Below are 47,550 nucleotides of genomic sequence, written 5' to 3'. Positions count from 1 at the left end.
CGCGTCAAATGATTGCGACATGGTGGCGCTCCTTTTGGTTGGTTCAACAGCGCCAAAGGATGCCACACCCTCGCCGCTCGACCCATAGCATCTACGGCGCTGTTGACGGCGCGCTCGCGAGCGGCTTCTTCACCGCCGAGCTGCACCACCTCGCGGGGCACGTCCCGTTTCACCATCTCCTACCATTTTTGGACTGCACCCCTGGACTGATACCAACGGTCTCAGGCGCTGACTCTTTCGTGATTTTGTGTCGCAGGTGGACCGTGATTATGGGATGGCCCGCCCCTCTCTGAGGCGATCGGTTAGGATCGCTCTGTTTTGGAACGAGAGAGGAACGGACCGATGTCGATTTTCGTGCTTGGAATTGACTGGCAAGAACGTGTGCGGATGCACATACGACATTTCGATTTGCCCGCGCTTCCCTAAACAGCTTTCACTAGGAGGAAGGAAGCTAGTCCTTGGCACGCCCCTACAGCAGTCCCGCTTGCTCGGCCTCGCGGCGCAGGTTCTGCCTTGGTCGCGGGCCGATCTGCTGGATCACCAGCCCGGCCGCCAGCGAGCCGAGGTCGCCGCAATCCTTGAGGCTGCGTCCGGTCGTATAGCCGTAGAGGAAGCCGGCGGCGTAGAGGTCGCCGGCGCCGGTCGTATCAACCAGTTCCTTGATCTTCGTCGCCTGGATGGTAACCGTGTCGTCGCCGCGCACGATGACCGAACCTTTCTCAGAACGGGTGACAGCGGCGATCTTGCAGTCCTTGCGGATCGCCGCCAGCGCGTCGTCGAACGAGGAGGTCTGATAGAGCGACTTGATCTCGTGGCTGTTGGCGAAGACGATATCGACCGTGCCGGAGCGCATCAGCTCGAGGAACTCGTCGCGGTAGCGGTCGACGCAGAAGGAATCCGACAGCGTCATCGACACTTCGCGCCCCGCCGCATGCGCCAGCCTCGCGGTCTGCCGGATCGCTTCCTTGGCGCGTGGCGGATCCCAGAGATATCCCTCGAAATAGGTGACCCTGGCCCCCGCGGCCTTGTCGGCCTCGACGTCTTCCGGCCCAAGCTCGATGCAGGCGCCGAGATAGGTGTTCATCGAGCGCTCGCCGTCCGGCGTGACGAAGATCATCGAGCGCGCCGTCGGCGGCTCGCCATTGAGCGGCTTGGTGTCGAAGGCCACGCCCTGGGCGTGGATGTCATGGGTGTAGATTTCGCCGAGCGCGTCGTTCGATACCTTGCCGAAGAAGGCGGCGCGCCCGCCGAAGCTCGCGACACCCGCCGCCGTGTTGCCGGCGCTGCCGCCCGAAGCCTCGATCGCCGGTCCCATGCGGCTGTAGAGCAGCTCTGCGCGCCTGGTGTCGATAAGGTTCATCGCGCCCTTGATGATGCCGTTGGTCTCTAGGAAAGCCTCGTCGCACTGGGCGATGATGTCGACAATGGCATTGCCGATGCAAAGCACGTCATATTCCGGCATCAAAGTCTCCGCCAAGAACCCACCCGGCTATCTGCTATGCCGGCCGGGCGCGATCAGTTGGGATGGACTTTTCGCATGCCAATCTATTCGGCACGAGTCTCGCGGCGCCGCGAGCCTTGCATCCGCCGTAAGTGCCAGCCTCTCCCGACTAGACTCAGGCTCTTCGCGCCCGAAGTGCTCATAGGTCGCGGCTTTGTCACCGGAAATAAATGCACCCGGATTGACCTCGCTGACCTCAAACCGCCTTTGGGATTCCTACCATTTTTAGCGATTTGGTGTTGCAAAGCCTCTGTGAATTTTCTGGAAGGATCTGTTACATGCTCAACCGAAACGCAACGCTATGCCGGAGACGATCCGAGGTGGTAGCGGGCTGATGGTGCCGCGCGACGGGGCGGTGCAAAACGTCTATTATTTGACCGGTTTGCACTCCGCCGTCTGGCTGGTCTCAGTTGATTAACCGTCTCGTGAAGCAGATAACAGGTGCCCACTTTGCCTCGTTAGACAGAGCGCGCGGAGGCCCGAGAGGGATTGCTGGCTTGACGGTGCAGCGCCGGCAAAGTCAGGCGACTGGCGCGACCATCTCCGGTCAATCTCGCCAACGCGGCAGCGCGATAGGAAATTCCCTACTCTGCTGCCGCTCAGGCGCAACAGTCCTTGTGGAGGGTCAGGCGTCTGTGGGATGTTCCAGATACGCATTCATCGATGGCTTTCTGGCCTCGACAGTCAGGATACGAGGCGTAAGCCTCCACTCGTCTAATCCCTGGCCTCCACAGCATTTCCGACTTTGGGTTTACGCCAGCGATGTCGATCGAATGGGAACATAATGTAGTCCCGCACGGTCAGCGGTTCGGGCTGGTTTCGCATGCCAACCTCCGGCCACTCATTCTTTTTCGGCCAGTATGCCGTTAGAAAAATCGTATCCCAGAGGGTTGTGAAAAACCCATAGTTTCGGTGCCGGTGATGAGGTTCCATCGAGTGATGGATGCGGTGGAATTTGTTGTCGCCAATGATGTATCGAAACGGCCCAAGATTGATGCGGGTGCTAGAATGGGAAAGATGGGCCTGGAACGTAATCAGCGTCATGGCAACGATGGGCACCACGCCAGATTCAAAATGGATCAGAGCGAGTGGCAGTGCTACCAGCGCTGCGTAAACGAGTGGTTCGGAGATGTGATGGTTGCAATTCCATGCCGTCAATTCGCGGATCGAGTGGTGCGTGGCGTGAAGCCGCCAGAGGAATGGAACAGCGTGCTGAGCGCGGTGCATCCAATAGTAAAAGAAATCGCCAGCAATCGCGACTAAAACCCCGGAAAGGACCGCCAATCCACTGCTGACGATTGCGTTTTCAGAGTGGAGCAACGTTGCGAAATTGATCGTTACCAGCGGCTTTACTCCTAGCCAGGCCAGACCAACAGCGAAGAAGTGCCAAACAAACGCACCCAATCCGAGCCGAATAAGCCAATTCCGCACGCCGCGAGCGTATGAGGCAAGACTGTATCGATAGGCCGGAAAGGTGAACTCCAGCGCGGCGCAGATGGTGGCGAAGACCACCACCAGCTCGAGCGAGTTCACGAAGATCTGCGATATATGATTAAAATCGAGAATTTGCATTTGTTTGCTCCGGCGAATCGTTCAAGCTGCGCCAGCTTCAGGTCGGAACATCGAGGCAGTCATTTTCGTCATCAGGCGAATCCAATGGTTAATCGATCTCCGGCGCGGCCTCGATAAATTCGAGGTCGGCACCCGAATCTATATCCGCGCAGAAAGTACCAATTGCACATAGCAGTCATGCAATTTGCTTTTCATGCACATTCAACGGTGATTATTCTGTTGGTACGCGGGGCATCGCGGGAGCGGACTATGCGGGGTTCTCTTGGATTGGTAAAATCGATTGTTTGGATGAGACGTATCCGTTTCCTAAATGGTCGGAAAAGACCCTTAGGCAAGTTGGCTGCCCGCGGCGACTGACTATGCGCCAGTGTTGCGGCGGCAACTTGCCACGGCAAAAGAGCGTCGAAAAAATCAGCGTAAGCGTCACGAGCCCTGCACACGCCTGGGTAGTTGGGTGACAGAGCCAGGTCACATGCGGGCTGCATCGTGACGCTCACAAATCAGCAGCTCGGCGCGCAGGGTGTCGACGAGGGTCATCACGACTTGCTAATGCATTGCTCGCGCCGTGCGCGATAATTTCGACAATGGCATCGCCGATTTAAAGCAAGTCACATTTCACCATCAATGGCTTTCTTGGTTCGCCAACGGACCCCGGCTTTCTTCCATGCCGACCGGCCGACGTCTGGTCATAGAAGGGTGTTGCGCGTTCTTTTGGCGCCGGGTTTTAAGGTGCGGCGAGCCCGGCCTCGCGCCGCAAATCGTCGGCTCTGTCAGTCCTCTCCCAGGTGAACTCGGGCTCTTCGCGACCGAAATGACCATAGGTCGCAGTCTTGCGGTAAATCGGGTGTAACAGATCAAGCATCTTGATAATGCCCTTCGGTTTAAGATCGAACAACTCAGGAATGAGCTGCTCGATCCTTCTTTCCTCGACCCTTGCTGTCCCGAAAGTATTGACCATGACGGAAACCGGACTGGCCACACCGATCGCGTAAGCAAGCTGCACCTCACAGACATCCGCAAGTCCGCTGGCCACCACATTCTTCGCAACATATCGGGCGGCATAGGCAGCCGAGCGGTCAACCTTGGACGGGTCCTTGCCAGAAAAGGCGCCACCGCCGTGACGCCCCATTCCGCCATAGGAATCGACGATGATCTTGCGTCCAGTGAGGCCACAGTCGCCGCGCGGCCCTCCGACCACGAACCGCCCTGTTGGGTTGACCAGAATTCTGGTGTCTTTCGTTTCCAGGTCGGTCGGCAGGACCGGCTTTATTATTTCCTCAATGACCCCCTCGCGAACCGTCTCTTGCGAAACCTGCTCATTGTGTTGCGTCGACACGACGATGGTATCCAGGGCGACGGGGCGCAAGCCCTCATAGCGCACGGAGACTTGGGATTTTACGTCAGGGCGCAACCAGCTAAGATGACCTGCCTTGCGAACATCCGCCTGTCTTTTCGTCAAACGGTGGGCGAACTGGATCGGCAAAGGCATCAGAGTATCGGTCTCGCGGCATGCATAGCCGAACATGAGGCCTTGATCTCCTGCTCCCTGTTCGAGATCTTGTCCCCGGCCTTCGTCAACACCTTGGCTAATGTCGGGTGACTGCTCGGTGAGGGCATGAATGACGGAGCAACGCCGGCCGTCAAAGCCAACCGCCTCATCGTCGTATCCAATATCAACAATCGTATCGCGGGCCACTTGGCCGTAGTCGACCGTCACATCGCTGGTAATCTCGCCAGCCAGAACCACGGTTCCTGTCTTCACCAAGGCTTCACATGTCTTCACCAGGGCTTCACAAGCGACGCGCGCCTTCGGATCGAAGCGCAAGACTGCGTCGAGGATTGCGTCCGAGATGTTGTCGGCGAGCTTATCCGGGTGTCCCGCGCCAACCGATTCGGAAGAGAAAACGAACTGCCTAGCCATGAAATGCCTCGCTTCGGGTGTTGGAGTTTGGATGGGGCATTTTGCTTAGCCCGCTTTACCTGCGGGTGATGCCCGGGACCTCGAACGCAGCGCACAAGTCGGCAACGTCTTTTCGCACGCTGGCATGAACATCCGGATTGTTGGGTTGGCGACAGACCAGGTCAATAAAGGTGGCGATTTGCACCATTTCCCCCTCGCGCATGCCCATTGACGTCACTGCTGGCGACCCCAAGCGAATTCCGCTCGTAACCGCCGGATCGCGCGGATCCCCCGGCACCATATTAAAGTTCGTAATGATGCCCGCCTTTGATAATCGCTCGGCGTAGGCCTTGCCCGACAGTGGTCGATCGCGCAGGTCAAGGATGAGCATGTGATTGTCGGTCCCCCCTGTAACCAGGTCATAACCTCGCTCAAGCAGCGCCTGGGCCAGAGCCTTGGCATTCTTGACGGTCTGTTGCCCGTAGATACGGAATGCCGGGGTCGCCGCTTCCTGTAAGGCGACTGCTAGCGCAGCGATAACATTCATATGTGGCCCGCCCTGCAGGTGAGGGAAGACCGCGCGATCAATCCGCCTGGCGAGATTGTATTTGCTTTTCGGATGATAGAGCGCCTGGTAACGGTCCTCATTCCTCGACAAAATGAAGCCACCGCGGGGGCCGCGGATCGACTTATGAGAGGTGCTGCTGACGACGTCGCAATGGCATACGGGATTCGGATGCGCTTCTGCCGCAATCAGGCCGCTGATGTGCGCAATGTCGGCCACGAGATAGGCGTTCGCCTCCAGAGCAATTTCTGCCATTGCCGCGTAGTCAAAGACACGCGGATAAGCAGTTCCGCCGATCCAAATGAGCCGCGGCCGTTCCCGCTTAGCTGTCTCGCGCAAGAGGTCATAGTCAATTTGCTGGGTCTTTTCGTGTAGCCCATAGGGGACTCGTCGGTAGTCGGTTCCGGAAAAGTTGATAGCCCACCCATGGGTCAGATGACCCCCTTCCGGAATGGGCAAGCCCATGACTTTGTCGCAGGGCTTCAACAGCGCGCGATAGACAGCCTGATTGGCCGGCGAGCCGGAATAGGGCTGGACGTTGGCGTGTTCGCTTCCAAATAGTTTCTTCAAGCGCTCGATGGCGAGGTTCTCAAGCTCATCGACGATCTCGTTTCCCGCATAGTAGCGCGCACCGGGGTACCCCTCGGCGTACTTGTTTGTGAAAATCGACCCGGTGGCTTCGAGCACTGCCGGGGAGGCAAAGTTTTCAGAAGCGATTAGTTTGAGCGTCGTGCGCTCCTGTCGCTCTTGTCTCAGAAGCAGTTCGTGAACGCAGCTATCAACCGCGGCTAAGGAAGTGCGTCCGTAAGTATCGGGCTGCGCGATGGCGCGCTCGGTAGAGTTGTCCATCGTGGGCTCGCGCTCCAATTGGATCGTTCTATTTCACGATCAAGCAGGCTGTCCCCTTCGGCTGATCGTCTCGTATCGCTTCGAGTCGTTGTAGGTCTCTTTCATGATGGCCATCGCAGTGAGGCAGTAGATCGACTAGCAACTGGACCAGACCGCCGTCCTTGTCTCCTGGTTTGAGATGATAGGAGCGCCACGGGCGCTGTTCGTTGCAGCAAAGAAAGTCGGCTCTGGCGAGTAGCCGGACGTGTCGCACAACGCGATCGCGACGCAGATCCAAAATGTCTGCCAACTCGCAGATTGTTAGGTCCGCATGCGCGCAAAGGCCCAGGATTCGAAGGCGATCAAGATGCGCTGCCGCCCGTAGGCGACTGACCAGTGTCATCATTGTTCTGTATCAAACCGCATGGAAAGAATGGACACTCGTTGCACTGAATTTGTCATTTGGCGTTCTCCGTAGATGTTGCAACTTTCGAAGCAAAATTATCTTGTTGCTTATATCACCGACCGGACACTCCCGGCGGTCGCGTAGATACGTACTTATTTCCACACATGTAATTGTTTCGAACCGGCGTGATAGCAACCATGACAAGAGCTTTTCTTGCTATTGCCTTTGGTCCTAGATTTCGTGCGGTTCGACGGTCGCAGAATAGGAAGGACCGCGGTTTGAGTCCTCTGGCTGACCTGATACGTTGAGATAAGCCTACCATTCTCAGCGATTTCTGGTTGCTAAGAGTCTATGAATTTCTTTGAAGAAACTGTTGCAATGTCTGCTCGCCGAGATGCCGGTCACGATGGGCCGAGCCGGATAGTTTCAAGCCAATGGGGCAACATGGTAGGATGGAAGAATGCCAAAAACATCCTTGCGTCGAAGCGCACCGATCGTGGTACGCGGCCTGCGGCTTTTGGACTTTGAAGACATGCTCGACAAGATCAAGGCCAGCAGTCGCAACAGCGCTGAGATGAACTCACAGGGCGTGAAAGCGCTTGATGGTGGTGCCTTGGTTACGCTCCAGGCAGCGTGACCGTCGACGCCACTTCGAAGACGTCAAGCAGAATTGCCAACCCGACGCCGCAGGCGGTCAGGATGAGGCCGGCCATGAAAATGCGCTTGGCGCGTTCGTAGACGTGGCGTCGCAGCGAACTCATGTCGAGCAACAGCGATAGCGCCCGCATCTGCGAGACTATGCCGACCAGGATTGGGACCACTGCGAACAGGTCATAAAATCGCCACGGCACTGGGTTCGCCGCCCAATGTGTGACGAAACCCAGCGAAAACGCCAGCAATATGCCGACGACGGTGATCGTGCCGTTGCGGAAGACGGTCTCGATCGGTTCTTCCTTCGGGCTATGCTCGTCCAATTTCCTCTCTCTGCAGGTCTGCGCAGTCATCGCACAGATGTGAACTGATCCCTAAGATCCTTCGAAGACTGGAGCTTGCCGACTTCGGGCTGGTGGCGTCATCGGGATTGATCAATGAGTGAACCTCTTGATACGGGAAATGAGCAAAACTAAGTCGGCATGGGCGCGCAATGCTGACGTCGGGTGCCAGTTCCGAGCGGGCCGCTGTTGGCGCGCGGTGCGGAGGGGAACGACATGAAGTTCCGTCTGACCGTATCCTGGTCAGCGGCGTTGAGGCCGACGAGAAAGCGGCAGGCGGCATCATACAGAGCCGGGCTTTCAAGCGATCCTCGACTGCATGCTCGATGCCGGCTGGCAGCGCGGCGGGCGTTACGGCGTCTGATCGCCGCCGACAACATGACGCAGAAGAAAACGCCAGCGTTGAAACCGAGTTGGCAATGGCGCGGGCGATGATGCGCGCCGGAAATCACTTATAGCTCGGTTGCCCTCCTCCACGGCAAACTCGCCAGGCAGGTTCCCTTCAAAATGTGACGCGATATATGCTGCTCAGTCAGCCCGTCCTAGGTTCGGGCTCCGGAGGCGGCGTGTTCGGGCCGGGGCAATCAGACAATTGCTCACATGGACGGGACCGATCGCCAACGCCGGCATAGCGTTCCACGAGTTTTGCGAATCCTAAGGCGAAGGCGGAAAGAAGCGCCAGGACAACTACGATTCGGACGGCCATTCGGGACTGTAGCAGAACCTCGATCCGAGTTTGACCAGCTACAGGTAGAAGAGCGAATTCCGCGGCGCGAGCCAAGGTGTCCTTCGTTGTGGACGGATGGCAATTTAGAATGGGTGAACCTCCGCGCGCCGGTCAATCGGGTCCGAAATCTGGCGGGCCATTAATCGCAGTCTGGATCGCCTCATAGGCACTGCCGATTTCCTCTTCGATCTCGTCCTCGGAAATGCCTGCGGCCTTCGCATCGGCGAACAGCTTGGCAGTCAGCTCCGCCACAGAAATGATGTCGGCGCCTACGTTGCCGCTCATCACGTTGTCGGTGATCCATTTTCCAAAGAACTCTGCCCCGCTTTCGCTCATAGGCGGTGCCGCGCCTTCAGGAAATGAGCCTCTCGAAGCAGGGAATTCCAATCGGTCCCCATCAACGTGATCAGCTCGCGAGCTTGCTCTTCGGTAACGTCTGCCTCTCTGACCAGGCGATCGGCCAGAACCTTCATCGCCCCACTTTGCGAACCTGACCTGTTGTCATCGTCACTCATGAAAATGACCTCCTAATCGTTAGAACGATCTAGAGGACGGACTGTTCAGGTTAGGCAAAAAATTCGGCGTCGGCTGAGCCAGGGGATCATCCACGGACCCGGACCGCCGGCGATCGTGCCAGCAAAGGAATGAGACCCCCTGAGCGGATCCTGCGGCTAGAGGCGATGGAGCCAGGATTTCACGACATCGTCTAGTTTGCTATGTTGAAGGCCGGCTAGCGGAGATGATGCGCGAAGACAGTGGAAAGTGCACATATGGCGCTTCCGGTATCCTTTGCAAGAAGGCGGACACATGGTCCGCCTTCCTCTCATATAGACGGCCGGGAGAACGAGTTAGCCGCCCATCTTCTTAGCCATCGCGCAGAAATCTGCATGCGACTTGTTAAGCGTGGTATCGCCGCAGTCTTTCAACACTGCCTTTTGTTCATCAGGTTTCATGGCCTTCCATGCGGTCATGAAATCCTTTTCCGACTTCAGAGTTTTCATGCCGGCATCGGTGAAGAACGGCGACATCTTGGCCGGATCATCGAGCGCAGACGTGGACCCGGCCATCACGGTACCACCCATCATTGCGAGTGCGAGTGCGCCCATACTCAACATCTTGATATTCATCGAAATACCTCCTCGGTTACCACATAATCCTAGAACGAAAACGTGCACCTACTGAGAGGGGTTCCAGACGCCGGTAAAACGGTGGTCGCTTGCCGCGCGAGCGGCCGATCCATGACGCGATGCCTTATTTCCCCCGGAAATTCTGGAGCGAGGCATGCCTTAACTCATGCTCGCCGCGCAGGAATTTCACTTGCCCAGTGATGCCGGGCCTCACCCATTCGACATCTGCGCCGGCGACGGCCGTCGGCACCGGCCGATGCGGTTTCGCAGCCTTGGCTGGTTGACGCGCTGCCATAGTCGCTCGCGCATTCGTTGGGATAGCGTCACGGCGGCAGTGCCGGCGAACTCGGGCAGCCGCACCGCCGCGGGATTCCCCGCATCCGAAACCGAACCTCACCACAAAATCGCACCTGATGGGCCTTGCCCAATCGTGCCGACGGTTCGAACTGACGGAGTGTTCCGATGCCGGGTCCATGGGAAAAATATCGCCAGTCGCCCGCTGTCCCGCCGGGCTTCCGCGTGATCTCCCAGCCGCCAAGCCAGCCGCGCTTCCCTGGCATGCCCGTCCAGAAGTCAAATGTTTTCGATCAGTTCGATACTCCAGCCGCGGCGGCGGGAAACGACCCGTGGGCCGCATTCCCTGACGCGCCGGCGAGAAGGCGCCGCCGGCCAGCCCAATCGGCCCGTTCCCTGGCATGCTGGAGCAGGGCAACATCGATCTGAATGCGCGCCCGATCGTCAAGAACCCCGACGGCTCCTACAGCACTGTGCGGTCGATGTCGTTTGAGAACGACGGCGGCCAGGAAGTGCTCGTGCCGACCGTCTCGCCCGACGGCAAGATCCTGAGCGATCAGGCCGCGATGGAACTGTACGGCCGCACCGGGTAGAACCTCGGCAAGTTCGACAACCGCGCGCACGCGGACATGTACGCCGAAGCGCTCCACAAGGCGCAGGATCAGCATTACGCCGCGCAGGCGCAACTGGCCGCAGACCCGTGGGCCGCATTTCCCGATGCGCGGCCGTCCGGCGCCGAGGCGAAAGGAGATCGCCTAGGGCCCTGGACGAAGTACGGCGCGCCGGCCTCGTCACGAAACGCCACGCAGGTGAAAGCGCCCGACGGAAGCATTGTCGAATTTCCTGCGGGGACGCCTGAAGCGGCGATGACGAAAGCCATGCAAGAGAAGTTCGGCGGCCCGACTGCGCCCGCGCCGAATGTCTTCGACCAGTTCGACCAGCTGGCCGTTCCGGCAGGCTTCAAGCTAGTTGGGCAGGCCCCGGCCGCAACGGAGCCACGGCATTCGACATCCACCGATGTGGGGCTTTCCTTCGCCTCTGGCGTGCCGCGCGGCGTTGTTGAGACGGCGATGACGCCGATTACGCTCAATCGGGCCGGCGAGAGCTTGGGCGGCTGGCTCTATGACAAGGCGGAAGGGCCGGTGCGGTCGATGCTCGGCACGGAATCGGCGATGCCCGGCCCCGAGCATGACCAATTCAAGGACTTCCTGATCAGTCCGATCACCGGCGCCGTCAATTACGCGCTGCGCAAGCTTTCCGGTTCGGAGAACGTGGACGTCCGCAGCGGCGTCTACGCCACCTAGGGTCGAACCCGCGAGATCATGGATGCGGTGCTGCACAAGCCGGAGACGACCCCCGGGAAACACGCCGGCGCAGTAGGTGAGTTTCTGGCGCCCGGCGGTCTGCCAAGCAAGGCCGCGCGTGCGGCGACGACTGGTCGCGAGCTTGTTCGCCATGTCGCGGAGGACATGCTTGGCAACGTCGTCATGCCGGCCGTCGCTTCGGAAGCGGCCGGCCAGGCCACCGAAGGCACGCCCTACGAGGGGCCATCGCGGCTCTTGGGCGCATTGCTCGGCAACGTCGGAACGGCGGCGGGCCGCGCCTACAACGCGCCCGAGAGCGTCGTGCGGCGCGCCACAAGCGAGATGACCGACGCCGATTGGCGGCGCGCGCTTGGCCTGCAGAACAACACGACAGGTGTACGGCTCACCGGGCCGGAAGCCATCGCCCGGGCGACCAACGGCGCCAGCGCCTTGCCGAACCTACTGCGCGTCGTCGCAGGCAGTGTGGACGGGCGCGCACGGACGGCACCGTTTTTCGCCGCTCGGCCGGCGACCAGGCCGTCACAAACGTCTTCGACCAGATCGCCCCGCAGAGCGCGCAGCCGTATTCGTTGGGACCGCAAGCTGCGGAGGCCGCGACCAATGTGATCGACCAGACGCGGCAGGGCATCAACGCGCAGACGCGCCCGCTCTACGACGCCGCGCAGCCACAGATCATTCCGCAGGCGGACTTCGCCCCGATCGCCGCTAATCCACGTTTCGCCGCCGGCTTGGCGCGCCTGCGCGGAAATGCGGAACTGGCACCTGAATATGCGCATCTGCCGGACAATTCCATCGGCGTGATCGACGCTGTGACGAAAGACCTTGCTGCCCGCGGCGAGGCCCTGCGGAACGCCGCCAATCCGCTTTACGGTCCCGAGCTCGCCAGCCGCAGCACGGCAAGCGCAGCGGAGGCGCGCAACCTCGCCACAAACCAGTCGCCGGGGTATGCCCAGGCTCTGGCCGAGCAGGAGGCGTTGCGGCGCACCGTTCTCAAGCCGCTCGAAGAAGGTCCGGTCGGGCGCATAGCGGCGGCACGTGATACGGCAGGAGCAGGCAATGCTCTGTTGCCTCAGAATCCATTGACGGGCTCAGCCCCCGAAACAGCGGACGCAACGCGACGGCTGGCGGCCGAAGATCCGGCAACCACGGCCGCGCTCGTGCGTCAAAACCTAGCCGATCGCTACGCCGAGGCCAACACCGAAACCCAGGAAGGTGTTCGGGACTTCGCCGGCGCCAAGTTCCACAAGGACGTGGCTGGCAACAAAGCGCGGCAGGAAGTGCTCTACGCCGTGCTGCGCGAGATCCCTGGCGGGCAGGCGGCGGCCAGCATGCCGGAACTGCTCGACGTCCTTCAGGCCACAGGCCGGCGTTACCTGGATGCAACTCTTCGTCCGTCAGAACGAGCGTTGGAAACGCACGATGCCGCCGACGCTGTTGTTTTTGTCGGCATTGGTCCAGTTCACCTTGGAAGGGCTCACCATGCCGACGCCGAAGTAGCCGCAGTGGTCATAGTCGACTTCGACCGTTACCGTGAAATCTGGAATGAGCGTATAGGCGACATTCATAGCGACACCATAGTTCTTGAGCTGATCACCCGAGACCTGAAGGTTGAACGAAGTTGTCTCGTTGAACTTGTAAGTGGCGCCAGTCCAGAAAGCCCATTTGCCGCCCCAAGTTTTGTAGAAGCCGCGGCCGTGAGCGTCGATTGCGTTAGTGGAATCATCTTTGAGCTTGCCATTGGAGCCGTAGCCGAACATTCCGAATAGCGACAGCTCGTTGGCGACATTGACGTCGACGCGGACTTTGCCGGCCACCGACCCGTAGTTGCTATCATAAGCAGCAACACCGGTGATCGCGCCCCACTGTTGTGTGTATTTCAGGCCGCCGACCACGTGCGGTACGTAGCTATCGATGGTGCCGATCACGCCTTCGCCTTCTTCAAGCGAGACCACCGCCGAAAAGCCGTCGCCGGCGTCAAAGTAATACTGGATGACGTTGGTTTCGAAATCACCGTAGGGAACGAGCATCTGATTGAGCACGTTGCCGGGATAGCCAATAAACATGTCGAAGGCCGACCAGTCCTTACCGATTCGAAGGTCGCCAAGCTGAACCCAGGCAAAAGTCAGGCCGAGATCTCTATCAGAGGCATAGTTTTGAGGACTGCCCGGATCCGAATAATCGTTGCGGTTACCAAAGTTCATGCGGGTTTCGGTATAGGTCTTCAACGTGCCGAACTCGGTTTCCCGATTAGTCCAGGTCTTCACCGTGAAGCGGGCATTCTTCTTCCAGGTTGCATTGGTGCTGCCGCCCTCGTGGTCGGTTGCCTTTGCCCCATCCAACGAGCCGACGTCACCCAAGGCGATGTCATAGCGGACATAGCCGCCGATGCGCAGGCAGGTTTCGGTGCCTGGGATATAGAAGAAGCCTGCGCCATAGACGTCGCAGATCTTGACGTATTCGCCCGCGTCTGGCTCGGCGTCGACGGCGCGGGCATCGGAAACGGCAATGAGGATCGCAGCTGAGCCGAGAAGAAGACTCGTGAAGTTCATTCTTGATCTCCGTTCAAACATATAAAAGAGGAAAGACGTCGAAGAGCGGACCCCTCGCTTATCCCCGCGATCTAAAAGTGAGGCGCAATGCGCTGCGTCATTCGCAGCGCGACGAACCAGTCATGACAACGGTTCAACAGAAATGTGAGGAAACTAAATCGTATTGTCTGAAAAATAGGGCAATTATAAACATGTGAATTGCTGCAATACAGCACTGTGAATTCACCCTTTTTGAGCCAACCGCCAAAGTTATGTCCGCCAGTTGTGGGGGATCCTCACAACGACTTCCACAGTTGCATACGCAAGTGACGTGCCATCCTGGTGACGCAGCTGTGGCTTGACACTCAAGTTTGCCGGCGGACCTTGGTTCGCGCTCCCTCCTCATTTTGCCTTGAGATCAAGCCGCGCACGAAAACGCCAGGGTTTTGGGTGGTTCGCGTGTTCGACATGCGACAGATTTCGTTCAAAGGCGACAGCTTTTGTTTGTTGTGAGCCTTGATGTTGAGACATCACCCCTCGGTACGTCAGGCGGTGCCTCACGACGCTGACACAACGGTCATGAGCGAAACTGGGCATGTGATCCTTGCAGCATGGCCGAGGCCGTAAGCGTCGTTTCCGTTTTTTCGATCCAACTGAACGCTTGGCGATTTTTTGGCCAAGGACGGGATAGTGGACATAGAAAACGGTCTTGTTCGCGTACGGCGGCGGCATCGCTTCGCGGTTCGCGCGGTTGCTGCCGCATGCGATGCTTTGCTCGACCGGCTGCCCCTTAGCGAGGCATAAGTGCGAGGGCAACTAGCTCGACTGCGACACCGACTGCGAAAGCCCGAGACCGAGCGCCGCCAAGTGTCGACCACTTTTGACTTCGCAGAGCATCGCGTGCTGCTTGGACGCCCGTGATATAATCCTTCGTGCGGCTACGGTGACTGGGGTTTAAAGGCATGTGCGTTGCACGCGAGCCTCACAGCTGCCGTACGCGCTCGCGAGACTCAGCCATGTTGTGGTAGTTGGCCGAGTCCGATCATGCAGCTTGTCTCAGGACTGCAGTTGTCCAACGGCAACTTGGCGCCGGCGGTGCTTTCTCAGTTGAACTTGATGCTAGCCTGCCCGAACACGCCGTAGCGTTCAACCTCCCAATGCTGGATCGCCGGGCTACCACCGCCCGGCGTCCCCTCGAAATGAGCGGCGCCACCAGCTGCCGCGCGCCAGTAGCGGCCGCCGACGCCGATGTTGAACAAATCCGTGACCTTGTAGTTCAACATTGCCTCGAGTTGGACGCCATTCCCGTTCCCGTCTTCGGGAATCGGATTGATATCTGGGCGCAGATGGTGATGATCCTTGCCGTTAAGCTGCGTGAACAGCACAGCGACGTCACCCGAAAGGCTGAGTCGTTCGGTGAGTTGCGTCTGCCCGGCAAGGCCGAGTCGCAGCGAATGCCAATCGTTATCTTGGCTGATGACGCCCATATTTGTTGTAATGGCTGGCACGCAAACCCGCGGGTTGGCTGCCTGCTGCGCGCAATGGATGGCGTGGTAGCTTTCGTTCCAGAAATTGTATCCGACATAGGCACCGATGCGGTAACGCGGCGTGTCCCAGAAATTGTATCCGAGGTCGGCGGTGAAATACGTGATGCGACCGTTGTGCTGATCGGACAACGTGCTCGAATAGGATTTCATGGACAAAGAGGGGTGCACGAAATCCTCGTCGGTAAGAGAACCCTTGGGGATCCCGCCCGCACTGAGGAAGCCCTTGACGAAGATGCCAGTCGGATTGTGGGTCGCGTTGAGGAAGACTTCGCCCGATAGGGCACCGAGATCGTCGTATGTGAGCCGCGACACCATCACCGCGCCGTCGGCGTTGTAAAGTTGCTTCGATGCTTCGCCGCTACTGTACCAGTAGCGTAGCCCGCCCTCGAATGAAAAGACCGGGGCCACTGCGTCGGCTCGCAACGCCGGGTCGGCGAACACCGGGCTGTCGGCAGCGGCCGCACCCGCCGACAGACCGCAAAGCACGACACATGTCAAAACCAATCGCCGCATCACCAAATTCTCCTTTGTGTTGATTTTCGGGGTCCGTCGCGGACATTCTAAAATTGGCCAGGTTGGACCGACTGCAGAGTTGATCTCCAGGCAAGAGGATCATCGTGGCAAAGTGCCTTTACAGCCCTTGGCCCGGCTATTGCTTGCAGTGCGGTCGCTTGCTTCTTCTGCATCGGGAAGTCTACGGTACGGCCTGATCCCAGCAGACAGCATAGTGCGAACATTGAAACACTCTCCGCGAGACGCGTTTAGCGACACTCGAAGCAACATGCGTGCCAAAGAAAAAACTCTTTAGACGCATGCCAATCGATTGCCGCATGTCCGGCATTTGTCGCGCCTCGCACAATGTCAAAGCATCCTGTCGCAAATTGTCGGTGAGAGGGTTTGCGGCATGAAAGCTCTTCGATTTCTGAGGAGCTCGTGACCTTCAAAGTCCGCCTGTTCGACCGATCCGCGAATGCCACGCCGCCAGGTTTCCCAAGGTCGGAGCCACGGCGCGGAAACCACTCGCGTAAGTCCGGGCGTCCCCACCGTGAAAACGCCCGCTGGGCGCGGCCAGCGGCCTGGCTCGTTTGTCTGGATCGAGCCGATGAGGTGTCGGCCGGGTCAGGTTCTGGTTCCGATTATTCGCGCGCGACGGAATCGCCCGTTGGCTTTGTCCTGATCCGCATCAGTCCGCTTCGGACACCATGCTTGAGCATGGCTGTTGTCACTCGCGTCGCCAACCGTGACTTCCGGTCGCGAACGTGCAACGAGGCATCCCGCCCTTCGGCGTCCCGACAGCTAATATATGAAAGAACTTTCGACTGGTTTGCTTCAAATTCCTGCAAGAAATTCGACAAAATAGCGACGCCGCTTTACCCACAAGGCGCGGAGAATTGGTAACTGATTGAAATTTAAGCCGCCGCTGCATCTGGCATGCCGTTTGCTCTCTGCCTGTTAACATGTGAAGACGTGTTACAAGATATGAAGGCCTTATAAAAAATATAATTCGTGTCGATTCGATTTATTCAAAGGGCACGAAAATGAACATTCCCCTTTGGCAATGGAGCAAGACAGATGACAAGTATCATAGCGACAGCAGCTTTGCTTATGGCATCGACGTTGGCGTTCGCAGCGGACATAAAAGAAACCAACGATATGCTAAGTATTGATGCTCGCAGGGATACCAAGACGTATCCGTGCAGCCGCCAGAAGGCACTCCCCTCTGTTAAATGGGAAAGCGGATGCGTCTTCGCCAATTACTTGCCGCAAGTGCACTCCAGCCTGCATGAAATGACGCGCATCTGAAAACTATTTCAGACGCAACACGCGCCAAATACCTTTTGCGCAGTGCCTAGCATGGTGCCGGCCCGAACCTTAGTCCCGCGCTTACGCGACAAAGCTCAAGCGTCGCATTGCGAAATCACAAGCGTCCCTTTGGGAAATCACAAGGGGCCATGGCGTTCGGAAATTCTCCCGACATAGTCCACCTCCTGAAACGTGAAAGGAGCAAAACCAGTTCGGCATGCGCGCGATGCCGCAAAGTCGCGCGAACCCCATTCTGGCCCTGAGGGTCCGGATCCGGGGAGGCTCTCGCAATCTGTTTGTCCTAAAGGAGAACGATATGAAGTTCCGTCCATTGCACGACCGCGTACTCGTCCGTCGCATCGATGCCGACGAAAAGACGGCCGGCGGCATCATCATCCCCGACACGGCCAAGGAAAAGCCGCAGGAAGGCGAAGTCATCGCCGTCGGCCCAGGCGCTCGCGACGAGAGCGGCAAGCTCACCCCCCTCGACGTGAAGGTCGACGACCGCATCCTGTTCGGCAAGTGGTCCGGCACCGAAATCAAGCTCGACGGCGAAGACCTGCTCATCATGAAGGAAAGCGACATCCTGGGTGTGATCGAGGTTTCGGCCTCGGCCAGGCAAGCCGCGTGACCGAAACCGCCTGACACAAACAGTCAACAAGAACTACCTATTGACAGGATTGAATCAATGGCTGCCAAGGAAGTGAAATTTCATTCTGATGCCCGCGAGCGCATGCTGCGCGGCGTCGACATTCTCGCCAACGCGGTGAAGGTGACGCTCGGTCCGAAGGGCCGCAACGTCGTCATCGACAAGTCGTTCGGCGCCCCGCGTATCACCAAGGACGGCGTCACCGTCGCCAAGGAGATCGAGCTCGAGGACAAATTCGAAAACATGGGCGCGCAGATGGTGCGCGAGGTGGCGTCCAAGACCAGCGACATCGCCGGCGACGGCACCACCACCGCCACAGTGCTGGCGCAGTCGATCGTGACCGAGGGCGCCAAGGCAGTCGCGGCCGGCATGAACCCGATGGATTTGAAGCGCGGCATCGACAAGGCGGTGGAAACGATCGTCGCCAATCTGAAGGCCAACGCCCGCAAGGTGACGAAGAACGACGAGATCGCACAGGTCGGCACCATCTCGGCCAATGGTGACGAAGAGATCGGCCGCTTCCTCGCGGAGGCAATGGAAAAGGTCGGCAACGAGGGCGTCATCACTGTCGAGGAAGCCAAGACCGCCGAGACCGAGCTCGAAATCGTCGAAGGCATGCAGTTCGACCGCGGGTATCTGTCGCCCTACTTCATCACCAACCAGGACAGGATGCGCGTCGAGCTCGAAGAGCCCTATGTGCTGATCCACGAGAAGAAGCTTTCCAACCTGCAGGCGCTGCTGCCCGTGCTCGAGGCCGTGGTTCAGTCTGGCAAGCCCCTGCTGATCATCGCCGAAGACGTCGAGGGCGAAGCGCTGGCCACGCTGGTGGTCAACAAGCTGCGCGGCGGGCTGAAAGTGGCCGCCGTCAAGGCCCCCGGCTTCGGTGACCGCCGCAAGGCGATGCTGGAGGACATCGCCATCCTGACCGGCGGCACGGCCATCAGCGAGGATCTCGGCATCAAGCTCGAGAATGTGACGCTGGAAATGCTCGGCCGCGCTCGCAAGGTGGAGATAGAGAAGGAAAACACCACCATTGTCGACGGTGCCGGCCATAAGGACGAAATCAACGGCCGCGTTGCTCAAATTAGGGTCCAGATCGAGGAAACCACCTCCGACTATGACCGCGAGAAGCTGCAGGAGCGCCTGGCCAAACTCGCCGGCGGCGTCGCGGTGATCCGTGTCGGAGGATCGACCGAAGTCGAGGTCAAGGAGCGTAAGGACCGCGTCGACGATGCGCTGCATGCCACTCGCGCGGCGGTCGAGGAAGGTGTCTTGCCGGGTGGCGGCGTGGCACTACTGAGGGCAGCAAGGGCGCTCGACCATGTCGTTCTCGACAACCCCGACCAGAGGACCGGTGTCGAGATCGTGCGGCGCGCCATCGAGGCGCCCGCTCGCCAGATCGCCGAAAACAGCGGGGCGGAAGGCTCCATTATCGTGGGCAGGGTCCGCGAGAAGGCTGAGTTCGGCTTTGGCTGGAACGCCCAGACCGGCGAGTATGGCGACCTCTTCGGCCAAGGCGTGATCGACCCCGCCAAGGTCGTGCGCACGGCGCTGCAGGACGCCGCTTCCGTAGCCGGCCTGCTCGTCACCACCGAGGCGATGGTGGCCGAGAAACCGAAGAAGGAAATTCCCGCCCCGGCGATGCCGGGCGGCGGCGGGATGGATTTCTGACGAGCCCCACTTTCTGTCTTGTCGTGGGAGAGGGCGGAGCTACCTTATCAATGGTCCATTCGCCCTCTTCCAGGCATCGATTCCGCCCTCGATGTGGCAGGCTGATGTGAGGCCCTCGTCCTGGGCGGCCTGCACCGCCATGGCCGAACGCTCGCCGAAGGCGCAGTAAAGCACAAGCCGCTTGCCGGTCGAACGGACGAGCTCGTGCAACACGCCGCCGGGAGCGATGTTTTCTTGCAGCCTCGGGTAAGGCACATGCAGCGCCCCCGGAATGATGCCCTGGCGTTCGCGCTCGGAGCGCTCGCGCAGGTCGATCAGCGCGACATCCGGCCTGCCGGCCAGCGCCAACGCTTCGTTGGCATTGGCCCCCCAGCCGCGCCGCGCGATCTCGTCCTGCTGAAGCCCGACCTTCATATTGGCGGGCACAGCGACATCCATCATTTTCGGGTTGGCGAGCTTAAGATTGTTCATGATCTCGACATACTCGTCCACTGACTTCACCTGCAGGCGCGGGTTGAAGGCCTTCTCCTCGCCTATGGTCGAGACGGTGTCGCCCTTGTAGTCATGCGCCGGATAGACCAGCGTCGCATCCGGCAGCTTGAGCAGGCGGCCAAAGATCGATTCATACTGATGTCGCGCATCGCCGTTCGGGAAGTCGGTGCGGCCGGTGCCGCGGATGAGCAGCGTGTCACCGGTGAACACCCGGTCGGGCAGGACGAAACTGTGGGAATCGTCGGTGTGGCCAGGCGTGTAGACGACGTCGAGTGCCAGCCCCTCGAGGGTCAGCCTGTCGCCGTCGGTAAGCCGCATCGACACCACGTCGGCCTTGGTCTGCTCGCCCATCACCGTGATGCATTTCGTCTTGTCGCGCAGCGCGCCAAGGCCGGTGATGTGGTCGGCATGGAGATGCGTGTCCACCGCCTTGACCAGCCTCAGGTCGAGCTCACGCACGAGCTGGAGATAGCGGTCGACCTTGTCCAGAACCGGATCGATGATCAGTGCCTCGCCGCCTCGGCGACTGGCAAGCAGATAGGAATAGGTGCTCGAAATGGAATCGAACAGCTGACGGAAGATCATGAATTGCTCCACATCATCGGGTCGCGCTCTTTTTTTGCGGCTTGTCATGCGGCTCTACCGCTACCCCGAGGCGCCGCACCATCAGCGCTCGCCGAAGCAGGATGAGCTCGAGGTTCGTCATACTCTCCTCACGGAAGGTCAAGACACCACCTCGGGGACTGCAAACAGCGCATCGGCTCACGCGTGCGCCAGGGACAAGTCAAGCCCGGGAAACAAGCGCAGGAATCGCCGAAGCCTCATTGGCATCATCATGGATCGAGAAACTGTAACGGCCATATGCGTCGAGGTCGACCGAGTAGCTCAGGCGCTCGCGTATGTGGTTGTCCTGATCGAACGTGACGATCCGCGGCTTCAGCGCTGTGATATGCGCTTCGTTCAGGTAGATGGAGTTGCAGACGATGATCGGGTCGCCAGGCTGGCAGGTGCGGGCGGCAGCACCATTGAGGATGCAGCATCGTGATCCGCGCTCGCCGAGAATGACATAGGTCGAAATGCGCGCGCCGGAATTCTTGTTCCATATCTCCACGAATTCCATGGGGAGGATCTCGGCTGCCTCGCAGTGGTCAGGATCGAGCGTTATCGAGCCATGGTAGTTGAGATTTGCGTCGGTGACGTGGATGCCGTGAAGCTTGCCGGCGACTATTTTGCGCATTGGTCCGTCGTCCTTTTTTCGTCTCGCCTGAACAGTCTTGATGTCTTGTCGGCGGCCGCCGCGCGGCTAAATCCCAACCACAAGCGCCCCGCCGCTGAGACCGGCACCCGCCGCCGCCAGAAGGATTTTCTCGCCCGGCTGAAGTGGCTGCGTCCGATTGGCGAGCGACAACGAGAGCGGGATCGTTGCGGCCGAAGAGTTACCGTATTCGGCGATCCTCTTGACGATTGCCTGGTCCGCAATGCCGAGGTTTCGGCCGACGGCATCGAAAATGCGGGCGTTGGCTTGATGCGGGACGAACCGGTCAATGTCTTGCGGCCGCATTCGAGCTATGGCGAGCGCGTCCCTTGAACATGTCGTCATCATCTCCACGGCCTTGGCGAATACTTCGCGGCCGTCGACGATCGTCATGCGGGTCTGCGCGAGATCGAGATCGTTTTGAAAAGGCGTGTTGCTTCCTCCGGCGGGGATCTGGATCAATCCGTAGCGCGAACCGTCCGAATCCACCGAAGCGCCGAGAATGCCTTGTTCGGCATCCTCGCTGGGACCGATCACGACCGCGCCGGCGGCATCAGCAAACAGCACGGCACTGGCTCGCTCGGCCGGGTTGATGCGGCGGCTCAAAATGTTGGCGGCAATGACAAGGGCGGGTCGACCGTGCACGCGGGAGAACCCGTCGGCGAACATCAGCGCATAGATGAAACCGGCGCAGGCGCCAGTCAGGTCGATGGCACCGGCGCGGCCGAGGCCGAGCCGGTGCGCAACCAGCGGCGCGCTCGGCGGCAGGAGATGGTCGGGGGTTGACGTGGCGAGCAACAGAAGACCGATGTCGCTCCGATCGATACCCGCATCTGCCAGCGCCATGTCGCCGGCCCGCGCGGCAAGGCCCGAAAGCGTATCTTCGTCAGTCGCCCAGAAGCGCGAGCGAATTCCGGTGCGCCGTTCGATCCAGCCTGGCTCGAGGCCGAGATTGTCCTCGATCTCGGCGTTCTCAACCTTGCGCCCAGGTACTTGGTGGCCAAGCCCGAGGATGCGCGACGACCTGCTCATGGTTTGGATCCGAAGCGTTCGCCGGCCTCCTCGATGGCGTCATAAAGCCGATCGAGCTCGGCGCCGGTTACGCAATAGGGCGGGAGCAGATAAAGCACGTTGCCGAGCGGGCGCACCAGCAATCCCTGATCGAAGAAGAATGCCCGCAGCTTTGGACCGATCCCGGCCAGATAACCGGGGGATGCGGTACCCAAATCGAGCGCGGCGATCGTGCCGGTAATCCGGCAGTCGGTGAAGCAAGGATTGTCGTGAAAGCGCCGAAGGCCAGCGGCCTGCAGCGCGCCCAGGGCCGCGATCCGTTCGATAACAGGCTCGTCGTGCCAAATCTCGACGTTGGCGAGTGCGGCCGCGCAGGCAATCGGATTGGCCGTATAGGAGCTCGAATGAAAGAAGGTCTTCTTCCGGTCGACCGAATAATGGGCCTGGAAGATGGCGTCGGTCGCCAGCGTGGCGGCGAGCGGAATGGTGCCGCCGGTCAGGCCCTTCGAGGTGCAAAGGATGTCGGGCGAGATGTTCGCCTGCTCGCAGGCGAACATGGTTCCGGTGCGTCCCCAGCCGGTCATCACTTCGTCGGCGATCAAGAGCGTGCCCGAAGCCTCGGCGATCCTCTTAAATTCAGCCAAGACCCAGGCCGGATACATCAGCATGCCGCCGGCGCCGAGCACCAGCGGCTCGACAATCAGCGCAGCTGCGCGCCGGTCGCGAGAGACGACCTCGAACCGATCCAGGGTTTCCTGCTCGCGTCCTGCGGCCGGGAAGGGGATGGTGTCGACTTCAAACAGCATGGGTTCATAGGCGGCGTTGAACACCCCGCGCGCGCCGACGCTCATCGTGCCGATCGTGTCGCCATGGTAGCTGTGCTTCATGACGACGATGCGCGAGCGCGGCGCGCCGATATTGCGGAAATAGCCGAGCGCCATCTTCAGCGCGACCTCGACCGAGGTCGAGCCGCTGTCGGAATAGAACACCCAGTCGAGCCCGGACGGTGCAAGGTTCGCCAGCGCCTTGGCGAGACGTTCGGCCGGCTCGTGCGTAAAGCCGGCGAAGATGATCTGGTCGAGGCTTGCAGCAGTCGTCTCGATGGCCTTGACGATGCGCGGATGGCGATGGCCATGGGTGACGACCCACCAGGAGGAAATGGCGTCGAGGATGCGGGTGCCATCGGCCTTGTGGAGATAAGCGCCTTCAGTCCGGACAATTTCGGGGATCGCCGGCTCGAGCGCGTGCTGGGTGAAAGGGTGCCAGACGCGGGATTGCGACATCATTGACCGCGTGCAATCGGCGAGAGATCGAAGCCCGAAACCATCGCTTCCCTCAAGGTTTTAGACGTCAGCGGATCAAGGTACGGCAGCCTGCCAAGCTGCCGCACATTGCCAAATTCCACGATCGTCCTTTGGCTGTCCGCCATTTCCTCGCCGATGAAGGCGACGCCGATGAGCGGGATGGCACGGGCCTTGAGCGCCTCGATCGACAACAATGTGTGATTGATGGTGCCGAGCGCGGTGCGCGCGCAAAGAATGACCGGCAGTTGCCATTCCCGGAATATATCGATGAACCTTGTCTGCCGATTGAGCGGCACCATCACTCCGCCAGCGCCTTCGATGATGAGCGGGCCTGGCAAGTCCGGCAGCGAGAGCTTTGCCGCCTCGATTGCGACGCCATCGATTTCGGCCGAACGATGCGGCGACAGTGGCGTCTTCAGACGATAAACTTCCGGCAGGATGCGCCCGGCGGGCAGGCCGGAGAGCCGGGTAACAGCCTCGCTGTCGGTCTCCTCGTCGAGGCCCGATTGCACCGGTTTCCAGTAGAAGCCGTCGAGCAGGCCGACGAGGCCCGCCGAAAACACCGTCTTGCCGATGCCGGTATCCGTTCCGGTGATGACTATGCCTCTGCTGATGTCGCTTCGGGTCATGTCACCTTTGGTCATTCTGGGCCAACGCCTCGACAAGCGCATCGATCATGGCGGATATGGCGGCTTTATCGACGTTGAGCGTCAGCGATATGCGCAGGCGCGAAGTCCCTTCCGGCACAGTCGGCGGACGAATGCCGCGTATGTCGAAGCCGCGGGCCTGCAGTGCCGCCGCCACCGCCATGGTGCGCCGGTTGTCGCCGATGATGATTGGCTGGATCTGCGAACCGCTGGGCATCACGCCGCAGCGATCGGCTAATTGCCGGCCCGCCAAGGCGACGCGCTCCTGCAGCTGAGCGCGGCGCATGGGTTCATCGGACAATATCGCGAGCGCCTCGCGCGCGGCCACGGCCATCAGCGGCGATGGCGCGGTGGCATAGATGAACGGACGGCAGCGGTTGACGAGATAGTCGCACAATGTCCTTGGGCCCGTGACGAGAGCGCCAGATGCGCCGAGCGCCTTGCCGCATGTGTGCAGCGCGAGGATGTTGTCGCGCCCCTCGAAAGCGACGGCTAGGCCGCGGCCGTCCGGCCCCCAGGCGCCGGTAGCGTGCGCCTCGTCGACAACGATGAACGCCTCGTGCCGGTCGGCCAGCGCGACTAGGCTCTCCAAAGGCGCGCAGTCCCCACCCATGCTGTAGAGGCTTTCGACCGCGATCCAGACGCGTCCCATGCCGCCTTCGGCGCGCCAGCGCGCGATCGCGTCCTCGACGGCGTCGACGTCGTTGTGCGCCGCCAGAACGAACTCCGCGCGTCCGGCGCGCGCACCCTCGTGCATGCTGGCATGGGCGAACTCGTCGAGGACAAGTAGGTCGCCCTTTTGCGGCAGCGTCGTCAGAATAGCGAAATTGGCGATGTAGCCGCCGCCGAAGAAAAGCGCGCGCTCGGCCCCGAAAAACGCCGCAGCGTGAGCTTCCAGTTGCTCATGCTCCGGCGCGTTGCCGCGCAGCAGCCGCGATCCTGTTGCGCCGACCGGCGTTCCCCGCGCGATCGCAGCCACAACCGCGTCGCCAAGCCTCTTGCAGGCGGCAAGCCCGAGATAGTCGTTCGACGAGAAGTCGAGGCCGGCGCGCGGCGCAAGCCGCCGCAGCCGGTCCTTGCGCGCCAGTCCCTGCAAGGTCGCTTCGTAGCGGGCAAACGGTGCCTCGTTCACTGCGCCTCCAGTTCCATCCTCTCGATGCCCAGACGCCGAAAGAGCAGCGTATCCTTGTCCTGGCCCGGATTGCCCGCCGTCAGCAGCGTGTCGCCGACGAAGATCGAATTGGCGCCGGCAAAAAAGCACAGCGCCTGCATCTCGTCGGTCATGGCGGTGCGGCCGGCCGAAAGGCGGACATGCGATTTCGGCATCATGATGCGGGCGAGCGCAATCATGCGCACGAACTCGATCGGCTCGATAGGGCTGGCGTCGGCAAGTGGGGTGCCAGCGATCGGGATGAGCATGTTGATTGGAACGCTATCGGGCGGCTCCGGCAGGTTGGCTAAAGTCACCAGCATGTCGATGCGGTCCACCGGCTCTTCGCCCATTCCAACAATCCCGCCGCAGCAGACCTTGATGCCGGATTGGCGAACGTTTTCGAGCGTATCCAGCCGATCGGCAAAGCTGCGCGTGCTGATGACCTCGCCGTAGTAGCGCTCCGACGTGTCTATGTTGTGGTTGTAGTAGTCGAGCCCCGCCTGCTTCAATCGAGCGGCTTGTTCGAGATCGAGCATACCGAGAGTCATGCAAGTCTCCATGCCGAGAGCCTTCACGCCCTCGACCATGGCGACTACCGCCTCCATGTCGCGCTCCTTGGGGCTGCGCCATGCGGCGCCCATGCAATAGCGCGTGGCACCCGCGTCCCGCGCCTTCCTGGCCTCGGCAATGACGCGCTGAACTTCCATCAGCTTCGAGGCCCTGAGGCCGGACTGGTGATGCGCGGACTGGCTGCAATAGCCGCAATCCTCGGGACAGCCGCCGGTCTTGATCGACAGCAGGCGTGACAGCTGCACCCGGTTGGGATCGAAATTCTCACGATGGATCGTCTGCGCCCGGAAGATGAGGTCGTTGAAAGGCAGGTCGTAGACTGCTTGGGCTTCCTCTCGCGTCCACGGCGGAAGCGCCCAACCGAGAGGGTCCGATGTCAGGTTCCGATTAGGTTCCGCGTTCATTCCACCTCCATCAGCAAAAACGTTTGGGTTTCAGCCAGCAAGAGAACAGGCTTGGGAGCCCGTCACGATCTGCTCACCAGCACCGGCACGGGCAGGATGTTTTTGGCATCATTGAGTATGGAAAAGCAGTAGCTTCCCTCCGCATCGCGCTCGACCGAATAAGTCAGGCGGTCGACGATCCGATTATCCTTGTCGAAGGTCAGCACACGCGGTTTGAGCGCGGTCAGCTCGCTCTCATGCACATAGACCGAGTTGCAGATGATGACCTGGTCGCCTGGCTGGCAGGTGCGGGCCGCGGCACCGTTAAGGATGCAGCAGCGCGACCCGCGCTCGCCGAGGATGACGTAGGTCGAGATGCGCGCGCCCGAATTCTTGTTCCAGATCTCGACGAATTCCATCGGCAGCATGCCTGCCTCCTCGCAATGGTCGGGATCAAGCGTGATCGAGCCGTGATAGTCGAGATTGGCCTCGGTGACGTGGATGCCGTGCAGCTTGCCGGCAACGATTTTGCGCATCCCTTCCTCCAAAACGACGTCGATCCTGTGCCCCGGTGCCTCGCGTTCTCGGCGCCTATCGCGTGCTTTCTTCCGCTTGAGCGCAAGGACGCTCCCTTCTGATCGCGTCGCAGGATTCATTGAAGGCGACATCCAACAGGCAACCGAGTGCTTCCAGTCCGTGAGAGGCAGCCATCTGGCGCAGTTCGTCGAGCCGGCAGATGATAAAGCCAAGTGCTTCCACGCGGTCCTTTGTTTGCCCCTGGCCCGTCGCTTTCTCCTCGCCGCTAGAACTATGCAGTGCGCCAAGGAGCTGGCTTGGGTCGGCGGTCGGTGGAACTAAGGACGTGGTGGCGCGAGTTAGCCTACGGCCAAAGGAGTTCCTGCGGTCCCGGTTCATGCCCTCTCCCTCAGTTCAGATGCCTGCGGCAATTCCGGTCCGCGGGCATATCCAGGCCAATGTCGAGAATGGGAGCGCTATGGGTAAGCCAGCCGACCGAGATGAGATCGACGCCAGTCGCCGCGATTGCGGGAGCCGTTTTCGGTGTCACCCGACCCGACGCCTCGGTGATCGCTCGCCCTCCGACCATCGCCACGGCCTGGGTAAGGTCCTCGACCGACATGTTGTCGAGGAGAACGGCGTCGACACTCGCCTGCAGCGCCATCCCCAGTTGGTCCAGCGTGTCGACCTCGACCTCGATCTTGACCAGGTGACCGATGGCACTGCGCGCCCGCTCGATTGCGGTGCGGATGTCACCGGCAATAGCGATGTGATTGTCCTTGATGAGCACGGCGTCATCGAGGGCGAAGCGGTGGTTCGCGCCGCCTCCCGCGCGCACGGCATATTTTTCCAGGACACGCAGGCCAGGCGTCGTCTTTCTTGTGGAAACGATCTTTGCGTTATAGCCCCGCACCGCGTTGACCAACGAGGCTGTCGCCGTTGCGATGCCGCTCAGCTTGCACAGAAAATTGAGCGCGGTCCGCTCGGCCGTCAGCAGGCTTCGCGCCGGCCCGTTTACGATCGCGATGGTCTCCCCGGCGGAAACCTTGCCGCCCTCTGGGCAGCGCAACTGCATGCTGATCCCAGGATCGACCAGCAGAAAGGCAAACATCACCAGATCGAGCCCGGCGACAACGCCGGCCTGCCGGGCATTCAACGCGAGCGTCGCCTTGCAATCGGCGGGGATAATGGCATCGCTGGTGATGTCGCCGGCTCTGCCCAGATCTTCGAGCAGGGCACCGCGTACGATCGGCTCCATGATGATCTGGGGAAGCGGTGCAAGGGAACTCATATCAGCAACTCCGTTCGGATCTCTGCCAACTGAGCGCAACGGCATTCTCAAAGGCAGTGCAAAGCGTCAGTCGCGAGGGCAGGGCTTCGGGATTGCGGCCCAGAAAATCGGACCGAAAGTGCGAGCCGCGGCTTTCCTCGCGCCGAAATGCCGCGATCGCGATCAACAACGCCACCAGAGCCGGATCGGCCGCCGCTGTCTCGCCGACCGCGATCGGCAGAAGGGTGGTGATCGCCTCGCCAAGCGCTTTGCCATTGCGAAAGATCCCGAGCGCATTCGAGACAAGTTTGCGGACAGGTGAAGGATCGGGTCGCACAGACACAGTTGCGGGAAGCCTGGGCCACTGCCAGCCTGCGCAAGTGCCGGCGACACTTGCCGCTACCCAGGCGGCTGTTGTAACGGTTTCGGCCAGCGAGTTGCTGGCGAGACGGTTGGCGCCGTGCAGTCCCGTGTGAGCCACTTCGCCGCACGCCCATAGGCCCGAGACGGAACTGCGCCCTTCCGTGTCAACGGCCACGCCGCCCATGTGATAGTGAGCCGCAGGGCGCACGGGAATAGGCTCCATGGCCGGGTCGATGCCAGCCTGCTTGCACGCCGCATCGATCGCGGGAAAGCGTTTTGCGAATTTCTGCCCGAGGCATCGACGGGCATCGAGGTAGACACGATGGCCAGCGGCGAGTTGATTGGCGATCGCCCGCGCAACCACGTCGCGCGATGCGAATTCAGCGCCAGGGGTCGCGGCAAGAAAGCGGTGACCATATTCGTCGACCAGCACTGCACCTTCGCCCCGCACGGCTTCGCTTATCAGCGGCATTGGCCGGCGCTGCGTGTCGAGCGCGGTCGGGTGGAACTGCACGAATTCCAGGTCCGCGAGCTCGGCGCCGGCACAGGCGGCCAGCGCCAGCCCCTGGCCAAACGAAGAAAGCGGGTTGGTCGTGTCGCAAAACAGGCCACCTATGCCGCCGCTCGCCAACACCACGCGGCGGGTGGGCAATGCGAAGACGCCGCTCTCAAGCACAGCCAGCACGCCAACGGTGCAGCCCTCGGCGACCACCAGGCGAAGGGCTGTTATACCTTCCATGATTGTGATCGAACGGGTGCGCCGCGCCACGGCAAGCAGCGCATGAAACAACTGATGGCCTGTGGCGTCAGCGGCATGGACGATCCGGCGCCGTGAATGGGCTGCCTCCAGCCCGAGCCGCAGTTTTCCATCCAAAGCGCGGTCGAAGGGAGCACCAAGACGAATGAGGTTCTCGACGGCGTGAGGGACGGCCTCGACCACTCGCCTGGCTATTTCTTCGTTGCAAAGCCCATCGCCGGCGGCAAGCGTGTCGGCAAGGTGCAGGTCGGGGCTGTCGTCCTCGCCAAAGCTTGCTGCAAGCCCACCCTGCGCGAGTGTGCTCGAGGCATCCGTACCAAGTGGCGTCCTGGAAAGAAGGACGACTGGTTGTGGCGCCAAATGCAGTGCCGTCATCAGTCCGGCCAGGCCAGCGCCGATGATGACCGGAGCCCCGCCAATGTCATGGAAGTAGGTCGTCATACGAAGAGCATGCGCTCGACGGCCCAGCGGGCCCGTTCAGCGACACGCGGATCGATCGTGACGATATGTCGGTTCTCCTCGAGCGCGCTGCGGATATTGGCGAGCGTGATCCGCTTCATATGCGGGCACAAATTGCAGGGCCGGATGAACTCGACATCTGGGTGCGCTAACGCGACGTTGTCACTCATCGAGCATTCCGTCATCAGCACGACACGTGGCGGCTTTTGCGTTTCGACATAGTCGGACATGGCTGCGGTCGAGCCGGAAAAATCGGCTTCGGCCACCACGTCGGGCGGGCATTCCGGGTGGGCCAGCACCTTCACGCCGGGATGGTTCTCGCGCAACTCGCGGATATCGGCCGGCGTAAAGCGCTCATGCACCTCGCAATGGCCTTTCCAGGTGATGATCTCTGCGTCGGTCTGGGCGGCGATATTGTGGGCCAGATATTCGTCCGGCAACATAATCACCCGGGGGACGCCAAGGGATTCGACGACCGCCTTGGCGTTGCCCGATGTACAGCAGATGTCGGATTCGGCTTTCACTTCGGCCGACGTGTTGACATAGGTGACGATCGGCACGCCGGGATAACGCTGGCGCATCAAGCGCACGTCTTGTGCCGTGATCGAATCCGCTAGCGAGCAACCGGCGCCGAGATCCGGAATGAGCACCGTCTTGTCCGGATTAAGGAGCTTGGCCGTTTCGGCCATGAAATGCACGCCGGCCAGCACAATGACTTGCGCCTCGACCGTCATAGCTTTGCGAGCCAACGCCAAGCTGTCGCCGACGATATCGGCCACGCAGTGGAAGATTTCGGGTGTTTGATAGTTGTGGGCCAGGATGACGGCATTGCGCTCGCGCTTGAGCGCCAAAATGGCCTCGATGTCATCGCTGAACGCTGCCCATTCCGCCGGCGGGATGAGGCGCCAGACGCGCCGATAAAGAGACGCGGCTGAAGGTAACGCCCCGCTCATCGGCCCCTCCAATTATAATCCATTTGACTATAACTGGTATATATCTATGCCGACTATAAGCGTGTCAACCCCGCGCGACAGGCAATTTTGTGCCGACTATGGGCGTCTCGTCCAGGACAGCGTGGCGGAAGCGATAGAGCCTTGCCGGTCGCCCGCCGGTATCGACAGAAGTCTCGCCGGTCTCCTCGACCAGCTCCTGCTGCTCTATGAGGCGACGAAAGTTCGGTTTGTTGATCAGCCTGCCGGCGAGCGCTTCGACGGTTCGTTGCAGCTGTAGCAAAGTGAATGATTGCGGCATCAGCTCAAAGACGACCGGCCGGTATTTGATCTTGGAGCGTAGTCGCGCAATGCCGGTCGCCACGATCCGACGGTGATCGGCGACCATGGACTTGCTTGGCACCAGCGAAGGCCGCGTCGCGTCGCGCGCGCTTCCCGCCTCTTGGACCAGACCTGCTTCGTAGATTAACTCATAGCGTTGAAGCGTGAGTTCCTCATTCCAATGGCGGCCGTCGAAGCCGAAGGCTGTCGCTGTCCGCTGTCGACGTTCGCGTCTCGTCGCGGCGTCGCCGGCGCCGTCTGCCCATTCAATCAGCCGCGGCCGCAGGACGTCCAACTCCACCGGCGCCGTCCCGGAGCGGTGGTCCTCCCATGGAAAATATTCATACCAGCTTCGCCAGCCGCAATTGGGCGAGCTCGCTGCCTGTTCCTTGCGCGTGAGTGCGAGATAGCTGATGGAGATAGCGCGCTGCCGGCGCCCGGAGCCGATGCGGTCTCGATCGGCAAAGGTGTAGAGTTGCTCAATGTAGCCCAGCGGATGGCCGGTCTGCTGCTCTACCCACCCCCTCAACCCGGATTGCAGCGATCGGTGCTCAAGCGCAAATGGTCCGGAAGGTAGCGTATCCGCCTGGCCGATGGTGAGGACACAGGGTTCATTGTCGTTTACAGCGACGACAAAGGCGATCAGGTCCACTTTGACTTCGTCGGCCTTGACGGCGGCTCGGTCTTTCCTGGTTCCTTTTGCCTGTTTGTCCATGGTCGCGAAAGTGGTTGGTAGGCCTGGGTGCCTTAATCGATTTAATTTAGACGCAGCAACCTGCACGTCAACACCGCGAAACTGCATGGCCATTTTTAGCTCTTAGCAACTGCACAGAAACGTGCCAAACGCGACACCTGCGGTGGGTAACGTAGGGGAAGGAAGTTTGCGTTGAGCGCGGCCGGTCTTTCGACGAGCCCCTTGCCCGCCTGTCGGTGCGCGACGGTTTTATCGAGCGGTTCCATTTTCACGATGCGGCCGCGACGCTGTGGCTGGACGGCGAGCTTGTCCATGTCGAGGACCTCGTCATGCATGAGGCCCACATGGATATTCGCGCGCGCCTACGCATGGACTCACCCGCGCGCGGTCCTGCGCACCCGCCGGCAGATTTTTTGGCAACGCCCCGACTGGGCGCTCGGGCCAGGAAGCATTGCGGCAGCTGACTGGCCGCAACGGCGGAACGGCGGCGTCGAAAGCAGATGGGAGGAGGCGACGGCTGTGGCGCCGGAGCAGAACCGCGTCGAACCAAGCGAGGCGGACGAGCCGGACCGCTGGCCGAGGAGTTCGCGGCCATCGATGCGGTGCTGGCACGCTTCCAGGAACCAATGCAGGGTCTTCCGGCCGCCTGCCATGAATTTTCCGGGCTAACTGCATTTGCGCGGCGCGGTGATTGTGCGTTGCACAAAATTTGACGCGCGGTTAGCGTTCTTCCGCTGCGGGAATCGGGCTTGGGTAATACGGGACGAGGCAGTGAGAACCAATGCTTCGTCGAAAGTGCATTCATACCTGAGGATACTGATGACCGTTACGAATACCGACAAAGCCGGCGCTACAAGTCTCGAGGCGATCGCGCGAAACGGCGGTATGCTACGTCGCATGGCCGTACGCATTCCGACATATCTGTCGGATCTTCGCGAGAATCCAGCGTGGCTGCCGATGTTCGTGCTCGCCCGCACTATGCCGGCACGGAGAATGCACTGGCTTGGTGCAAAGCCTGTTCGAGCGTCGCAGAAAGGCCGGGAAACAATGTTTGTCGGCGTCAATCGCCAGGACGTTGTCGATGCGCTGCAGTCGGATGGGCTTTTTTCCGGACTCGTCTTGCCCAAATTTATCCATGAGGAGATTGCAGCTTTCGTCCGGTGCACACCTTGCTTTGGCAATTTCGATCGCCGTTTCGAATTCATGCCGACGGAGCATGCACAGGCTGAAGCTCGGTTCGGCCGTCCGTTGCTCAGCGGCCACTATTTCGAGCGCATTCTCGGCTGCAAGGCGGCAGTTGCCATCCAAAACGATCCGTTGCTCATGGATGTCGCTGCACACTATCTCGGCGGCCAGGCAAAACTGATCACCACGCGCGTTTGGTGGAGCTTCCCCACCAGCCAAGCCTCCGACGCCGACAAGAACCTGGCATCACTCGGCAAATACCACTTCGATCTTGACGACTGGCGGATGTTGAAGTTCTTCTTTTACCTACTGCCGGTAGACGAGGGCACCGGCCCGCATGTCTATGTCCGCGGCAGTCACAAGCGACGCGCGCTCAAGCATCAACTGACGCTTCTCGTCGGCCATCCCGCAGAAGAGGTTCTGGGCGTCTATGGCGAGCAAAGCGCCGCGACTCTTACCGGAGAGGCAGGGCTTGGTTTCGTCGAGGATCCGTTCGGCTTCCACATGGGCACCGTACCGGCGCACAGCCCGCGGCTGATGATGGAAGTCGGCTTCGGCGTTTCGCCGCCCTCGCGCCGACGCTTCCACGGCGAGCCGGTTATTCGCTGATTTCGGCCAAGTGCCGAAACAGCTTTCCCAGACCGAAGACCAGTGCCTCGCAGGCAAATAAGCAATGGCGCCATCCCGGAACAATCAGCGTCCACGGTCGGGCGTTTTCCGCCACATGGTGCCGTTGCAATCCTACTATCACCCAAGCCGCAGAAAGGAGACGAGTGCTGATATGTCCCGGCGCCAACGGCGCTATACCCATCGAAGACCTGACATGGATAGTTCGGCTGACCTTGCCAGCATTTCAACCTCGCATTCTAGGATCTCAGCTAGTATGAGCGGAGAAATGGGGCCGTGGCTGTTTTAGGTAGTGTTCAGAAACCCTAAGCGGCCTGCATGCGTTTGGCGGCAATAGTCTAGACCTTCGCAACGCCCTGCCGATCGCCTATGCATCGGAGCTTGACGCTCTTCAAATTCCATGGCTCTGCCGCAGGCATCCGGCGACCCGCCGGGCGGCCGACCGGCTCGGGCCGCTTCAGCCGCCAATCAAGCCAAACAGTGCCGCGAACTGGGTATTGATGTTCAACTCACTTGCAGATTATCCACTCGTGACGCAGCGCCCCATCATCTCGGCCTCCTCAACAATTCCCACAGACAGGGACAATGATTTCACGATGCGATCCCGATAGCCCTTGTTGTACCTTAAGCCCGACTCGATGTTTTGGATTTCCTCAGTGGCTAGCCCACTCGTCACCGCCACGTCCTCGATCGAATATCCAAGGTGTTCACGATAAGCGCGAATGATGTGCACCCCCTCTGACATAGCCACCAGAACGGGCTTGGGAATGCGCGAATCCTTCATAGAAACCTCCAAGAATACTCAGGGCGCCGGATGATCGAGAGACTCCTTCCCGACCTGGCCCTGCCAGCAATTCAAAAAAACGAACGTCGAATAGGCCCGGTCGGCCTCGTCCATGAAATGGACCGCCTGAAATTGGCGGGCAGATCGGAATATGGCGGTTCACCCGATTTTGATCAAGTCCAAGAACCTGCCTGCCCTCAGCTGGCCTGGTCGGCTGTACCCGCATCACGCCCTATGGCCAGCGGCTCATCATGGCTGACGGCCCTCTTGAACAGGAACTCGAAACTCGCCCCTATCGCCGTGTCCAGTGCGATCGCGGCACCGTCCACCGAGCCTGGCCGACGCTTTTATTCCATTGCGGATCACCGGCAAAAAAAGCGCTGTTAACCAGATTTTCTAAGCCGCCAATACAAACTCGCCGGCTCAACAGATGAGGTGATGGATGTGTGATTCGAACATAAGCGCCTTTCCGCTGCACCGGCGGCGGAAGTTGGTCGAAGGTATCGCCCGGATCCTGGAATCCAAGAACGGGGAAGACGCGAATGCCTTCTGGCGCAACACCGCCAAGCAAATTCTGGTTCAACTGTCCGAATCAGGGATTTCACCCAGGCTCGCCGAGCAGGAAGTTGGAACGCTTCTTCATGCAATCTTAAGCGATATAGACACCCGGAGTGCTGCGACGCTTGTATGATAGCATCGCTCGCGACACTGCCGACATCGCACCGCTGTTACAACAGCACAGCGGGCACCCGGACGCTGCTGGGTTGACTATGGCTGTCGGAACCGCAAAAAGGGGCCGCTCTTCGTGAGTGTCGTGCGCCGGCAGTCTCGCCCCAAGCCCCCGCCCAGGCTGCCGGCGCGCTTCTAGGAATGCCGCGGTAGGCCGCGCCTAAACGCCTCCCCTGTCCTACTATGCGTCGATCAGATCCTCGGGCAGGCAGCCGGTGTAGCCGTCGCATGCGCCTCTGCCTGCCGGGCGAGGCCTGCACCAAGGAAAGCCGATTGCCATCGGTGCGCCAGTTTTGGTGTTTGGCCAACTGCCATCTGCGATCTCGTGTCGACTCGCCGAGTGAGCTGTGGAAGCTCCTCCTGATTGCAAAAAGGGTAGAGCGGCTAAGAGGCGATCGTGATCGATCCTTACGCCTCCGATTCGGCGCGGTAGCCCGCTTGATGCACGGCGATGAGCTTTCGGCGGCCTGAAGCGGCGATCTGGTTTCCTTTGCGGTGCGTTTTCCCAAACCTCATCAGGCGCCGGCGGTGATCCGTCGTGGATGAAGGCGAGGGTTTGCGGGTTGAGGTCAGCGGGTTTGTTCCCGGAGGTCTGCGCCCTATCGTTTATGTCGCGAGTTGCGGGATGCGACTGAGGACGATGCGCAGAATGCGCTGGTCGGGGCAGGATGTCGGCAGGTGCAGGCGAATTTGGGTTTTCAACTCTACCACGCGCCTCTCACTGTGACCTCGATCACTCGCGATCAGTGATCGCTAGATAGGTGCGATCGCGTGTTGCCCAATCCGCTACCAGACGCGCAATTCTCAACCGAGGACTCTGGCGTCAGCCGGTGCCAAAGCTGGTCACAGCATTTTGTCCGAGTCCGATTGACGACAATCTGTGTTCAGATCCAGACATCCTAGGGGCTAGGATCAAGCCGGCCAGGGGCGAATCCTCCGATTTGTGGTCGCTGCTCACAACCCTCTTAGTGGCATGCCAATTGCATAGTCGCAGCCATGATGCGTATTCCGACATTGCCGTCGCGCAGGTAACCCAGGAGTTCACATGACGTTCGTCCGAACGCAATCAGCTGCGCATCCCGTGGGACGCCCAGCTCCGTTGGATGTTGCTACCCTAGGCAGACAGGATCGCTATCCCGCAGATCGCTTTCAGGCTGTCAGCTAGGCCTGCCATAACGATTCTCGTAAAACAAACATTCAGGAGAACTCATGACTCGAGCACATGAATATCTGCTTCGCCTCTTCCAATGGCAAATAACACCAGATTCTCTTCAAATCACTGATGATCCAAAAGGAAAACGAAAAATGCCTACCTCAGAAAAAGACACTGTGGGGCTCTTGAGTCTCCTGAAATTGGGGTCTAACTGGCCGCGAACGATACTTGCTGCCACGGCGTTGGCCATTATAATGACCCTTCCAGCTCCAGCAGTCCCCCAAGACGCTGACAAGCACAACTCCGAACAAAGCTTGGTTGGTGAAAGCTGGCTGAGTTGTATACTTGGGGCATTGTGCATTGGCGATCCAGAGGTCCTCGATCACCGGCGATCACCTGGCCCGCTTGATGCACGGCGATGAGCTTTCGTCGGCTTGAGGTGGCGCTCTGGTCGCCATTGCGGCGCGTTTTGACAAGCCTCATCGGGCGCCGCGGGGTGCAGGCGAATTTGGGTCTTCATCTCGACCACACGCGCGGCGATCTTGATGAGGCGCAATCGCAGCGTGTCGACGACGGCAAAGCTCGTTTCGGCATCGCGGCGCGCAAGCCCCGAATAAGCCAGTAGGCGCCGGCATGCAGGAACAGCCGGAACTGGTTAGCCGTCGCTCTCGAGTAGGATGTGCGGTGGCCAGTGAGATGCGTCTTTCAGGACTTGATTTGGTTTTCGGCCGCGCCGCGCCGGCAGTATTCGCCACCGTTGGACGACGGCATGCCGCCGTCGAAACGGGCAACGACGGACTTGCCTCCGACGGATGATAAACCGCTCAGCGGCGGCGTAGGATCGTCAATGGCGGGCGTGGTCTCCGGAAATACTTAGGATTGGCGTAAGTAACCAAACGCGAGGGCGTTTCAACGACTTTCACCACCTCCGCCAACCCTCATGAATCAGGCTGGCTGACCGGCATATGTCCGGCCTCCCGCAAGGCGCCTAGGAAGAGAGCGGCATGGTCGTCGACATTAATCTTGGCCTGCATCGACAGGGGCATGCCGGTCCAATGCTCCAGTGGCGCGGTCAAACCCGAGAAGATTCCGCCGACAATGCAATGGCGGATACCAACGCCTCGTATGTCCAAAGCCAGCACGCCCGTCCGGTCACTTGGATATCGGATGGCCGCGATCCGCTGGACCGCCGCGTCACCGTCCACCCGCACGTCGAAAAGCAGGATACCGCGGCTCCTGGCGGCTATCGCCGCGGCCTTTTCAGTGAAGCCTATAGAGAGCGCGCCGACACTTTCGACCGCCATCTGGAATACCAGCGAATCCAGTTCATCCGCAGCCATGGCGGGTAATTGCGCGCAACACGGAGGTGATTGCAACGACGCACACGGCTTGTTCACAGATGTCGGCCCACTCCCGATCATTTGGTTTGGGTGACGCTCGGCCATTGACCCGCGTGTGCTCCGATTCGAACCAATCTTGGGCAAAACGCGCGGGCTGGTAATGACGTTGGGCTTCCGCTCGAGGCCCATTAACAAACTCTGTTCCTTAGGTCCTCGAAGCTCGGCCACCTGGCGCTTGATCGAAGCGTCGAGAAGCTTGTTTCTGAAGGTCCGGCCTCTTTCAGAGCCTATTTTGTTATGCCTGGATCTTGGACATGCAGGTGAAGTGGGCCGTCTATCAGTTTCGTGTTTCTTGCAGGCTCAACCCGCTTGAGCATAGCGGCACGTCAGCGCATCAAATTCGTCCTCAGTTCACAAACGAGGCTCCCTGGGGTACTGGGAGAGCAGAGAAATCTCCGGTCGCAGCCTACCCGGTCAAAACAGGAAACCCCAACGATGAAGACTCTCGTCGTCTGCTCCGGCGGATTGGACTCCATTTCCCTTGCTCACAAGGTGGCAGCGGAGCACGAACTCGCCGGCCTCCTATCCTTCGATTACGGCCAAAGGCACAGCAAGGAATTGGACTTCGCCGGCCTTTGCGCGGAGCGTCTGAACGTCCCGCACAGCATCATCGACATCCGCGAAATCGGCCGCGGCCTTTCCGGCTCCGCGCTGACCGACAATGTGGAGGTACCGGACGGGCACTACGCCGAAGACATGATGAAGGTCACGGTGGTGCCCAACCGGAACGCCATCATGTTGGCCATCGCCTTCGGCTTCGCGGCCGCGCGCAAGTCCGAAGCGGTGGCGACGGCCGTGCATGGTGGCGATCACTTCATCTACCCGGACTGCCGGCCAGCCTTCATCGACGCCTTCCAGATGATGCAAGACCGCGCGCTCGAAGGCTACGCGAATATTCGCCTCTATACGCCTTATGTGAATCTCACAAAGGCGGACATAATTGAGGATGGAGCCCGACACGGCACGCACTTTGCGGAGACCTGGTCCTGCTACAAGGGCGGCAAGCGTCACTGTGGACGGTGCGGGACGTGCGTCGAGCGGCGCGAGGCATTTCATCTCTGTGGCCACCCAGATCCCACCGACTACGAGGACGCCGACTTCTGGCTCGACGCGTTGCGCAGGAGGGGCGTGTAATGTTCCGCATCACCAAGGAATTCCACTTTTCAGCCTCTCATCAACTCACGTCCCTGCCGCCTGACCACCAGTGCGCGCGCCTGCACGGGCATAACTACATCGTCGAAGTGGAGCTATCGGGCAAGGAACTGAACGAGCACGGCTTTGTCCGCGACTATCACGATTTGGCACCGCTCAAACGTTATATCGACGATAAATTCGACCACCGACATCTCAATGACGTGCTGGGCCATGAAAAGGTTACCGCGGAATGTCTGGCCAGACACTTTTATGAATGGTGCAAGGCACGCTTGCCCGAAACCACAGCCGTGCGGGTTAGCGAGACGCCGAAAACATGGGCCGAATGCCGGCCATGACCGATACGCATCCCGCAATCCGCGTGAGTGAGATTTTCGGGCCGACGATCCAGGGCGAGGGCGTGCTCATCGGTCTGCCGACGGTCTTCGTCAGAACCGGCGGGTGTGATTATCGCTGTTCCTGGTGCGACAGTCTGCATGCGGTGGACAGGCAGTTCCGGGATGAATGGCAGATGATGTCCTCCGACGCGGTGTGGCAAAACGTTGTCGCGCTTTCCGGCGGCCGCCCGTTGATGGTTTCGCTGTCAGGCGGCAATCCGGCTATCCAGCCTTTCGGTGCTCTCATCAAGCGAGGCCATGACGAGAGCTACCGATTTGCTCTGGAAACCCAAGGTTCCGTGGTCAGGGAATGGTTCGCCGAGCTCGACGTGCTGGTCCTCAGCCCAAAGCCGCCGTCAAGTGAAATGAGGACCGATTGGGCTACTATCGAGGCATGCTTCCAGGCGGCGCAGGACAAGCCGCAAGTCGTGCTGAAGCTCGTTGTTTTCGACGAAGATGACTATACCTTTGCGAAAGAGGCCGCGGCAAGATTTCCGCGACTTCCAGTCTATCTGCAACCCGGCAATCACACGCCGCCACACCCCGGAAATGAAGACGCGCCTGTCGACGTTGATGGAATAATGAAACGCATGGAGTGGCTGGTTGATAGCGTAACCCGCGACAGGTGGTTCGAAGCCCGCGTGTTACCACAGCTGCACGTTATGCTCTGGGGTAACAAACGAGGCGTCTAGCCAGCACTCGCCGGGGCGACAGCCTTCGGTATCCCATAGGAATCGACCTCAAGATGCCGATCACAGCCTGTAAAGAGCCTGCGTCGACGGCTTTCCTGTCGCTGAGGCAGCATGTAGCGCCCAGAGCGACACTCCACCCTGACTTCGGCCCTTCTGTCGAATAGGCACGCGCCAGCGGCCACTGCAGAAACCTGCATAAGCAAGATATGAAGGATCCTGCGCATTTCTCGCGCCGCCGCGGTTTTGGCACGGCGCCTGCTGCGACGTTGTCGCGTTCGACTGAGGCGCCGCGATGGGGAGAAGCCCGCGGCGTTCGGAACCTACCTCTCGATCCAGTCAGAGAAGGAACAATGTCAGCTCCACAAAATGCTCAAACTGCAGCTGAGTGCCTGGCCGTTCCACCCTCGAAATATTTGTCGAACTTCACCGCAATGCTCCTTACGAAGGGGCGATTTTCCGCCGGCACGACGAATCTGTCGCCTTGGAGTTCAAGCAGTCGAGCAGGATCCTTAAGGGCTATGGAGCTTGCCTGACGAAGGAGCCTTTGGCCGGCTTTCCCGAAGCTCTCCACCAGGTCGATCGCCGAAAAGGCGAAATCGCACATCAGTCGCTCAATGATCCAGCCCCGGACGCGATCGTCGTCGGAAAATGCTATGCCGCGGACGGCGGCCAGCTTCCCGTCTTCCATCATGCTCCGGTATTCGCCGGTCGAAGGCATGTTCTGCACATAGCCTTGACGAAATCGGCCGATGGACGAAGAGCCAAGTCCAATCAACGTCTCGCAGCGATCCTCGGTGTAACCCTGAAAATTGCGACGCAATTCTCCCGTGCGGGCCGCTATCGCCAACGCATCGCCCGGCCTTGCGAAATGGTCGAGCCCGATTGATTCGTACCCCTTGTCCTCGATCGCTCGCGCAGCAAGTCGCGATTGAGCGATTCGCTCCGTGGGACCAGGGAGCCATGCCTCGTCGATCATCGTCTGATGTTTCTTGAACCAGGGCACGTGAGCATAGCCGAACAGCGCGATCCTGTCCGGTTCCAGGGTGAGCGCCTGCGCCACGGTGGACCGCACGCTCTCGCTGGTTTGATGCGGCAGGCCATAGAGCAGATCAAGGTTCACGGAATCTACTCCCCGGGAACGAACGCCATCGACGACAGCCTTGGTCTGCGAAAAACTTTGCTCGCGGTTGATCGCCCTTTGCACTTTCGGATCGAAGTCCTGCACGCCGAGGCTCGCCCTGGTCATGCCGATTTCGGCAAGCGCGTCGAGGCGGGCTCCGTCCATATCGTTCGGATCGATCTCGACACTGATCTTGGCATCGTCGAGAAAATCAAAATTGTCTCGCAGCGCCGTCCCCAATGTCACTAGATGCTGCGGCTTCAGCATGGTCGGCGAACCGCCCCCGAAATGAACCGCGCGAACTCGGCCCTTGCCGCTGACAAGGCTGCCAACCGTCGCGATCTCTGCATACAACGAATGCAAATAGGCGGCGACCGGCGCATAGTGACGTGTATGCTTGGTATGGCACGCGCAAAACCAGCAGAGCCTGTCGCAATAGGGAATATGCAGGTAAAGCGATAGCTCCCCGCCTCCTTCGAGCGCCTCCAGCCAGCCGCGATAAACGACAGCATCGATACCCGGATGGAAATGTGGTGTGCTGGGGTAACTGGTATAGCGCGGGACGTTCTCACCAAGCCTGGCAGCCAGTTCCGATCGCATGTTGTAGTCAACCTGTTTGAGTCGCCGGGACTGTGGACGCACAGATGAGCCAAAGCACTGATCTCGGTCAGCCTCCAGCATGACAAACTGCCGCAAGGATTTTTCTACCGTCGATTGTTATCGTGCCGGCGCTTGGGACCGGGAGGGCGATCAGATCGGGAGAGCGATCAATGACAGTACGGCACGACATTCACAGTTCCGGCATCCCCGCCTATTGCCTGTCTTGCCAGGCACGGCGCCGCGGCCTCTGCAGCGCGCTCGATCCAGATCGTTTGGCTAAGCTCGCCAAGACTTCGTCACGGCACAGCGTCGAACCGGGCGTCGAACTGATTGGCGATGCGGAGACCCTCAACAGCTATTCGAACGTGCTTTCGGGCGTGGTGAAGCTGACGAAGAGCCTCTCGGACGGCCGCCAGCAAATCGTCGGTCTCCGGTTCGCGCCGGATTTTCTGGGACAGCCCTTCAAGGCGAAAAGCGCAATCCATGCCGAAGCGGCAACGACAGTCTCGCTGTGCTCGTTTCCGAAAGCGGCAATCGAACAGATGATGAAGCAATCGCCGGAGCTCGAGCATCGCCTGCTCAGGCAGACGCTGAACGAACTCGACGAAGCACGCGAATGGATGGTGACTCTGGGCTGCAAGACCGCGCCTGAGAAGGTAGCGAGCTTTCTTCTCATGATCGCCCGCAACATCGATTCCGGTGTTGGCCCGGCGGCCAGATCGGCGCGCTTCGATCTGCCGCTGACGCGCGCCGGCATCTCTGATTTCCTTGGGATTACAAATGAGACGGTGAGCCGTCAGCTGACCAGACTGAGGATGGACGGCGTGATCCGGATCGAGAACAGCCGCCGTGTCACGGTAGACGACATAAGCCGGCTGGAACAACGTTGCGGTGGGCGGTGGCCGAGGCGAAACCGCCCCATTTACGAGACCTGAGCAGCCGCTCCTGCCTCGCTTGCCTGGTCCGGGACAGGGCACGATCGCGTTCGAGCGCGATGCGTCGCCGCAAGCCTTCGAAAAAGGGGCATAGCATCTATCGGACCACCGGGACTGATCGTCAGAGTGTTTCGGCCATCTGGTCGCCAGGCATTGATCCTCGACGTGCTCAACGCGCAATCGGCTGGTGGAGGCAGATTAGACCCGGGCCAAGGTCAATTGCGCCTCATTCGCGGGGAGCGACAGTCTCCAAAACCGCAGGTCGTAGGTTCGAGCCCTGCTGCCGGCACCAATCTTTTCAAAGAGATGGCTGCATTGAAAATTGGCCGAGCCAAGCGATGTAGCTCTGGTGTAACCGCGAAGGGTCGGCACCCGGGAGGTCGGCCATTCAACGGATTTGAGGTCGGTGAGGTAAGTCACTCGTGGGAAGTACTCCCGACGGCCACGCCCCCGGTTTCGTCTTTGACGGGAATGTTTGCGACACTCGGCAGGCTATCCATCCATAGGTTGGTAGACGGCGTCAAAGGCATCAAATAGTTGCCGGTTGACCTGATCGATCCAGTTCAGCACGCCTACCAAGCGTCCCAACCCGATCCGTTTGCACCATCCGACATAGGCTGGGTTGCAAAATAACAAGACGGGACCAACATACCGCACGTCGGCTGGCATCTCTATCGGGAGTGCCGAATAGGTGCCGTCGGTATTCCGGGAAAGATCGAAGTTAATGGAGTGCCCCCAGCTTGCATGGATTGACTCCGAGCCGAAGCCGTAAACGCTGCCATAAAGATCCCCCATGCCGATCTCAGCAAACATGTCGCGAACACTTTTTCCATCAACTTTCCAATTCTGCTTCTTCTGAAGTTCGAAACTTGACGCATTGAGGCCCTCGGCTTCGAACTGGTCTGCAATCGAAGCCTTGAGACGCTTTCCGGCCTTAGTTGCATAGAAGCCTTCCGCCGCAGCTTCGAAGGCTGCGAGGCGGTCCTTGAACGAACATTTTCGATAGCTTTCAATCGTTTCCGGGGTTGCAGAGAGCAAATAACGCGCAACCACGGCCGCCTCTATCGCCTGCCGCTCCAAATAAGCAATGACGTTGGCATCCCCGCTGTCGTAGTATTTAACAATCTCGCGCATGATTTTACTGATCTTAACCAGCAATCCGAGGATAGGAGCATCGACCAATGAGAATCCTGAAGGGTTCCGCTCGGTATCCTTTACACGGGTGAAAATGTCATAGATTTCCGCGCAGTCGGCAAAGAACAGCTTTGCAAATTTTTCCAGAGCGGGGAGAGCGTCGCCAACCACTGGCAAAGGCAACCCTTGGTATTTCGCCAGAATATCATTGAGTTCTTTCAAATCGGGTTCCTCCAAGGGCGAGGGTGACACATCCGGTCTCCAGGGTCGATCCGGGTACATTCGCGTCATGATAGTATTCGCATGAAAAGGGAAGCGGGAATGGACGCCGACTTCGACAACGAGTTCCTACCGGTCGACACGATTTAGCTTCAACGCATCGTACCCGCGGGGGTTGATGCCTTCACTCTCACTTATCTACAACTGGCTAATGATTATCGACATAATCCGATCTGCCACGACACGGGGCATCGCCGTCGCATCGATAATGTAGCATCGTCGCGGTGAACGCCGTGCCACTTCTAGGTATCCATTACGAATGCGAGCAAAATTGCGCGTTGCTTCGGCAGGATCGTCGCCCGGCTTTCCGGCTCTAGCGTTGCGACGCCGGACTGCTGTATCGGCGTCGATGTCTAATATGAAGGTGAAGTTGGGCATCGTATTGCCGACGACCTCAGCAGTGATCTCCTCGAATGCCCGTTCTGAGACTCCTGTCTGATAGACCTGGAATGCGAAGGTCGAGTCGACGAACCGATCCGTCACGACCCAGTTCCCCGCGACCAGGGCAGGGCGGATCACCCCGCGAACGTGGTTGAAACGCGCAGCTGAAATGAGCAGCATTTCCTCCTGTGGCGACAAAGGGGAAGGCCGTTCGGCAGTAAGTATCGAGCGAACGCCGAGGCCAATCCAGCCCCCGTCCGGCTCTTTGGTCCTCAAAACCGTTAAGTTGCGTGCCCTAAGCGAGGCTGCCAAAAACTCAGCTTGGAGTGTTTTTCCACTACCATCGATTCCTTCGATACTTACAAACGGCAAATATTCCCCCTATATCCGTCTGCCTACTTCCTTCGGTGCGAAATTCCCATGTATCGTTCAGACGTCGTGACGTTCGTCTCCGCCGGCATGCTAGCTCCCAAGAAGAGGGACCACGCGCTCGCTCGTCGTCAGCTCTATCTCAATTATGGCGCACTGTCCCTGGCTACTACGCTCCGGCTTGCCGGACATAAAGCGGTGCTGATCCATGGGGAGCACCGGGCCCCAGATGACATATTTGCTGAGATGCAGGCATCTGGTAGGTTTCCGTTGCGGTACCCCCTCATGCTGTCAATCCCAAGCTTCTACGCCCTGTCGTGGGCTCAGGCGTTTTGCAGGTTAGTGAAAGCGGCAGATCCAGATTGCAGGGTCGTCGTCGGTGGACGGTGGGTTGTGGGGCCAGATACGGAATGGTTCAGGGCCATGCTCCCGGAGGCGGACGAGTTGGCGCCCGGATTAGGTGAACCATACATCGAGAAGTTGCTCACCGAGCGTCCGATTCTTGACCGCATTGCTGTTCCTACCCCGGGTTTCACGCTGAACCATCTGCTGGTCGATGGCTATTTGAGGTATCAGCCGAGTGTCGAGGCTTCGCGGGGCTGCGGGATGGGTTGCAAGTTCTGCGAGGAACGTGACATTCCGGTCGAAAAGCTCGGTCATCCTGCAATCATCGCCAAGTCTTTGGCCGGGGTGCAGGAGCAGTACGGCGGTGGCCAAATTCACCCATACCTCCAGTCGTCCATGTTTATGCCGACCGCGAGATGGGCAGCGGCGCTGGCAGACGAGACTAGGCGACTTGGCCTCGATATCGCTTGGAGAACAGAGACGCGGGTGGATGTGATGACACCCACCACGCTGGCGGGTCTGGCTGAGGCAGGACTGCGCGTCATCGATCTGGGTTTGGAAACGGCGTCGCCAACACAAATATTGGCCATGGAGAAGTCCGACAAGCCGGATCGCTACCTACGCAGCGCCGAAGACCTGCTGGCTGCGTGCCGCGCTCACGGCGTTATGGCCAAAGTCAACGTCTTGCTGTACGCGGGCGAGTCCGCCACTACTCTAGGCGAAACAAGGGCGTGGCTCGACCAGAACGCTGCCGCCATCACGGGCGTATCGGTTGGACCGGTAATTGCATACGGTCCCCCCAAAACAGCCCATATCCTGATCGACAACTGGGCCGCTCTCGGAGCACGACCGATCGATATGGAGAGTGCCGCGAAGACGGGCATTTCCGTAATGCATCTCAGCAAGGATTTTGACGCGCAGGCCGCAGAAGCGCTTAGCCTTGAGCTCTCGCGTCGATACATGGATGCAAATGCGTATTTTGCGCTGAAAAGCTTCTCATACTACCCGCGAGGATACAGCCGTGCCAGTTTCGACCTCGATGTCGAGGCTTCCGATCCGGCCTGTCTGCCCTTCGCAATTTCCTCGCATGCGCGGGTCTGACCCGCACGTCACCGAATTCCAGGATGGCAAACGCGTATTGCAGGTAAGGGACCCCACAAACATGATAGCCAAGATGATTAAAGACCCGATCCACGGGTTTGTCGAGTTTCAAGGCGACGCCGAGAATGCCCTTAAGGATCTGCTATCGGATCCGTTCTTTCAGCGGCTACGTCGGGTCAAGCAGCTAGGCTTCTCTGATTATGTCTTTCCCTCCGCTACCCACTCCCGATTTGCGCATTCGCTCGGCGTGTATTCTGTCGCAAAAAGAATGCTATTGGTAGTCGAACCGGAGGCGCGGCAAGGAAATTGGTCGCGCGAAGGCCAGGCATGTCTGACCGCCGCCCTTCTGCATGATGTCGGCCATGGCATGTTCAGCCACGCTTTCGAGAAAGCGATGGAATTCTATTTTAAAAGGAATCCGGAGCAGGCCGAACAGCGTGTCGGCCTCAAGGATGCCGTCGATCACGAAAAGGTCAGTCCTAAGATCATCTTAGAGTCCTCTGTGGGAACAGCGTTGACGAAGCTTGGCGGGAAGGAGTTCCCCCAGCTTGTTGCGGACATGATCACGAAATCGAGAAAGGGGTGTATTTACACCTCGGTCGTATCCAGCCAGCTTGACGCAGACCGCTTGGATTACGCTAAGCGCGATCCTTACTTCGCCGGCGTATCATCGGGCGGGATCGACCTCGACTGGCTGATCCGGAACTTCAAGACGGGCGACAGCCAAAACGGCCGCTTCCTGTACGTCAACAGCAAGGCTTACATTTCGCTTGAACAGTTCACGGTCACGCTATTCCAGCTGTATCCAACCATCTATCTGCACAAAAAGACGCGTGGGCTGGAGTACATGTTCGCGCTGTTAATGAGCAGGGTGTTTGAACTGGTTGCCGTTGGTGACGAAGCCGCCGCAGGCATTTCGGCCGACCATCCTTTCGTTCGATTTTTTCACAAACCGGACGACCTGGAGAATGCCTTGCTGCTGGACGACACGCTCTTTTGGGGATCGCTTTACCTTCTGCAAGGGGCCAGGGACCAATCGATTGCGGCGATCGCACGGCGCATCGCCTCAAGAAAGATCTACCCGATGCATGATGTCTGGAAGATGGCTGATGAGGCGGCGGCCGACGACTCCCGTATTCAGAAACTCTCTGCCGTAGAGCGTGTGACCAGGCTGAACGGCGTCTGCAAGGAAGTATGCGAGGAGATCAGCGGGAACGACACGCTGTGGAGTGATGGCTGCTACTACGACACCTACGATCGTCCGATTTACAAACCGAAGAATATGGTCGGGGGCGATCCTCAGCAGATTAATGTCGAGGTCGGCGGCAAGATCGTGGATATAGCCTCCATCTCGCCGGTGGTGGCCAGTGCAGCGTCTTTCAACATTCATAGGATTTATTATGACGACCGCGTCGCAGGATACGGTCAAACGCTTGAGACAGAACTCAGGATCTTGATCGCCAAAAAGCTGTCAGCTGCAAAAGGATAATGGAAGGGCAGGCGGTGTCCTTCGTACGCCTCCGGCGAAGGCCGCCTTGCGCGAGCATGGCACGGTAGCGAGGCTGCGCTCTTAAGGTCGTCCTTACGAGCGTGGTTAGCAGCACAGC

43 protein-coding genes and 1 pseudogene are annotated in these 47,550 nt (G+C 59.6%); 15 read left to right on the top strand and 29 right to left on the bottom strand.

Going from position 1 to position 47,550, the window contains the following annotated elements; all coding sequences use genetic code 11:
• Positions 1–469: 469 nt before the first annotated feature.
• From ABID26_RS35595 to ABID26_RS35580, 4 genes are all read right to left on the bottom strand, one after another.
• Positions 470–1,462 (bottom strand): adenosine kinase, encoded by a 993-nt coding sequence (locus ABID26_RS35595; RefSeq protein WP_354418158.1) that lies wholly within the window; start codon positions 1,460–1,462, stop codon positions 470–472.
• Between the two features lie 753 nt (positions 1,463–2,215).
• A complete protein-coding gene (locus ABID26_RS35590; RefSeq protein WP_354418157.1) occupies positions 2,216–3,073 on the bottom strand; it encodes a sterol desaturase family protein in 858 nt (285 codons plus the stop codon).
• Positions 3,074–3,797: 724 nt separating this feature from the next.
• A complete protein-coding gene (metK, locus tag ABID26_RS35585; protein ID WP_354418155.1) occupies positions 3,798–4,994 on the bottom strand; it encodes a methionine adenosyltransferase in 1,197 nt (398 codons plus the stop codon).
• Positions 4,995–5,049: 55 nt separating this feature from the next.
• Complete coding sequence (locus ABID26_RS35580; RefSeq protein ID WP_354418154.1) at positions 5,050–6,387, bottom strand: serine hydroxymethyltransferase; 1,338 nt, start codon at positions 6,385–6,387, stop codon at positions 5,050–5,052.
• An 845-nt stretch (positions 6,388–7,232) separates the two neighbouring features.
• Between ABID26_RS35580 and ABID26_RS35575 the strand changes: the two genes are divergently transcribed.
• Positions 7,233–7,409, top strand: coding sequence for a hypothetical protein (locus ABID26_RS35575; protein ID WP_354418152.1), 177 nt, complete (start codon positions 7,233–7,235; stop codon positions 7,407–7,409).
• On the opposite strand, the gene ABID26_RS35570 is transcribed toward ABID26_RS35575, so the two are convergent.
• The 4 genes from ABID26_RS35570 to ABID26_RS35555 all read right to left on the bottom strand — a co-directional run bounded on the left by ABID26_RS35570 (position 7,390) and on the right by ABID26_RS35555 (position 9,618).
• Positions 7,390–7,746, bottom strand: a complete 357-nt coding sequence (locus ABID26_RS35570) for a hypothetical protein (protein ID WP_354418150.1) — start codon at positions 7,744–7,746, stop codon at positions 7,390–7,392. The genes ABID26_RS35575 and ABID26_RS35570 overlap by 20 nt on opposite strands.
• An 856-nt stretch (positions 7,747–8,602) precedes the next feature.
• A complete protein-coding gene (locus ABID26_RS35565; protein ID WP_354418148.1) occupies positions 8,603–8,827 on the bottom strand; it encodes a DUF768 domain-containing protein in 225 nt (74 codons plus the stop codon).
• Positions 8,824–9,006: a hypothetical protein gene (locus ABID26_RS35560; RefSeq protein WP_354418147.1), complete on the bottom strand. Its 183-nt coding sequence runs from the start codon at positions 9,004–9,006 to the stop codon at positions 8,824–8,826. The genes ABID26_RS35565 and ABID26_RS35560 overlap by 4 nt, the downstream gene beginning before the upstream one ends.
• Positions 9,007–9,339: 333 nt before the next feature.
• The gene (locus ABID26_RS35555; protein ID WP_354418145.1) at positions 9,340–9,618 is read right to left on the bottom strand and encodes a hypothetical protein; all 279 of its coding nucleotides are present in this window, start codon (positions 9,616–9,618) and stop codon (positions 9,340–9,342) included.
• A 695-nt stretch (positions 9,619–10,313) separates the two neighbouring features.
• Between ABID26_RS35555 and ABID26_RS35550 the strand changes: the two genes are divergently transcribed.
• The 3 genes from ABID26_RS35550 to ABID26_RS35540 are packed head-to-tail and all read left to right on the top strand — an operon-like array spanning position 10,314 to position 11,843.
• Complete coding sequence (locus ABID26_RS35550) at positions 10,314–10,505, top strand: hypothetical protein (RefSeq protein ID WP_354418143.1); 192 nt, start codon at positions 10,314–10,316, stop codon at positions 10,503–10,505.
• A gap of 36 nt (positions 10,506–10,541) precedes the next feature.
• Positions 10,542–11,216, top strand: coding sequence for a hypothetical protein (locus tag ABID26_RS35545; RefSeq protein ID WP_354418141.1), 675 nt, complete (start codon positions 10,542–10,544; stop codon positions 11,214–11,216).
• Positions 11,217–11,234: 18 nt separating this feature from the next.
• Positions 11,235–11,843, top strand: a complete 609-nt coding sequence (locus ABID26_RS35540) for a hypothetical protein (RefSeq protein ID WP_354418139.1) — start codon at positions 11,235–11,237, stop codon at positions 11,841–11,843.
• A 788-nt stretch (positions 11,844–12,631) separates the two neighbouring features.
• Here the strand turns inward: ABID26_RS35540 and ABID26_RS35535 are convergent.
• Together ABID26_RS35535 and ABID26_RS35530 are read right to left on the bottom strand one after the other, a co-directional pair.
• Positions 12,632–13,786, bottom strand: coding sequence for a porin (locus ABID26_RS35535; protein ID WP_354418137.1), 1,155 nt, complete (start codon positions 13,784–13,786; stop codon positions 12,632–12,634).
• 1,082 nt (positions 13,787–14,868) lie between these two features.
• The gene (locus ABID26_RS35530) at positions 14,869–15,825 is read right to left on the bottom strand and encodes an omptin family outer membrane protease (RefSeq protein WP_354418136.1); all 957 of its coding nucleotides are present in this window, start codon (positions 15,823–15,825) and stop codon (positions 14,869–14,871) included.
• Positions 15,826–16,884: 1,059 nt separating this feature from the next.
• Here ABID26_RS35530 and ABID26_RS35525 point away from each other — a divergent pair.
• The 3 genes from ABID26_RS35525 to groL all read left to right on the top strand — a co-directional run bounded on the left by ABID26_RS35525 (position 16,885) and on the right by groL (position 19,435).
• Positions 16,885–17,115, top strand: a complete 231-nt coding sequence (locus ABID26_RS35525; RefSeq protein WP_354418134.1) for a hypothetical protein — start codon at positions 16,885–16,887, stop codon at positions 17,113–17,115.
• Between the two features lie 316 nt (positions 17,116–17,431).
• Entirely contained in the window at positions 17,432–17,746 is a 315-nt protein-coding gene (groES, locus tag ABID26_RS35520; protein ID WP_354418132.1) for a co-chaperone GroES, read from the top strand.
• Between the two features lie 57 nt (positions 17,747–17,803).
• Positions 17,804–19,435 carry a chaperonin GroEL gene (gene groL / locus ABID26_RS35515; RefSeq protein ID WP_354418131.1) on the top strand — a complete coding sequence of 544 codons (1,632 nt, stop codon included), beginning with the start codon at positions 17,804–17,806 and terminating at the stop codon, positions 19,433–19,435.
• A gap of 39 nt (positions 19,436–19,474) precedes the next feature.
• Here groL and ABID26_RS35510 read toward each other — a convergent pair whose 3' ends face one another.
• From ABID26_RS35510 to ABID26_RS35450, 13 genes are all read right to left on the bottom strand, one after another.
• Positions 19,475–20,512 carry an MBL fold metallo-hydrolase gene (locus ABID26_RS35510; protein ID WP_354418129.1) on the bottom strand — a complete coding sequence of 346 codons (1,038 nt, stop codon included), beginning with the start codon at positions 20,510–20,512 and terminating at the stop codon, positions 19,475–19,477.
• 199 nt (positions 20,513–20,711) lie between these two features.
• Positions 20,712–21,164 (bottom strand): aspartate 1-decarboxylase, encoded by a 453-nt coding sequence (panD, locus tag ABID26_RS35505; RefSeq protein ID WP_354418127.1) that lies wholly within the window; start codon positions 21,162–21,164, stop codon positions 20,712–20,714.
• Positions 21,165–21,230: 66 nt separating this feature from the next.
• On the bottom strand, positions 21,231–22,214 hold the full coding sequence (locus ABID26_RS35500; RefSeq protein ID WP_354418125.1) for a beta-ketoacyl-ACP synthase III: 984 nt from the start codon (positions 22,212–22,214) through the stop codon (positions 21,231–21,233).
• Positions 22,211–23,476, bottom strand: coding sequence for an adenosylmethionine--8-amino-7-oxononanoate transaminase (locus ABID26_RS35495; protein WP_354418169.1), 1,266 nt, complete (start codon positions 23,474–23,476; stop codon positions 22,211–22,213). Before ABID26_RS35495 ends, ABID26_RS35500 begins: the two co-directional genes overlap by 4 nt.
• Complete coding sequence (gene bioD / locus ABID26_RS35490) at positions 23,476–24,111, bottom strand: dethiobiotin synthase (RefSeq protein WP_354418168.1); 636 nt, start codon at positions 24,109–24,111, stop codon at positions 23,476–23,478. Before bioD ends, ABID26_RS35495 begins: the two co-directional genes overlap by 1 nt.
• Positions 24,112–24,127: 16 nt before the next feature.
• The gene (locus tag ABID26_RS35485) at positions 24,128–25,276 is read right to left on the bottom strand and encodes an 8-amino-7-oxononanoate synthase (protein WP_354418123.1); all 1,149 of its coding nucleotides are present in this window, start codon (positions 25,274–25,276) and stop codon (positions 24,128–24,130) included.
• Complete coding sequence (gene bioB, locus ABID26_RS35480; protein ID WP_354418121.1) at positions 25,273–26,271, bottom strand: biotin synthase BioB; 999 nt, start codon at positions 26,269–26,271, stop codon at positions 25,273–25,275. The genes ABID26_RS35485 and bioB overlap by 4 nt, the downstream gene beginning before the upstream one ends.
• A 62-nt stretch (positions 26,272–26,333) precedes the next feature.
• On the bottom strand, positions 26,334–26,786 hold the full coding sequence (gene panD, locus ABID26_RS35475; RefSeq protein ID WP_354418119.1) for an aspartate 1-decarboxylase: 453 nt from the start codon (positions 26,784–26,786) through the stop codon (positions 26,334–26,336).
• A 389-nt stretch (positions 26,787–27,175) separates the two neighbouring features.
• Entirely contained in the window at positions 27,176–28,057 is an 882-nt protein-coding gene (gene nadC, locus ABID26_RS35470) for a carboxylating nicotinate-nucleotide diphosphorylase (protein ID WP_354418166.1), read from the bottom strand.
• A gap of 1 nt (position 28,058) precedes the next feature.
• Positions 28,059–29,597 carry an L-aspartate oxidase gene (locus tag ABID26_RS35465; RefSeq protein ID WP_354418117.1) on the bottom strand — a complete coding sequence of 513 codons (1,539 nt, stop codon included), beginning with the start codon at positions 29,595–29,597 and terminating at the stop codon, positions 28,059–28,061.
• The gene (gene nadA, locus ABID26_RS35460; protein WP_354418165.1) at positions 29,594–30,568 is read right to left on the bottom strand and encodes a quinolinate synthase NadA; all 975 of its coding nucleotides are present in this window, start codon (positions 30,566–30,568) and stop codon (positions 29,594–29,596) included. Before nadA ends, ABID26_RS35465 begins: the two co-directional genes overlap by 4 nt.
• A 64-nt stretch (positions 30,569–30,632) precedes the next feature.
• Positions 30,633–31,601 (bottom strand): NUDIX hydrolase, encoded by a 969-nt coding sequence (locus tag ABID26_RS35455; RefSeq protein WP_354418163.1) that lies wholly within the window; start codon positions 31,599–31,601, stop codon positions 30,633–30,635.
• Positions 31,602–31,696: 95 nt separating this feature from the next.
• Entirely contained in the window at positions 31,697–31,894 is a 198-nt protein-coding gene (locus tag ABID26_RS35450) for a hypothetical protein (RefSeq protein ID WP_354418115.1), read from the bottom strand.
• Between the two features lie 505 nt (positions 31,895–32,399).
• Here ABID26_RS35450 and ABID26_RS35445 point away from each other — a divergent pair.
• A complete protein-coding gene (locus tag ABID26_RS35445) occupies positions 32,400–33,374 on the top strand; it encodes a hypothetical protein (RefSeq protein WP_354418113.1) in 975 nt (324 codons plus the stop codon).
• Positions 33,375–33,912: 538 nt separating this feature from the next.
• Here ABID26_RS35445 and ABID26_RS35440 read toward each other — a convergent pair.
• Positions 33,913–34,176: a helix-turn-helix domain-containing protein gene (locus ABID26_RS35440; RefSeq protein WP_354418111.1), complete on the bottom strand. Its 264-nt coding sequence runs from the start codon at positions 34,174–34,176 to the stop codon at positions 33,913–33,915.
• Between the two features lie 442 nt (positions 34,177–34,618).
• Between ABID26_RS35440 and ABID26_RS35435 the strand changes: the two genes are divergently transcribed.
• A complete protein-coding gene (locus ABID26_RS35435; protein ID WP_354418109.1) occupies positions 34,619–34,867 on the top strand; it encodes a DUF6074 family protein in 249 nt (82 codons plus the stop codon).
• Between the two features lie 1,573 nt (positions 34,868–36,440).
• Here the strand turns inward: ABID26_RS35435 and ABID26_RS35430 are convergent.
• Positions 36,441–36,811 (bottom strand): annotated as a pseudogene (locus tag ABID26_RS35430) (transposase); the annotation flags it as partial.
• A gap of 185 nt (positions 36,812–36,996) precedes the next feature.
• Positions 36,997–37,398, bottom strand: coding sequence for a hypothetical protein (locus ABID26_RS35425; protein WP_354418108.1), 402 nt, complete (start codon positions 37,396–37,398; stop codon positions 36,997–36,999).
• 495 nt (positions 37,399–37,893) lie between these two features.
• Between ABID26_RS35425 and queC the strand changes: the two genes are divergently transcribed.
• From queC to queE, 3 genes are read left to right on the top strand one after another with little or no spacing between them, the layout of a single operon-like run.
• Positions 37,894–38,592, top strand: coding sequence for a 7-cyano-7-deazaguanine synthase QueC (gene queC / locus ABID26_RS35420; RefSeq protein ID WP_354418107.1), 699 nt, complete (start codon positions 37,894–37,896; stop codon positions 38,590–38,592).
• Positions 38,592–38,948, top strand: coding sequence for a 6-carboxytetrahydropterin synthase QueD (gene queD, locus ABID26_RS35415; RefSeq protein ID WP_041003134.1), 357 nt, complete (start codon positions 38,592–38,594; stop codon positions 38,946–38,948). The genes queC and queD overlap by 1 nt, the downstream gene beginning before the upstream one ends.
• Positions 38,945–39,679 (top strand): 7-carboxy-7-deazaguanine synthase QueE, encoded by a 735-nt coding sequence (queE, locus tag ABID26_RS35410; protein ID WP_354418106.1) that lies wholly within the window; start codon positions 38,945–38,947, stop codon positions 39,677–39,679. The genes queD and queE overlap by 4 nt, the downstream gene beginning before the upstream one ends.
• Positions 39,680–40,049: 370 nt before the next feature.
• Here queE and hemN read toward each other — a convergent pair whose 3' ends face one another.
• Positions 40,050–41,399 carry an oxygen-independent coproporphyrinogen III oxidase gene (gene hemN / locus ABID26_RS35405; RefSeq protein ID WP_354418162.1) on the bottom strand — a complete coding sequence of 450 codons (1,350 nt, stop codon included), beginning with the start codon at positions 41,397–41,399 and terminating at the stop codon, positions 40,050–40,052.
• A 170-nt stretch (positions 41,400–41,569) separates the two neighbouring features.
• On the opposite strand from hemN, the gene ABID26_RS35400 reads away from it, so the two are divergent.
• Positions 41,570–42,334: a Crp/Fnr family transcriptional regulator gene (locus tag ABID26_RS35400; RefSeq protein ID WP_354418160.1), complete on the top strand. Its 765-nt coding sequence runs from the start codon at positions 41,570–41,572 to the stop codon at positions 42,332–42,334.
• Between the two features lie 492 nt (positions 42,335–42,826).
• Here the strand turns inward: ABID26_RS35400 and ABID26_RS35395 are convergent, their stop codons facing one another.
• Entirely contained in the window at positions 42,827–43,690 is an 864-nt protein-coding gene (locus ABID26_RS35395; protein WP_354418104.1) for a DUF5677 domain-containing protein, read from the bottom strand.
• Between the two features lie 195 nt (positions 43,691–43,885).
• Positions 43,886–44,500, bottom strand: a complete 615-nt coding sequence (gene tmk / locus ABID26_RS35390) for a dTMP kinase (RefSeq protein WP_354418103.1) — start codon at positions 44,498–44,500, stop codon at positions 43,886–43,888.
• Between the two features lie 48 nt (positions 44,501–44,548).
• Here tmk and ABID26_RS35385 point away from each other — a divergent pair, with 48 nt between their 5' ends.
• Both ABID26_RS35385 and ABID26_RS35380 read left to right on the top strand, forming a co-directional pair.
• On the top strand, positions 44,549–45,943 hold the full coding sequence (locus tag ABID26_RS35385; RefSeq protein ID WP_354418101.1) for a radical SAM protein: 1,395 nt from the start codon (positions 44,549–44,551) through the stop codon (positions 45,941–45,943).
• Positions 45,944–46,004: 61 nt separating this feature from the next.
• Positions 46,005–47,432 (top strand): HD domain-containing protein, encoded by a 1,428-nt coding sequence (locus tag ABID26_RS35380; RefSeq protein WP_354418099.1) that lies wholly within the window; start codon positions 46,005–46,007, stop codon positions 47,430–47,432.
• Positions 47,433–47,550: the final 118 nt, after the last annotated feature.

The sequence above is a fragment of the Mesorhizobium shonense genome (assembly GCF_040545255.1).
Taxonomy (GTDB): Bacteria; Pseudomonadota; Alphaproteobacteria; order Rhizobiales; family Rhizobiaceae; genus Mesorhizobium; species Mesorhizobium shonense.
The sequence above is the reverse complement of the archived record's forward strand: the minus strand, read 5'-3'. Positions and strand labels throughout refer to the sequence as shown.

Bases quoted from the DNA above. Each gene is read 5' to 3' on its own strand.
- panD (WP_354418119.1), bottom strand. From the start codon at position 26,786: ATGCGCAAAATCGTTGCCGGCAAGCTGCACGGCATCCACGTCACCGAG.
- panD (WP_354418127.1), bottom strand. From the start codon at position 21,164: ATGCGCAAAATAGTCGCCGGCAAGCTTCACGGCATCCACGTCACCGAC.
- ABID26_RS35525 (WP_354418134.1), top strand. From the start codon at position 16,885: ATGACAAGTATCATAGCGACAGCAGCTTTGCTTATGGCATCGACGTTG.
- ABID26_RS35530 (WP_354418136.1), bottom strand. From the start codon at position 15,825: ATGCGGCGATTGGTTTTGACATGTGTCGTGCTTTGCGGTCTGTCGGCG.
- metK (WP_354418155.1), bottom strand. From the start codon at position 4,994: ATGGCTAGGCAGTTCGTTTTCTCTTCCGAATCGGTTGGCGCGGGACAC.
- ABID26_RS35580 (WP_354418154.1), bottom strand. From the start codon at position 6,387: ATGGACAACTCTACCGAGCGCGCCATCGCGCAGCCCGATACTTACGGA.
- hemN (WP_354418162.1), bottom strand. From the start codon at position 41,399: ATGCGATCGGAACTGGCTGCCAGGCTTGGTGAGAACGTCCCGCGCTAT.
- ABID26_RS35590 (WP_354418157.1), bottom strand. From the start codon at position 3,073: ATGCAAATTCTCGATTTTAATCATATATCGCAGATCTTCGTGAACTCG.
- ABID26_RS35435 (WP_354418109.1), top strand. From the start codon at position 34,619: ATGTGTGATTCGAACATAAGCGCCTTTCCGCTGCACCGGCGGCGGAAG.
- ABID26_RS35380 (WP_354418099.1), top strand. From the start codon at position 46,005: ATGATAGCCAAGATGATTAAAGACCCGATCCACGGGTTTGTCGAGTTT.
- ABID26_RS35550 (WP_354418143.1), top strand. From the start codon at position 10,314: ATGCTGGAGCAGGGCAACATCGATCTGAATGCGCGCCCGATCGTCAAG.
- ABID26_RS35440 (WP_354418111.1), bottom strand. From the start codon at position 34,176: ATGAAGGATTCGCGCATTCCCAAGCCCGTTCTGGTGGCTATGTCAGAG.
- ABID26_RS35385 (WP_354418101.1), top strand. From the start codon at position 44,549: ATGTATCGTTCAGACGTCGTGACGTTCGTCTCCGCCGGCATGCTAGCT.
- ABID26_RS35535 (WP_354418137.1), bottom strand. From the start codon at position 13,786: ATGAACTTCACGAGTCTTCTTCTCGGCTCAGCTGCGATCCTCATTGCC.
- ABID26_RS35540 (WP_354418139.1), top strand. From the start codon at position 11,235: ATGGATGCGGTGCTGCACAAGCCGGAGACGACCCCCGGGAAACACGCC.
- nadA (WP_354418165.1), bottom strand. From the start codon at position 30,568: ATGAGCGGGGCGTTACCTTCAGCCGCGTCTCTTTATCGGCGCGTCTGG.
- ABID26_RS35510 (WP_354418129.1), bottom strand. From the start codon at position 20,512: ATGATCTTCCGTCAGCTGTTCGATTCCATTTCGAGCACCTATTCCTAT.
- nadC (WP_354418166.1), bottom strand. From the start codon at position 28,057: ATGAGTTCCCTTGCACCGCTTCCCCAGATCATCATGGAGCCGATCGTA.
- ABID26_RS35555 (WP_354418145.1), bottom strand. From the start codon at position 9,618: ATGAATATCAAGATGTTGAGTATGGGCGCACTCGCACTCGCAATGATG.
- ABID26_RS35400 (WP_354418160.1), top strand. From the start codon at position 41,570: ATGACAGTACGGCACGACATTCACAGTTCCGGCATCCCCGCCTATTGC.
- ABID26_RS35465 (WP_354418117.1), bottom strand. From the start codon at position 29,597: ATGACGACCTACTTCCATGACATTGGCGGGGCTCCGGTCATCATCGGC.
- ABID26_RS35575 (WP_354418152.1), top strand. From the start codon at position 7,233: ATGCCAAAAACATCCTTGCGTCGAAGCGCACCGATCGTGGTACGCGGC.
- ABID26_RS35455 (WP_354418163.1), bottom strand. From the start codon at position 31,601: ATGGACAAACAGGCAAAAGGAACCAGGAAAGACCGAGCCGCCGTCAAG.
- ABID26_RS35495 (WP_354418169.1), bottom strand. From the start codon at position 23,476: ATGTCGCAATCCCGCGTCTGGCACCCTTTCACCCAGCACGCGCTCGAG.
- ABID26_RS35425 (WP_354418108.1), bottom strand. From the start codon at position 37,398: ATGGCTGCGGATGAACTGGATTCGCTGGTATTCCAGATGGCGGTCGAA.
- bioB (WP_354418121.1), bottom strand. From the start codon at position 26,271: ATGAACGCGGAACCTAATCGGAACCTGACATCGGACCCTCTCGGTTGG.
- ABID26_RS35500 (WP_354418125.1), bottom strand. From the start codon at position 22,214: ATGAGCAGGTCGTCGCGCATCCTCGGGCTTGGCCACCAAGTACCTGGG.
- queC (WP_354418107.1), top strand. From the start codon at position 37,894: ATGAAGACTCTCGTCGTCTGCTCCGGCGGATTGGACTCCATTTCCCTT.
- ABID26_RS35595 (WP_354418158.1), bottom strand. From the start codon at position 1,462: ATGCCGGAATATGACGTGCTTTGCATCGGCAATGCCATTGTCGACATC.
- queE (WP_354418106.1), top strand. From the start codon at position 38,945: ATGACCGATACGCATCCCGCAATCCGCGTGAGTGAGATTTTCGGGCCG.
- ABID26_RS35450 (WP_354418115.1), bottom strand. From the start codon at position 31,894: ATGGACAAGCTCGCCGTCCAGCCACAGCGTCGCGGCCGCATCGTGAAA.
- ABID26_RS35545 (WP_354418141.1), top strand. From the start codon at position 10,542: ATGTACGCCGAAGCGCTCCACAAGGCGCAGGATCAGCATTACGCCGCG.
- ABID26_RS35565 (WP_354418148.1), bottom strand. From the start codon at position 8,827: ATGAGCGAAAGCGGGGCAGAGTTCTTTGGAAAATGGATCACCGACAAC.
- queD (WP_041003134.1), top strand. From the start codon at position 38,592: ATGTTCCGCATCACCAAGGAATTCCACTTTTCAGCCTCTCATCAACTC.
- ABID26_RS35445 (WP_354418113.1), top strand. From the start codon at position 32,400: ATGACCGTTACGAATACCGACAAAGCCGGCGCTACAAGTCTCGAGGCG.
- groES (WP_354418132.1), top strand. From the start codon at position 17,432: ATGAAGTTCCGTCCATTGCACGACCGCGTACTCGTCCGTCGCATCGAT.
- ABID26_RS35560 (WP_354418147.1), bottom strand. From the start codon at position 9,006: ATGAGTGACGATGACAACAGGTCAGGTTCGCAAAGTGGGGCGATGAAG.
- groL (WP_354418131.1), top strand. From the start codon at position 17,804: ATGGCTGCCAAGGAAGTGAAATTTCATTCTGATGCCCGCGAGCGCATG.